General features: G+C 67.8%; 51 protein-coding genes and 1 pseudogene (1 of these 52 running past the window's edge). 19 read left to right on the top strand and 33 right to left on the bottom strand.

What is annotated here, in order from left to right; all coding sequences use genetic code 11:
- Positions 1–269: 269 nt before the first annotated feature.
- Complete coding sequence (locus ACAH41_RS21160) at positions 270–1181, bottom strand: TraB/GumN family protein (RefSeq protein ID WP_325654386.1); 912 nt, start codon at positions 1179–1181, stop codon at positions 270–272.
- Positions 1182–1356: 175 nt separating this feature from the next.
- Here ACAH41_RS21160 and ACAH41_RS21155 point away from each other — a divergent pair.
- Positions 1357–1749, top strand: a pseudogene (locus tag ACAH41_RS21155) (citrate/2-methylcitrate synthase); the annotation flags it as partial.
- A gap of 24 nt (positions 1750–1773) precedes the next feature.
- Here ACAH41_RS21155 and ACAH41_RS21150 read toward each other — a convergent pair.
- The 5 genes from ACAH41_RS21150 to ACAH41_RS21130 form a co-directional block, all read right to left on the bottom strand.
- Positions 1774–2175: a hypothetical protein gene (locus ACAH41_RS21150; protein WP_325654383.1), complete on the bottom strand. Its 402-nt coding sequence runs from the start codon at positions 2173–2175 to the stop codon at positions 1774–1776.
- A 51-nt stretch (positions 2176–2226) separates the two neighbouring features.
- Positions 2227–3102, bottom strand: coding sequence for an NmrA/HSCARG family protein (locus ACAH41_RS21145; RefSeq protein WP_325654382.1), 876 nt, complete (start codon positions 3100–3102; stop codon positions 2227–2229).
- A gap of 174 nt (positions 3103–3276) precedes the next feature.
- On the bottom strand, positions 3277–3522 hold the full coding sequence (locus ACAH41_RS21140) for an NAD(P)H-binding protein (RefSeq protein ID WP_370538450.1): 246 nt from the start codon (positions 3520–3522) through the stop codon (positions 3277–3279).
- On the bottom strand, positions 3519–4475 hold the full coding sequence (locus ACAH41_RS21135) for an alpha/beta hydrolase (protein ID WP_325654381.1): 957 nt from the start codon (positions 4473–4475) through the stop codon (positions 3519–3521). The genes ACAH41_RS21140 and ACAH41_RS21135 overlap by 4 nt, the downstream gene beginning before the upstream one ends.
- A gap of 34 nt (positions 4476–4509) precedes the next feature.
- Entirely contained in the window at positions 4510–5436 is a 927-nt protein-coding gene (locus ACAH41_RS21130; protein ID WP_325654379.1) for a LysR family transcriptional regulator, read from the bottom strand.
- A 348-nt stretch (positions 5437–5784) separates the two neighbouring features.
- Between ACAH41_RS21130 and ACAH41_RS21125 the strand changes: the two genes are divergently transcribed.
- The gene (locus tag ACAH41_RS21125) at positions 5785–6384 is read left to right on the top strand and encodes an isochorismatase family protein (protein ID WP_325654377.1); all 600 of its coding nucleotides are present in this window, start codon (positions 5785–5787) and stop codon (positions 6382–6384) included.
- A gap of 112 nt (positions 6385–6496) precedes the next feature.
- Here the strand turns inward: ACAH41_RS21125 and ACAH41_RS21120 are convergent, their stop codons facing one another.
- The 4 genes from ACAH41_RS21120 to ACAH41_RS21105 form a co-directional block, all read right to left on the bottom strand.
- A complete protein-coding gene (locus ACAH41_RS21120) occupies positions 6497–7480 on the bottom strand; it encodes a Bug family tripartite tricarboxylate transporter substrate binding protein (protein WP_325654376.1) in 984 nt (327 codons plus the stop codon).
- A gap of 66 nt (positions 7481–7546) precedes the next feature.
- On the bottom strand, positions 7547–8311 hold the full coding sequence (locus ACAH41_RS21115) for an SDR family NAD(P)-dependent oxidoreductase (RefSeq protein WP_325654396.1): 765 nt from the start codon (positions 8309–8311) through the stop codon (positions 7547–7549).
- Between the two features lie 5 nt (positions 8312–8316).
- Positions 8317–10206 carry a feruloyl-CoA synthase gene (locus tag ACAH41_RS21110; RefSeq protein ID WP_325654375.1) on the bottom strand — a complete coding sequence of 630 codons (1890 nt, stop codon included), beginning with the start codon at positions 10204–10206 and terminating at the stop codon, positions 8317–8319.
- Entirely contained in the window at positions 10203–11015 is an 813-nt protein-coding gene (locus tag ACAH41_RS21105; RefSeq protein ID WP_325654374.1) for a crotonase/enoyl-CoA hydratase family protein, read from the bottom strand. Before ACAH41_RS21105 ends, ACAH41_RS21110 begins: the two co-directional genes overlap by 4 nt.
- 155 nt (positions 11016–11170) lie before the next feature.
- Between ACAH41_RS21105 and ACAH41_RS21100 the strand changes: the two genes are divergently transcribed.
- Positions 11171–12049: an amidohydrolase family protein gene (locus tag ACAH41_RS21100; RefSeq protein WP_325654373.1), complete on the top strand. Its 879-nt coding sequence runs from the start codon at positions 11171–11173 to the stop codon at positions 12047–12049.
- 157 nt (positions 12050–12206) lie between these two features.
- Here ACAH41_RS21100 and ACAH41_RS21095 read toward each other — a convergent pair whose 3' ends face one another.
- The 3 genes from ACAH41_RS21095 to ACAH41_RS21085 all read right to left on the bottom strand — a co-directional run bounded on the left by ACAH41_RS21095 (position 12207) and on the right by ACAH41_RS21085 (position 14789).
- On the bottom strand, positions 12207–13202 hold the full coding sequence (locus ACAH41_RS21095; protein WP_325654371.1) for an NADP-dependent oxidoreductase: 996 nt from the start codon (positions 13200–13202) through the stop codon (positions 12207–12209).
- A 65-nt stretch (positions 13203–13267) separates the two neighbouring features.
- Positions 13268–14080, bottom strand: coding sequence for an oxidoreductase (locus ACAH41_RS21090; RefSeq protein ID WP_325654370.1), 813 nt, complete (start codon positions 14078–14080; stop codon positions 13268–13270).
- 103 nt (positions 14081–14183) lie between these two features.
- Positions 14184–14789 carry a TetR/AcrR family transcriptional regulator gene (locus tag ACAH41_RS21085; RefSeq protein WP_325654367.1) on the bottom strand — a complete coding sequence of 202 codons (606 nt, stop codon included), beginning with the start codon at positions 14787–14789 and terminating at the stop codon, positions 14184–14186.
- Positions 14790–14912: 123 nt separating this feature from the next.
- On the opposite strand from ACAH41_RS21085, the gene ACAH41_RS21080 reads away from it, so the two are divergent.
- Positions 14913–15317 (top strand): hypothetical protein, encoded by a 405-nt coding sequence (locus ACAH41_RS21080; RefSeq protein ID WP_325654365.1) that lies wholly within the window; start codon positions 14913–14915, stop codon positions 15315–15317.
- A 3-nt stretch (positions 15318–15320) separates the two neighbouring features.
- Here the strand turns inward: ACAH41_RS21080 and ACAH41_RS21075 are convergent, their stop codons facing one another.
- Positions 15321–17504 carry an ATP-binding protein gene (locus ACAH41_RS21075; protein WP_325654363.1) on the bottom strand — a complete coding sequence of 728 codons (2184 nt, stop codon included), beginning with the start codon at positions 17502–17504 and terminating at the stop codon, positions 15321–15323.
- 151 nt (positions 17505–17655) lie between these two features.
- Between ACAH41_RS21075 and ACAH41_RS21070 the strand changes: the two genes are divergently transcribed.
- Entirely contained in the window at positions 17656–17829 is a 174-nt protein-coding gene (locus ACAH41_RS21070; RefSeq protein ID WP_325654361.1) for a hypothetical protein, read from the top strand.
- Between the two features lie 283 nt (positions 17830–18112).
- On the top strand, positions 18113–19486 hold the full coding sequence (locus ACAH41_RS21065; protein ID WP_325654359.1) for an MFS transporter: 1374 nt from the start codon (positions 18113–18115) through the stop codon (positions 19484–19486).
- A gap of 13 nt (positions 19487–19499) precedes the next feature.
- Here ACAH41_RS21065 and ACAH41_RS21060 read toward each other — a convergent pair whose 3' ends face one another.
- Entirely contained in the window at positions 19500–20687 is a 1188-nt protein-coding gene (locus ACAH41_RS21060) for an ATP-binding protein (protein WP_325654357.1), read from the bottom strand.
- An 88-nt stretch (positions 20688–20775) separates the two neighbouring features.
- Here ACAH41_RS21060 and ACAH41_RS21055 point away from each other — a divergent pair, with 88 nt between their 5' ends.
- Positions 20776–21681, top strand: a complete 906-nt coding sequence (locus ACAH41_RS21055; protein WP_325654356.1) for a 2-dehydropantoate 2-reductase — start codon at positions 20776–20778, stop codon at positions 21679–21681.
- Here the strand turns inward: ACAH41_RS21055 and ACAH41_RS21050 are convergent.
- Entirely contained in the window at positions 21678–22571 is an 894-nt protein-coding gene (locus ACAH41_RS21050; RefSeq protein ID WP_325654355.1) for a LysR family transcriptional regulator, read from the bottom strand. The genes ACAH41_RS21055 and ACAH41_RS21050 overlap by 4 nt on opposite strands.
- A gap of 72 nt (positions 22572–22643) precedes the next feature.
- On the opposite strand from ACAH41_RS21050, the gene ACAH41_RS21045 reads away from it, so the two are divergent.
- The 6 genes from ACAH41_RS21045 to ACAH41_RS21020 all read left to right on the top strand — a co-directional run bounded on the left by ACAH41_RS21045 (position 22644) and on the right by ACAH41_RS21020 (position 27530).
- Entirely contained in the window at positions 22644–24011 is a 1368-nt protein-coding gene (locus tag ACAH41_RS21045) for an acyclic terpene utilization AtuA family protein (RefSeq protein ID WP_325654353.1), read from the top strand.
- A 14-nt stretch (positions 24012–24025) separates the two neighbouring features.
- Positions 24026–24334, top strand: a complete 309-nt coding sequence (locus ACAH41_RS21040) for a hypothetical protein (RefSeq protein ID WP_325654395.1) — start codon at positions 24026–24028, stop codon at positions 24332–24334.
- Between the two features lie 45 nt (positions 24335–24379).
- On the top strand, positions 24380–25366 hold the full coding sequence (locus ACAH41_RS21035) for a tripartite tricarboxylate transporter substrate binding protein (protein ID WP_325654351.1): 987 nt from the start codon (positions 24380–24382) through the stop codon (positions 25364–25366).
- 127 nt (positions 25367–25493) lie between these two features.
- Positions 25494–26732 carry an MFS transporter gene (locus tag ACAH41_RS21030; protein ID WP_325654349.1) on the top strand — a complete coding sequence of 413 codons (1239 nt, stop codon included), beginning with the start codon at positions 25494–25496 and terminating at the stop codon, positions 26730–26732.
- 39 nt (positions 26733–26771) lie between these two features.
- Positions 26772–27167 (top strand): tautomerase, encoded by a 396-nt coding sequence (locus ACAH41_RS21025; protein WP_325654347.1) that lies wholly within the window; start codon positions 26772–26774, stop codon positions 27165–27167.
- Positions 27168–27221: 54 nt separating this feature from the next.
- Positions 27222–27530 (top strand): UBP-type zinc finger domain-containing protein, encoded by a 309-nt coding sequence (locus ACAH41_RS21020; RefSeq protein WP_141286022.1) that lies wholly within the window; start codon positions 27222–27224, stop codon positions 27528–27530.
- Positions 27531–27594: 64 nt separating this feature from the next.
- On the opposite strand, the gene ACAH41_RS21015 is transcribed toward ACAH41_RS21020, so the two are convergent.
- Positions 27595–28482 (bottom strand): SDR family NAD(P)-dependent oxidoreductase, encoded by an 888-nt coding sequence (locus tag ACAH41_RS21015; protein WP_325654343.1) that lies wholly within the window; start codon positions 28480–28482, stop codon positions 27595–27597.
- Between the two features lie 74 nt (positions 28483–28556).
- Positions 28557–29573, bottom strand: a complete 1017-nt coding sequence (locus ACAH41_RS21010) for an aldo/keto reductase (RefSeq protein ID WP_325654341.1) — start codon at positions 29571–29573, stop codon at positions 28557–28559.
- Positions 29574–29669: 96 nt separating this feature from the next.
- Here ACAH41_RS21010 and tam point away from each other — a divergent pair, with 96 nt between their 5' ends.
- Positions 29670–30440: a trans-aconitate 2-methyltransferase gene (gene tam / locus ACAH41_RS21005; protein WP_325654339.1), complete on the top strand. Its 771-nt coding sequence runs from the start codon at positions 29670–29672 to the stop codon at positions 30438–30440.
- Positions 30441–30444: 4 nt separating this feature from the next.
- On the opposite strand, the gene ACAH41_RS21000 is transcribed toward tam, so the two are convergent.
- A complete protein-coding gene (locus ACAH41_RS21000) occupies positions 30445–30903 on the bottom strand; it encodes a GNAT family N-acetyltransferase (protein ID WP_325654337.1) in 459 nt (152 codons plus the stop codon).
- Positions 30904–31088: 185 nt separating this feature from the next.
- On the opposite strand from ACAH41_RS21000, the gene ACAH41_RS20995 reads away from it, so the two are divergent.
- Entirely contained in the window at positions 31089–31319 is a 231-nt protein-coding gene (locus ACAH41_RS20995; RefSeq protein WP_325654335.1) for a hypothetical protein, read from the top strand.
- A 136-nt stretch (positions 31320–31455) separates the two neighbouring features.
- On the opposite strand, the gene ACAH41_RS20990 is transcribed toward ACAH41_RS20995, so the two are convergent.
- The 3 genes from ACAH41_RS20990 to ACAH41_RS20980 all read right to left on the bottom strand — a co-directional run bounded on the left by ACAH41_RS20990 (position 31456) and on the right by ACAH41_RS20980 (position 33274).
- Positions 31456–31974 carry a hypothetical protein gene (locus tag ACAH41_RS20990; protein ID WP_325654333.1) on the bottom strand — a complete coding sequence of 173 codons (519 nt, stop codon included), beginning with the start codon at positions 31972–31974 and terminating at the stop codon, positions 31456–31458.
- 120 nt (positions 31975–32094) lie between these two features.
- Positions 32095–32331, bottom strand: a complete 237-nt coding sequence (locus ACAH41_RS20985) for a hypothetical protein (protein ID WP_325654332.1) — start codon at positions 32329–32331, stop codon at positions 32095–32097.
- Positions 32332–32482: 151 nt separating this feature from the next.
- Positions 32483–33274 (bottom strand): IclR family transcriptional regulator, encoded by a 792-nt coding sequence (locus tag ACAH41_RS20980; protein ID WP_325654330.1) that lies wholly within the window; start codon positions 33272–33274, stop codon positions 32483–32485.
- Between the two features lie 114 nt (positions 33275–33388).
- Here ACAH41_RS20980 and ACAH41_RS20975 point away from each other — a divergent pair, with 114 nt between their 5' ends.
- From ACAH41_RS20975 to ACAH41_RS20965, 3 genes are all read left to right on the top strand, one after another.
- Positions 33389–34429, top strand: a complete 1041-nt coding sequence (locus ACAH41_RS20975; RefSeq protein ID WP_325654328.1) for a TRAP transporter substrate-binding protein — start codon at positions 33389–33391, stop codon at positions 34427–34429.
- Positions 34430–34454: 25 nt separating this feature from the next.
- Positions 34455–34904, top strand: coding sequence for a type II 3-dehydroquinate dehydratase (locus tag ACAH41_RS20970; protein WP_325654326.1), 450 nt, complete (start codon positions 34455–34457; stop codon positions 34902–34904).
- 90 nt (positions 34905–34994) lie between these two features.
- Positions 34995–35312: a hypothetical protein gene (locus ACAH41_RS20965; RefSeq protein ID WP_370538449.1), complete on the top strand. Its 318-nt coding sequence runs from the start codon at positions 34995–34997 to the stop codon at positions 35310–35312.
- A 275-nt stretch (positions 35313–35587) separates the two neighbouring features.
- Here the strand turns inward: ACAH41_RS20965 and ACAH41_RS20960 are convergent, their stop codons facing one another.
- Entirely contained in the window at positions 35588–36730 is a 1143-nt protein-coding gene (locus tag ACAH41_RS20960) for a PDDEXK nuclease domain-containing protein (protein ID WP_325654323.1), read from the bottom strand.
- Positions 36731–37061: 331 nt separating this feature from the next.
- Here ACAH41_RS20960 and ACAH41_RS20955 point away from each other — a divergent pair, with 331 nt between their 5' ends.
- Positions 37062–37214: a hypothetical protein gene (locus tag ACAH41_RS20955; RefSeq protein WP_325654321.1), complete on the top strand. Its 153-nt coding sequence runs from the start codon at positions 37062–37064 to the stop codon at positions 37212–37214.
- 6 nt (positions 37215–37220) lie between these two features.
- Here ACAH41_RS20955 and ACAH41_RS20950 read toward each other — a convergent pair whose 3' ends face one another.
- The 10 genes from ACAH41_RS20950 to iolC all read right to left on the bottom strand — a co-directional run.
- Positions 37221–38180: a Gfo/Idh/MocA family oxidoreductase gene (locus ACAH41_RS20950; protein WP_325654320.1), complete on the bottom strand. Its 960-nt coding sequence runs from the start codon at positions 38178–38180 to the stop codon at positions 37221–37223.
- Positions 38181–38193: 13 nt separating this feature from the next.
- Entirely contained in the window at positions 38194–39060 is an 867-nt protein-coding gene (locus ACAH41_RS20945; RefSeq protein ID WP_325654319.1) for a class III extradiol dioxygenase subunit beta, read from the bottom strand.
- Entirely contained in the window at positions 39061–39504 is a 444-nt protein-coding gene (gene ligA, locus ACAH41_RS20940) for a protocatechuate 4,5-dioxygenase subunit alpha (RefSeq protein WP_325654317.1), read from the bottom strand.
- 54 nt (positions 39505–39558) lie between these two features.
- On the bottom strand, positions 39559–40479 hold the full coding sequence (locus ACAH41_RS20935) for an amidohydrolase family protein (protein ID WP_325654316.1): 921 nt from the start codon (positions 40477–40479) through the stop codon (positions 39559–39561).
- A gap of 14 nt (positions 40480–40493) precedes the next feature.
- A complete protein-coding gene (locus tag ACAH41_RS20930; protein WP_325654314.1) occupies positions 40494–41471 on the bottom strand; it encodes a tripartite tricarboxylate transporter substrate binding protein in 978 nt (325 codons plus the stop codon).
- Positions 41472–41520: 49 nt separating this feature from the next.
- Positions 41521–42204 carry a 4-carboxy-4-hydroxy-2-oxoadipate aldolase/oxaloacetate decarboxylase gene (gene ligK, locus ACAH41_RS20925; RefSeq protein WP_325654313.1) on the bottom strand — a complete coding sequence of 228 codons (684 nt, stop codon included), beginning with the start codon at positions 42202–42204 and terminating at the stop codon, positions 41521–41523.
- Positions 42205–42620: 416 nt separating this feature from the next.
- Positions 42621–43439, bottom strand: coding sequence for a 5-deoxy-glucuronate isomerase (gene iolB / locus ACAH41_RS20920; protein ID WP_325654312.1), 819 nt, complete (start codon positions 43437–43439; stop codon positions 42621–42623).
- Positions 43436–44365, bottom strand: coding sequence for a myo-inosose-2 dehydratase (gene iolE / locus ACAH41_RS20915; protein ID WP_325654310.1), 930 nt, complete (start codon positions 44363–44365; stop codon positions 43436–43438). Before iolE ends, iolB begins: the two co-directional genes overlap by 4 nt.
- 57 nt (positions 44366–44422) lie before the next feature.
- Complete coding sequence (gene iolD / locus ACAH41_RS20910; RefSeq protein WP_325654309.1) at positions 44423–46282, bottom strand: 3D-(3,5/4)-trihydroxycyclohexane-1,2-dione acylhydrolase (decyclizing); 1860 nt, start codon at positions 46280–46282, stop codon at positions 44423–44425.
- On the bottom strand, positions 46282–47419 hold the 3' portion of the coding sequence (iolC, locus tag ACAH41_RS20905) for a 5-dehydro-2-deoxygluconokinase (protein ID WP_370538448.1). 887 nt of this gene lie beyond the right edge of the window; only the last 1138 of its 2025 coding nucleotides appear in the window; its start codon lies beyond the right edge, outside the window; its stop codon occupies positions 46282–46284. The genes iolD and iolC overlap by 1 nt, the downstream gene beginning before the upstream one ends.

Below are 47419 nucleotides of genomic sequence, written 5' to 3'. Positions count from 1 at the left end.
TCCTCGGCGGGTCAACAGCTCAAGCGACTTGCGCTCTTCACGCGATAGCTTGATCGTCTGTGCATGGCGTCCACGGCTCATGCCCTGCAGCTTATCGCCATTCCCATTTATATGAAAGATACTTCAGGGATGTTGTACTAGTCAGGCTACCGATTGGGTGCAGCTGCCCTAGCTGCCGAATCAGGCACTTGTTTAGCGCCGCCGCGTCGTGACTTGCGCAGCCTTATTGTCGTTCGTCCGCCTTGCAGCAGGCCACATCGTCCTCGACTTCAGATGCCCTTCGAAACCGTGAAGCCCGCCTGTTGCAGCAGCACCAGCAGGCTGTCCGGTCCCACGAGATGGTAGAGACCGACGACCACGAGAGCAGGCTTTGCATCCTTCGTCATCAGCTCGAATCGTGGCAACCAGGATCGGTTGCGCGCGAGGGTCAGCTTTCGATACAGCGCCGGATAGTCACGTCTCTCGTGCTCAACGAAGCGCGCTGCCGGTCCCGGACGCCCCGATGCCCAGGCGCTTGATATCTGCTCCGACCCGGAGAGGCCCAGAAGCACGCCGTCGACTGCGTAGCAGAGAAACTGTGCATCTTCGTCGGGGGTCATTTCTCCAAACCAGGCAAAGACATCATCCTTGAGCGGGAACTCTGTTGAAACTGGAATTCCGCCGGCAATCGCTTGCGCCCGCAGGGTTGTACTGGCGGATCTTCCGTTGAGGCCTGCGGCGCGATAGCCAGCGTCCTCCAGCGTTGCCCCGACCAGCCATGGACGCGCGCCCGCAAGATCACCGAGTGAGGTCTGGGTCCGAACTGCCGCCGCTCTCAGGCGCGCCATCTGTTCAGTGGACAGCGCACCAAGCGGCGAGGCGTCGGCTGACATACCGAACTTCTTCACGAGCGCGTCGGTGGATTCGCGATAAGTCTGGTTCGTTTCCGTCCAGAGGCGGCCGCAGTTCGTCAGGAGCGCCTGGACATCCGGGTCCTGCCAGTCGACGGTGCGTGGAAGACTCTCACCAAGAACATACGCGGCGCGGCCGCCTTTGCTGACCTTCCACACTTGCACTCGGGGGAGTTCAGCGCTGAATAGCGGCAGGGAATACGATGTCAACAACAGACCTAAAGCCCCTGCTGAAACGAAATTGCGACGTGTCACGTCTTGTTTGCTTTGACTGGAAACGCTGCGGGTCATATTCGTGATGAGTTTGAAAACCGACGTTCGATGGAGGACGACGGAGAGCCTTGCCCCGTCGGATTCATTGTCGGTAGGCCTGCTCCTCGGAGTCGACTCGGGTATGACGAAGCGGCGGTCTGAGCCGACAGGGTGCAACTACGCGCGACAGGTGAACCACGCAGGAAGCGTTGAGGCCCGCAAGCAGCCCGTGCCCGGCTTCGGCCACCACCTGCACAAGCCGGTGGACCCGCGCGCCTACAAGCTGCTGGACCTGGCCCGCACCGAACCCGAGCTGCCAGGCACCCACCTGCGCGCCCTCGAAACCCTGTCCCGCGCGGTCGACACGGTGGCCGGCAAGTCCATCACCCTCAACGCCACCGGTGCCGTGGCCGCGCTGCTCGGCGAAATCGGCGTGCCCACCGAAGTCATGCGCGGCTTCGCCGTCATCTCGCGCGCCGCCGGGCTGGTCGCCCACGTCGTGGAGGAACAGCAAAGCCCGTCGGGGCGATTCATCTGGGAGACGGTGGAGCAGGCGATTCCGTTTGTGGCGCCGGCTGAGTGGGCCGCTGTGCGCGGAGCGCAGTGACAGCTGCGGCGCACTCGCGCGGCATCAGTCACTCCCGAAGCGTCTCGCTGCCGCGTCCGCCGTGTCCTGCGGCGTCGTGTTGAAGGCGATGGCTGCACCCGGTGCGGCCCGGTGCACGGCGTTTACCAGTTGCTCGAAGAGCAGCAGGCTCTTCGGTGGGATGCGGATGCCGCCGCCGATCACGACGCAATCGTAGGGCTTGCTGGCGAGCTGCTTCGTCACCATCTCGGTTGCCGAGGCGTCGGGCGGCACCAGACACAGTTCGGCGGCCCAACCGCGATCGGCCATTTGCTGCATGCCGATGGCGATGCCGGCATGGATTTTTGCGGCGTCGAAGCCGGGTGGCAGCGCCGGGTCTGAAAAGTCGACGCTCTCGGGCTGTTGGCCGATGAACAGCACGCGCTTGGGGGCATTGGATGAAGTCATGACGATCTCCGGGTTCGTTGGGGAAATGAAGTGCTGGGAGCGGGCAATGGATCACGCCTGCCAGCTGCGGCCCGTCTCGCGCGCGAAGTCGCTGTAGCTGCGCGGCGGGCGGCCCAGCAGCGTCGTCAGCCGGACGATGTCGTCGGGTGCGGCCACTGCGCCATCGGTCTGGTAGCGACGCATCATCGCGCGCAGGTCGTACGCCAGCCAAGCGGGCGCCTTGGTCTTCACTGCCTTTTCGAACGCGTCGAGATCGCCGCCCGTGTAGCGGACTTCGCGGCCCAGCACGTCGGACCAGACGTTCGCCAGCGAGGTGCCGGTGAGCGCGGCGGGGCCTGACAGCTCGTAGGTCACGCGGGGCAGCGCGGCTGGCGCGCGGTCGCGCCGCAGCAGCTCGATGACGGCAGCGTCCGCGATGTCGCGCACGTCGATCATCGACACGCCCTTGTCACCAATCGGCGAGACGTAGAGCCCGGCTTTCGTCAGCGGATCCTTGAGCGTCGCGTCGTTCTGGAAGAAGTAGGACGGGCGCAGCACGGTCGCGGGCAGGTCCATCTGTTCGATCATCCGTTCGACGGCGTGCTTGGTGGTGAAGTGCGAGACGTCGGTGTACTCGGCACTGCGCGTCACCGACAGGTAGACGATGCCCTTCACACCCGCTTCGCGGGCCAGCCCGAGCGTGTTGATGGCCTGGGTCAGCTCGTCGGGCGCGTTGCTGACGAGCAGGAACAGCGTGTTCACGCCGGCGAGGGCCAGACGCATCGCGTCGGCGTCCAGCAGATCGCCGCGGACGGCGGTGACGCCGGCCGGAAACTCGGCCTTCTCCGGCGTGCGGGTGAGCGCGCGGACGTTGGCGCCACTCGCGGCGAGTTGGGTGACGACCTGGGCGCCGATGCGGCCGGTGCTGCCAGTGACGAGGATGGACATGATGGGCTCCGAAAGTGATGCGCGGCAGATGGCTGCGCTGGGTTGCAAGGGAGCGTTGCGCTGTCGGCCCGGCCGGGTCGGCACGGCGTTCTGTTCCCGTGACTGAAGATTAGGTCGTCTCGTGCGCGGTGCATAGACTCCAGATTTGGACGGTCCGTCTCAATTCCGGAACAGTCAGCTTGGGGGCGCGGCCGATGGTGCGGGGCTCCCGCAAGCTGTGCCTGACCGACGACGGCGCCGTCCTGCCGATGCCAGCACCGCGTCATCGCGCGCATCTCCTTCAACGAGGGTTGCGCCGGCCATGTCGCCCGCCTTGGCAATTGATCGAACCACCGCCACGACCGAATGCCCCTTCGCGGTGGCTCGTTTGACGATCTCGCGACCCGTGCCGCCGGTCGCACCCAGGAGCAGTACCTTCATGTGGCAACCTTTTGCTTCGTGAGGCCTGAGCTCCGAAGCTGATGTTCGAGGAACTCGGCGATGGCTTTCAGCGACGCCTTGCCGGCGCGCAACAGCGCGAAGTTGGACTGGAACACGTGCACCATCCCCTCCCACACATGCACTTCGCACCATCCACCTTGGCCCGCGACGAGGTCGGCGTACCGGCGGGAATCGTCGAGGAGGATCTCGTCTTCGCCAACGTGCATCAATACCGGCGGCAGGTCGGCCAGATTGCCGTGCAGTGGCGACGCGAGCGGATCTCGGGCACTGTGCTCGCCGAGGTACAGGCGCGCCGTCGTCGCCAGCGAGTCCCGCGTCAGCAGCGGATCCGCCTCGGCACGGGAACGCATGGTTTCGCCAGCCAGCGCGAGGTCTGTCCATGGCGACATGGCTGCCGCGCAAATGGGGGACGGGTTGCCCGTCTGGCGCGCCTGTGCGACGGCCCATGAGAGGAGCACGAGGGCCAGGCCGCCACCGGCTGAGTCACCTGCCAGCGCGATCTTCGTGAGGCCCAGCGCCACCAATCCCGCGTAGGCGGCGCGTGCGTCCTCGACGGCAGCCGGAAACGGGCGCTCGGGCGCAAGCCCGTACGCCGGCACGAAAGCGGCGGTCCTGGTCAGGGACACGATTTGCCCGACAAAATTCCGGTACGCAAGTGCGGACCCGATCACGTAGGCGCCGCCGTGAAAGTAGAGGATGGCGGCCGACGCATCTGCCGCGTCGACGGGCCTGCACCACACGCCTTCGACCCCGCCCACCGTGGCGGTCTCGTACGTCACGCCCGGGGCCGCCGCGACCTGCTGCATCATCGAATCGAAAGGCACTCTTGCCTCCGGCCCGCTGATGCTTCCCTTCATGGGCGTCATCTGCTCGCGCATTCCAACCATGACTTGGCGATCCTCGGGATGGATCGAATGATGAATCGTTGTCAAGACAATGCTCCTTCAGTCAACTTTGACGCTTGGCCTACTGGGTCGCCATCGAATCGTTCTGCCAAGACTTGCCTGGCGCCGAAGCGCTTTTCAGGAACTCCACAAAAGCCCTGACGGTCGGCGACAACTCTCGGCTGCTGGGAAAGACTGCGCTGACCTCCAACGGAGGCAGCGTCCATTCCGGAAACAGGTGAACAAGTCGTCCGGCCTTGATGTCGGGCGCACACAGGTAGCCCGACAGGCAGCCCAGCCCGACGCCAGCAAGCACTTGTCGGTGAATCAACAGAGGATCGTTGATGCTCAGGCGCGGCTTGAGTTCGAACCGCTTCTCCTCGCAGCCGGGTCCTCTGAAAATCCAGGCCCTCGGCCTGCCGTCAATCCCCGGCATCTCGATGGCGTGGTGCGCCTGGATCTCGTCCAGCGCCAGGGGGGAGCCGCGCCGCGCGAGGTATGCGGGGGCGGCGCATAGGTAGCGGTGTATCGTCCCCAGCCTGACTGCAATGAGTTGCGAGTCGGTCATCGGTCCGATGCGCACCGTGACGTCAACGCCCTCGGCGATCAGGTCGACGGTTCGGCTGCTCAGCTCTACCGCCACGTTGACGTCGGGGTAGCGCGCCAGGAACTCCGGCAGCAAGTCGGACAGTGCGTTGTACCCGAAGCCAATTCCGACGCTGACCCGCAGCTGACCGCGCGGATTGCTGCCCATTCCGGTGACGACATCGATCGTTTCATGGATGCGCGCGAGCAGATGCACACATCGCTCATGCAATGCAACGCCGGCCTCGGTCAACTGCACTTCGTGCGTCGTGCGCTGGACGAGGCGAATTCCCAAGGCCGACTCGAGGCGAGCGACCCCCCGACTCACGCTCGATTTGGGGACATTCAGCACCCGCCCGGCCGCAGAGAAACTTCGTAACGTCGCGACTTTCTCAAACAAGCGCAGGTCGTTCAGGTCCAGCATGTCGAAGGAGGGGCTCAAAGTGGACAGCGAGGGCCGCTTGACGCGCGAACGGCTCCGCGGGGGAGCCTGGATCGTAAACAAGCGATCGTTCCGCCACGGGAACACCGTGTTCCTCCGCAAACGCACGTGCGCCCACTATCCTTTCGGCCGATCACCCTTCAATGAGTTTGTCACACCCCTGGTGGCATCTCCGAATAAGGATTGAACGGCATGAACCAGCAGGCCTTCACGCGCCTGGCAGTCGGCGCCCGACTGTTGTTGCCCGCCCATTGAGGTTCCCCTTGTTCGAGACGGTTCTGGATCCGATCCCACTGATCCCTTCTATGGCCCTAACCAAGGACATTGCAAATGGAGAAATCACCTCACTTCAAGCCGGCCCAATGCGCTCTTCTGCTGATCGATCACCAAGTCGGCACGACGCAGCTGATCAAGAACATGAATCCCGACCAGTCGATTCGCAATGCGATCACGCTTCTCAAAGCCGCGCTCGCATTCGACATGCCGATTGTCATGACCTCCAGTCAAGAGGATCATGTGCAGGGCCCACTCCATCCGTCGCTGGAACGAGTTGCGCCAGAGGCCTTTGCCAAAAGAGTGAAGCGCCAAGGGGTCGTCAATGCCTGGGACGATCCGCACTTCAGCGAGGCTGTCTCCGCAACCGGCCGCAAGCAGCTGATCATTGCAGCAGTCACCACGGACATTTGTCTCGTCTTTCCCACGATCAGCGCTGTCGAAGCGGGCTATGAGGTCCAGGCCGTCCTTGACGCCAGCGGATCGAGCTTCTCGATCGGTGAGGAGACGTCGCGAAGGCGAATGGAGCGTGCGGGCGTCTGGCTGACGTCAACCAACACAATGGTCGCCGAACTGGTCGGCAACTGGGCCACGCCGCAGGGCATGGCGTTGGTGCCACTGCTGGCAGCCGACCCCCCCATGCTGCCGGTGTATTGAGCAAGGCTGCGATGACGGCGCCCCAGGCATCCATCGCCTTCAACACTTCCCCGCCCGACACCGCCGATGCCGCGGCGCGATGGCTCAAAGCCGGTTGAATGGCGTGCAGGCGTCACGCCTCCGGCGTGAACCCCACCTGCTTGACCAGCGGGCCCCAGGCTGCGGACTCGCTCTTGACGGCCTTGGCGAGCTCGGCCGGGGAGTTGGCCGAGGCGTCGAAGCCGAGCTGGGCGAGGCCATCGGTGACTTCAGGCAGCGCGACGGCGCCGCGCACGGCGGCGGCAGCCCGGTTGACGACTTCGGGCGAGGCTTTGCCGGGCAGGAAGAAGCCGTACCACTCCTGGATCTGAAGCGCCGGAAAGCCTTGTTCGGCGTAGGTCGGCACATCCGGCGTGAAGCGCGAGCGCTTGGGGCCGGAGGTGGCCAGCACACGCAGCTTGCCGCTGGCCAGGTAGGGCAGGTAGTCACCGATGGGTGAACTCATGGCCGGGATCTGGCCGCCCACCAGGTCCTGGATGCCCGGCGCCGAGCCCCGGTACGGCACGTGGTTCAGCTCCACGCCGCTCTCCTTGGACAGCAGCATGCCAAGGAAGTGCGGCGGCGTGCCGGCGCCGGGCGTGGCATAGCCGGCCAGCCCCGGGTTGGCCTTGACCCAGGCGAAGTAGTCCCTCAGGTTCTTCACCGAAGCCGGCACGGCGGGGCCGACGCCGAATGCAAAGCTGATGACGCAGGCCGTGCTGACCGGGCTCACGTCGTCCGAGGTGTAGGGCAGCTTGGTGAAGATGTGCTGGTACAGCGTGATGATGGAGGCCGGCGTGAGCAGCAGCGTGCTGCCGTCGGGCGGGCTGCGGCGCAGCTCGTCCACACCGAGGCGCCCGCCGGCGCCTGGCCGGTTGTCCACCAGCACGACCTTGGCGTAGCCGCCGCGCAGCTTGTCGGCAATGCGGCGGGCCACGGCGTCTGTCGTGCCGCCCGGCGGGAAGCCGACGATGAGGCGCGCGGTCTCCAGGTTCTGCGCGCTCGCGGGGCCGGGCAGGGTGCTGGCGGCCAGCGCGCCACCGGTTGCCACCAGGAACTGTCTGCGGTCAAGGTCCATCGGGTTGTCTCCGTTGTGTTGGGACCGTCAGCGCGGCCCTTTTGGGGGGATCAGGAAGGGGAACGGTCAGCGGGGCGCCATGCGCAAGGCGCCGTCCAGGCGGATCACCTCGCCATTGAGGTGCCCGTTTTGCGCGATGTGCAGCGCCAGTTCGGCAAACTCCTCGGGTTGGCCCAGGCGCTTGGGGAAGGGGATGGACGCGGCCAGCGACTGCTGCACCTCGGCCGGCAGCTCGTGCAGCAGCGGCGTGAGGAACAGGCCTGGCGCGATGGTCGCCACGCGCACGCCGAACTGCGCCAGGTCGCGCGCCAGCGGCAGCGTCAGCGAAACCAGGCCGCCCTTGGAAGCGGCATAGGCCTCCTGGCCGATCTGGCCGTCGTAGGCGGCCACCGAGGCAGTGTTGACAATGACGCCCCGCGCCCCGTCCTGCAAGGGTTCCAGCTTGACCATCGCTGCGGCGGCCAGGCGGATCATGTTGAAGGTGCCGACCAGGTTGACGTTGATGATGCGCTGGAAGTCCTCGATGGGCATCGGGCTACCGTCTTTGGCGATCAGCCGCTTCGCGCCGCCAATGCCGGCCACGTTCATCAGCACGCGGGCTGGGCCGTGGGCCTGGGCCGCGGCGGCCAGCGCGGCCAGCACGCTGGCGGTGTCGGTGATGTCGCAGCGCAAACCCAGGCCGCCAATTTCGGCGCCGACCTTGGCAGCGGCGGCCTCGTTGATGTCCAGCACCGTGACCTTGGCGCCTTGCCGCGCCAGCGCACGCGCGGTCGCCGCGCCCAGGCCGGAGCCGCCACCGGTGACCAGTGCGGCCACGCCTTGCAGGTTCATCATCGTCATTTGCTTGTCGGCCGGATCACGTCCAGGCTGCCGGTGAGTTTGTGGAGGGCATCGGTGGGCAGCCCGCTGTACAACGCATCGACCAAGGCCGCGCGATGGGTCAGCACCGCACGCTGGTTCAGCGAGCCTTTGTCGGTGATCTCGCCCAGGTCCATGCGCGGCGGCGTGAGCATCACCAGCGCGCGTGCCACCCGGGTCGCGCTGCCGGTGCCGGCCTCCCATTGGCGGTTCACCAGTTGCTGGAAGAACTCGCGCACGCCGGCGTTGGTGAGCACCTGCGCGGCCGGCGTGTCGGCGGGCAGGCCGGCCAGGCGCCGGCATTCGTCCACACGAGGGAAGATCAGCAGCCCGATGTCGTCGCGGTCCATGCCGGCGACGGCAACATCCTGCACGCAGGGGGCGCCGTCCAGCGTCACGCGGGCGCGCAGCGGGCCCACGCTGACGAAGGTGCCGCTGGAAAGCTTGAAGTCCTCAGCGATGCGCCCGTCAAAGCGCAGGCCGCGCTGCGGTTGCTCGGGGTCGACGAAGGCCACTGCGTCGCCGGTGCGGTAGAAGCCTTCTTCATCGAAGGCTTCGGCCGTCTGCTGCGGCTCGCGCCAGTAGCCTGGCATGACGTTGGGGCCGCGGAAGCGGATTTCGGTCTTGCCGTGCGGCCCTTTTTCCATCGGCACCAGCTTCAGCTCCACGCCGGGCGTGGGCAGGCCGATGTGGCCCGAGCGGATGTCTTCACCGAGCGCGAAGGTGCACGAGGGCGCCGTCTCGGTCATGCCCAGGCCCGTGAGCATGCGCACGCGCTGGCCGATGGTGCGTTCGGCGTGCGCGTCCAGCCGGTCCCACACCGCTTGCGACAGGCCGGCACCCGCGTACATGAAGGCCTTCACGCGGCGGAACAGCGACTCGCGCAGCGCGTCGTCTTCGTCCATCGCCGAGGCGATTTCCTCGAAGCCCTTGGGCACGTTGAAGTAGATGGTGGGCGAAATCTCGCGCAGGTTGCGCAGCGTTTCGCCAATGCCGCTGGCGGTGGGCTTGCCTTCGTCGATGTACAGCGTGCCGCCGTTGTACAGCGCAATGCCGACGTTGTGGTTGCCGCCAAACGTGTGGTTCCACGGCAGCCAGTCCACCAGCACCGGCGGCTCGTCGCCGAGGAAGGCAAAGGCCTGGCGGATCATCTGCAGGTTGGCGCACAGCATTCGGTGCGTGTTGATCACGCCCTTGGGCTGCTTGGTCGAGCCTGAGGTGAAGAGGATCTTGACCAGCGTGTCCGGCCCCACCGCGGCATGCGCTGCCATGGCTTCGGCGCCCGGCGTGGCAGCCAGCAGTGCGGAAAAAGGGGTGGCGGCGCGGTCCGCCAGCGCGCCCTCGGTCAGCACCACTTCCACGCCTTCGGGCACCGCTGCGGCAATGGCCTTCGCATAGGCCGGGCTGGAGGCGAACACCAGCCCGGGTGTCAGCGTGCCCAGGATGTGGCGCAGCTTCGCGTGGTCCTGAGACAGCAGCGAATACGCCACCGAAACCGGGGTGTAGGGCACGCCCGCCCACATCGCGCCCAGCGACAGCGTGAGGTGTTCCAGGTCGTTATCGGAAAGGATGGCCACCGGCCGCTCGGCCGACAGCCCGCGTTGCGCCAGCGCCTGGCCCACGGCCTGTGCGCGCGCCAGCATCTGCGCATAGCTGATGCGCCGCCACTCGCCGTCCGCGCCGCGGCGGGCCACGAAGGTGCGTTCCGGTGCCTCGCGGGCCCAGTGTTCCAGCCGGTCGCTCAGGCGGGCGGGGAAGGGCGCCAGCGGTTCGGTGGAGCGCAGCACCACGGTGCCATCGTCGCGGTACTCGACAGCAGCCTCGAGGCAACCGCCGACCCTCAACGCGCGATAGGCCGGCGCGCTCATGCGGCGTTCACCTTGCCGGCCCGGCCTTCGAGGAAGGCGCGCATGCGCTGCTTGGCGGCGTCGTCGCCCTGGGCGATGGCGGCCATCAGCGACTCGACGAACAGCCCGTCGGACTGCGACAGCCCGGCGATGCGCGGCAGCGCCTGCATCACCGCGAAGTTGGACAGCGGCGCGTTGGCGGCGATCTTCCTGGCCAGCGCAAGACCTTGCGCGAGGCCTTCGCCGGGCTCGACGAGGTAGGTGGCCAAGCCGAACTGCAAGCCTTCATCGGCGCTCAGCACGCGGCCGGTCAACATCATGTCCGTCATGCGGGCCGCGCCGATCAGCCGCGGAATGCGCGCTGCGCCGCCGCCGCCCACAAACAGCCCGCGTTGGCCCTCGGGCAGCGCGTAGAAGGTGCTGCGCTCGGCCACCCGCACATGGGCGCTGCTGGCCAGCTCCATCCCGCCGCCCACCACCGCGCCATGCAGCACCGCGACAACCGGCACCCGGCCGAACTGCACCTGCTCGAAGGCCGCATGCCAGCTGCGCGAGTGCGCAATGCCCTCGGCCACGCTGCGCTCGCTGAGCTCGGACAGGTCCAGCCCGGCGCAAAAGTGTTCGCCTTCGCCGCTCAGCAGCACCGCGCCCACGTCGTCCGGCAGGTTCAGCAAGGCCGTGTGCAGCTGGGCGATCAGCGGGTCGTTCAGTGCATTGCGCTTGGCCGGGCGGTTCAGCCGCAGGTGGGCCACGGCGCCTTGCTGGCTGATCTGCAGCAGCGGCAGGCCGGCCAGCAGGCCGGTGGCGGGGGTGAAGTCCGGAAGGGTCATGGGCGGGTGGCGGTGGTGGCGGGGAAAATGATTCAGCGACTTAATCATTATTGGCGCCGACCGGCCTGGAGATCAATCGGATATTTGTCCGTGAAAACCCCGATGACGCACCCGTTGATTGATTGTTTTACTTAAACAAACTTGGAGCTTCCTCAATGAACCTGGACGAGCTGATCGCGATCGACACCCACACCCACCTGGAGGTGTCCTGCCGCAACCCCTTCGACAACTACGGCGAGGAGTTCGACCGCGCGGCCGACAAGTACTTCCGCTCTTCGCGCCGGCCGACGATGGAAGAGACGATTGCCTACTACCGCGAGAAGAAGATCGGCTTCGTGAACTTCACGGTGGACGCCGAGACGCAGATGGGCCGGCGGCGCATCCCGAACGAGGAGATCGCCGAGGCCGCGCTGGCCAACCCGGACATCATGATTGCCTTCGGCAGCATCGACCCGCACAAGGGCAAGATGGGCGCCCGCGAGGCGCGCAAGCTGATCGAGGAATACGGCGTCAAGGGCTTCAAGTTCCACCCCACGGTGCAGGGCTTCGAGCCGGCGGACCGCATGGCCTGGCCGCTCTATGAAGTGATTGCCGAGTACCAGCTGCCGGCCATCTTCCACAGCGGGCATTCGGGCATTGGCAGCGGCATGCGCTGCGGCGGCGGCCTGCGGCTGCAGAACTCCAATCCGATGATGGTCGAGGACGTGGCGATTGCCTTCCCCGACATGCAGATCGTGCTGGCCCACCCGTCCTGGCCCTGGCAGGACGAGGCCATCTCGCTGGCGATGCACAAGCCCAACGTGTGGATCGACCTGTCAGGCTGGAGCCCGAAGTACTTCCCCGCGCAGCTGGTGCAGTACGCCAACACGCTGCTGAAGGACCGCATCCTGTTCGGCAGCGATTTCCCGCTGATCACGCCCGAGCGCTGGATGAAGGACTTCGAGGAAGCCGGCTTCAAGGACGAGGTGAAGCCGCTGATCCTGAAGCAGAACGCCGCTCGCTTGCTGAAGCTGGGGGCGTTTGCGGCCAAGTGATCAAACAATCAGCACCGCGTTTCGCGCAAGCCCTTGGCCACAGCTTCCGCTCGTTCGTCACCCAGACGCCGATGCAAAGGGAGGTCAGCTCGGCTTGCCTTGGTAGAACTGGCAATTGGCGCAGGTTTGCCCGCCTACATGTCCCCGCCCTGCATCCTCACCTGACCTTGACCACCACCTTGCCTTTTGCGCGGCCCGCTTCGACGTAGGCCATGGCTTCGTTGGTGGATCCGAACGGGAAAACCTTGTCGATCACCGGCTGGATGGCGCCGGCCTCGATGAGCCGGGTGATCTCGCGCAGCTGGCTGCCGTTGGCTTTCATGAACAGGAATGAATAGTCGACGCCCAGCTTCCTGGCCTTGCGCCGGACGCCCGCACTCAGCAGCCGCATGACCAGCCTCACGAAGCCGGGCGCGCCGATGGCCTGGCCGAATGCCGGGTCCGGCGGGCCGGAGATGGAGATGAGCTTGCCGCCGGGCTTGAGCACGCCGAGGGACTTGGCGAGTGTCTTGCCGTCCTGGCTGTTCAGCACCAAGTCGCAGTCGCGCAGCACCTGCGCGAAGTCCTGTGTCTTGTAGTTGACGACCACGTCCGCGCCCAGGCGCTTCACCAGCTCGGCGTTGCTGCTGGTGGTCGCCACCGTGGCGCCCAGGTGCTTGGCCAGCTGGATCGCGAAGGTGCCGACGCCGCCGGAACCCGCCTGGATGAAGACCGTCTCACCCTGCTTCAGATGGGCCTTTTCCACCAGCGCCTGCCAGGCCGTCAGGCCCACCAGCGGGATGGACGCGGCCTCTTCCATCGAGAGGTTCCTGGGCTTGGGCGCCAGCGAGCTTTCCTTGACCGGGACAAGTTCGGCGAAGGTGCCGATCCGGAAGTCATCCACCCGCGCGTAGACCTCGTCGCCGGGCTTGAACTGCCGCACCCGTGGGCCGACCTTTCGCACCACGCCGGCCACGTCGTGACCCAGCACCAGCGGCAGCCGGTAGGGCAGGATGAGCTTGAACTCGCCGTCCCGGATCTTGGCGTCCAGCAGGTTGACGCCGGCGGCGTGCACCTCGACCAGGACCTCGTCGTCGCGCAATTCAGGGTCCGGCAGCTCGGCTGGCCGCAGAAGGCCTTTCTTGGCGTAGCGGTCGAGAACAAATGCCTTCATGGTGTTTCCTTGGTCGAACGATGCCCGGCGCGGGGCGATGTGGTGGATCAGCGAGCGGGTTGGGTTCAGGCTTCGAGGCGCAGGTCCTTGCGGACGCCCGCGTCCAGCACGCTGGCGGGCGCAAAGCGGCGCAGCATGCGCATGCGGCTGGCCAGGCCAGCCGCGTAGTGCAGCTTGGGGCGCGCCGCGGTGGCCGCCTGCAGCACCACTTCGGCCACGACTCCGGGGCCGTCGGCGCCGACGAGCACTTCCTTGACCCGCTTCTCGACCCCGGCGCGCACCGTGCCGTACACGTCCAGCACCGCATCGGGCCGCATCAGGTTGGCATCGAACGGCGTGTTGATGTAGGCGGGTTCTACCACCGAGACGCGAATGCCCTGCGTGCGCAGCTCATGGTCGAGCGCTTCGGAATAGCCGGCCACCGCATGCTTGGTGGCGGAGTACAGCGCCATGTAAGGCATGGGCAGGAAGCCCAGCACCGAGCCGATGTTGACGATGCGGCCGCCGCCCTGCCGGCGCATGTGCGGCACAACGGCGCGTGTCATTCGGACCATGCCAAAGAAGTTGGTGTCGAAGATGGCCTGGGCCTGCTCGATCGAGCTCTCCTCGGCCCCGGCGGGCGCCACGCCAAAGCCGGCGTTGTTGACCAGCAGGTCGACGCGGCCTTCGCGCTGCATCAGCTGCTGGACGGCGGCTTCGACCGACGCGTCGCGGGTCACGTCCAGGGCCAGCATCTCGAAAGCGTGTTGGCCGGGCTGGGCGCCACGGCGGCTGGTGCCGTAGACCGTGTAGCCCGCCTGGGCGAGCTGCGTGGCGGTGGCCTGGCCGATGCCCGACGAGGCGCCGGTCACGAGGGCAATCCTGCTGTGTTTTGTCATGGTGTGGGTCTGCCAGAGGCTCGGGTGGAGAAGGGATGGAAAATTGGAATGATGATCATCATTCGAGAAGGTGAGCGAACAGCCGGCCCGTCATGTGGCCGTTTCAATCGTGGGTGGGGCTCAGGTGCGCCAGCGCGGCGCTTCTCAGGCCATCGGCCAGTGCGGGGTCGTCGACCGCGCGGGACAGCAGCAGCGCGCCCACCATCGTGGAGATCGCAACCAGCGCCTGCGCGTGGGCCTGGGCCTGCCCCCAGTCCGGTGACTGGCGAGCCAGCAGGTCGACCATTTCCTTGACGTGGCGCGTCGTGACCCGGCGCACCTCCGGTGCCTGCCGCGAGGTCTCGGAGCCCAGCGCGGCCAGTGGGCAGCCCGTCTCCGCGTGGTCGGCATGCGCCTTCGAGAGGTAGGCGCCCAGCATGGAGGCGACCGCCTGCCCGGGCGGCACGGTCGCTGCCACGCCTGCGGCCGCAGCGGCCGACTCGGCGCAGGCCTGGCGCGCAGCCTCCGCCAGCATGGCCTCGCGCGAAGCGAAGTGCGCGTAGAACGCGCCGTGGGTCAGCCCGGCTTCTTTCATGATGTCGGCCACGCCGACCCCGTCGTAGCCGCTGCGACGGATCGCCCGCGCCGCCACGGCGACGATGCGTGCATGTGTTTCCTCTTTTGCCGCGGCCCGCTGGCTTGCTTTTGAAATTGGCATGACGTTCATCATACATAAATCCGCAGCTTCGTGCTGGCAGGGGCTTCGGTCTGGCCCGCGGGGCGGCCTCATGGGGCTGTGCGCTGCAGGCCTCGGCACTTGAGGTCCAATCCCCCGATGTCATCTGCTCTTCCCATGTCCGCGCCCCGGCTCGGGGGCTGGCGCCTTGCCGGCCTGGTGTTTGTGTTCCTGTGGTTCTTCATTGGCGGCATTGCGCACTTCGCCGCGCTCGAAACCGAGATGCGCATCGTGCCGCCCTACATCCCCTGGCCGATGGCGGCGGTGCTGGTCAGCGGCGGGTTCGAGCTGCTGGGCGCGGCCGGCCTGCTGTGGCGGCGCACACGTCGCGCGGCCGGCATCGGCCTGTTCTTGCTGACGCTGGCCGTCACGCCGGTGCACGTCTACATGCTGCAGGTGCCCGAACAGTTCGACCTGCCTTATGCCTTGCTGGTGGCGCGCCTGCCAATGCAACTGGCCTTGCTGGCGCTGATCGCCTGGAGCACGGCCACGCCGCGCCGCCGCCGCGGGCTGTTCCGCTGAATCTCAGTCCTGCGCGACCGACTGCTGCAGCGCGCTGAGCAAGGTGTCGATCGAATAGGGCTTGCGCAGCAGCTGGGCGTGGGTTTCGGGGGCCTGGGCCGAGTAGCCGGTGGCAACGACCGTGGGCAGCGCGGGCAGATGTTCGCGGCACCAGGCCACCAGGTCCAGCCCGCTCATGCGGCCGGGCATCACCACGTCGGTGAACAGCACGTCGAAGGGCTGGCCCTGAAGCAGGCGTTGCAAGGCCTCGTCGGCGCTGTTGCACAGCGTCACCTTGTGCCCTTCGCCCTGCAGTGCGGGCAGCACCACCGAGGCCACCAGCGGGTCGTCTTCGACCATCAGCAACGCCAGTTGGCGGCTGGGCCTGGGCGCGCTGGTGCCGGCGGGTGCGGCGTCGGCCTGCTGTTCGCTGGCCGGCAGGTAGAGTCTCACGCGGGTGCCTTCGCCGGGTTTGCTCTGCAGCTTCGCGTCACCGCCGGACTGGCGCGCCAGGGCCAGCACCTGCGGCAGGCCCAGCCCGCTGCCGCTGCCCACCGGCTTGGTCGTGAAATACGGCTCGAAGGCCTTGGCCTGGGTCTCGGCGTCCATGCCTGGGCCGTCGTCGGCGACCTCAATGCACAGGTAGCGCCGGCCTGGCTGCAGGCCGGCGGTCTCGACCGGCTCGGCGAGGCGGCCAGTGAGGGTGATGTGGCCGCCGGAAGGCATCGCATCGCGGGCATTGAAGACCAGGTTCAGCAGCGCCAGTTCGAGCTGCGTGGGGTCGACGAACAGCGCCGGCAGGCGTGGCTCGATGTGGGCCGACAGCCGCACCCGCGCGCCAACGGCCTTGCTGGTGAGTTCCTGGGTTTTCAGCACGAAGTCCCCCAGGTCCACCGACTGCGGCTGCAGGGACTGGCGGCGGCCGAAGGTGAGCATCTGCCGCACCAGGTCGCCGGCCTTCGCGGTGGCCCGCAGCGCGCTTTGCAGCACCCGGCGCTGCGGCCCTTCGCCAACCTGGCGGTCCATCACCTGCAGCGCCATCTGGATGGTCTGCAGCAGGTTGTTGAAGTCGTGCGCCAGGCCGCCGGTGAGCCGGCCGATGGCCTCATGCTTCTGGCCGTCCAGCAGCCGGGCCTGGGCCTCGCCGGCCTGGTGCACGGCTTCCGCCACGCGTTGCTCCAGCGTGCGCGTGGCCTCGTGCGAGCGCAGGCCGGCTTCATGCAGCGCGGCGCTGACCTGGTCGGCTTCGCTGACGCCGGTGCTCAGGCGCGGCGGCACCGCGTCTTCGCCCAGCTGCGAGGCGGCTTCGCGCAGGGCCAGCACCGGTGCGCTGATGCGGCGCGCGCCATACATCGCCATGCCCAGGCCGATCAGAAGCAACAACCCGGAGGCCGCCATGGCCTGCAGCGTGACCCGCTGTGCCGCCCGGGTCAGCGCGGTGCGCGGCAGCGCAATGATCACCGCCCAGCGGTAGCGGCTGGGCTTGCTGAGGTAGCTCAGCGAGGGCACGCCGTCCAGCGTGACCGATTCGGCAAAGCCGTCTTCGCCGGCCTGGGCGCGGCGCTGGATGTCGCCGGTGGCCTGCTTGCCCAGCCACGTCTCCGGGTCCCGGCTGCGGGCAATCACGTGCTGGTCCTGGTCGATGATGGAGGCGACGCTGCCTTCGGGGTACTGGTGCTCGTCGAGGATGGCCTGCATCACGCCCGGCTCGAAGGACACGCCGACGTTGTACTGCGGCGGCTGCACGCCGCGCTGCGCCGCGAACACGCCCAGCACCGGCTTCTTCAGCAACGGCGCCTGCTGGGCGAAGAATACTTCCGGCTCGCCGGTGACGAAGTGCGCGCCGGGTGGTCGCGGGCGCGGCGTCAGGTCCAGCTCGGGCAGCAAGGTGTTCAGCAGCACGCGCTCACGGTCGACCAGGAAGGCCCAGTTGCCGCTGCCCTCGACGGCCACAGCGGCCTCTTCGCGGAAGCGGCGCACGTCGCCATCGTGCAGCGCGCTGGAGCCCGCCAGCGTGCGGGCCATCACCACGCGCTTGTCCAGCTCCCGCTCGGCGACGAAGTTCAGGCTTTGCCCGATGTTCTGCACGTTCATGCGCGCGCTGTCTTCCTCGCGCTGGTAGGTGGTGCGCGCCAGCAGGCCAAAGCCGATGACGGCCGGCAGCCAGACGGCAAAGACCAGCAACAGGAGACGGGTGCGGATGCTCATGTCGGCGTCGTGGGGCTTCGGGAAGGGCTTCACAGGGGTGGCGAGCCAGGAAGTTAACAGCACTTGCTGACTTCGGCTGGCATGGCGCTTGTCCAACCCGTCTCGCTGCCAACGCCCGCCGGCTGCACGCCGACGATGGCGCTGAATTCCGATGGCCCTTCGCAATGTGTTCTGCGGCCTGCACCTGCCAGCCCGCGGGCGAGCGGCAGGCCAGGCCGGCAATGCCAACACCAGCGGCAGCACCCGCCAGGCCAACGCCTCGGCCAACGCTGCTGCGCAGGGGGCGCCCGGCCCCAAGCGCAGCGCTGAGGCTGGCCGTCGCTGAGTGGCAGGGTAAGTTGTCTGACAACTTGGGCTGGCTTGCGTCTACGTGAGATCGCGTATGACGCGCTGGCGGCCCGGGTCTAGAGTGCGATCCGTTCGCCAATCCCCGGGAAATCCCTTGGATTCCCTGGGGACTTCCCTTTGCCGACTCGTCGGCAGGGCGGTCCGGTCCTGGTCGGGCTTGGGTGTCGAATAAGTCATACGATGTCATATCACATGCGATCTTGCCCCGGAAATCTTCCACCCCGGCCCGAGCCGCGCCTGCCCTTCAGCTTCAGGTTTCCATGAGCACACACAGCACATTCGCCGCGCCCTCTGTGGCCGGCGCAGCTTCGGCCGCCGCGCGTCCCACCCGGGTCCGCTACCTGATCCTGGCGATGTTGTTCATCGTCACCACGGTGAACTACGCCGACCGGGCCACGTTGTCCATCACCGGCCCGGCGATGAAGGCCGAATTCGGCTTCGACTCGGTGCAGCTGGGCTTCATCTTCTCGGCCTTCAGCTGGGCCTACGTGGCCGCGCAGCTGCCCGGGGGCTGGCTGCTGGACCGCTACGGCGCGCGCAAGATCTACGCGGTCAGCATCGTGCTGTGGTCGCTGTTCACGTTGCTGCAGGCCTTCACCGGTGCGCTGGCTGGCGTGTTTGGCGCGGTCACCCTGCTGTTCGCGCTGCGCTTTTGCGTCGGCCTGTCCGAGTCGCCGGCCTTCCCGGCGAATGCCAAGCTGAGTGCCAGCTGGTTCCCCACTGCAGAGCGCGGCACCGCTTCGGCCATCTTCAACTCGGCGCAGTACTTCGCCGCGGTGGTCTTCACGCCGCTGATGGCCGGGCTGACCCAGTGGATGGGCTGGCACCACGTCTACCTGTGGATGGGCGTGATCGGCTTTGTGCTGGCCGGCGTCTGGCTCAAGGTGGTGCACAACCCCGCCGACCACCCGCGCGCCAACAAGGCCGAGCGCGAGTACATCGCCAAGGGCGGCGGCCTGCTGAACCTGGAGCCGCAGGCCATGCCCTCGGGCATCGTGCGCGACGGCCGCACCTGGGCCAACCTGGGCCAGCTGATGCGCAGCCGCATGATGCTGGGCATCTACCTGGGCCAGTTCTCGATCAACGTGCTGACCTACTTCTTCCTGACCTGGTTCCCGGTCTACCTGGTGCAGCAGCGCCACATGTCCATCCTGAAGGCCGGCTTCATGGCCTCGCTGCCGGCGCTGTGCGGCTTCCTCGGCGGCGTGCTGGGCGGCGTGATCTCGGACCGGCTGATCAAGCGGGGCGCCAGCCTCACCGTGGCCCGCAAGACGCCCATCGTGCTGGGCATGCTGCTGTCGGTCACGATGATCTTCTGCAACTACGTGGACAACGAGTGGCTGGTCGTCGGCCTGATGGCGCTGGCCTTCTTCGGCAAGGGCATTGGCGCGCTGGGTTGGGCGGTGGTCTCTGACACCGCGCCGAAGGAAATCATCGGCCTGGCCGGCAGCGTGTTCAACATGTTCGGCAATGCCGCCGGCATCGTCACGCCCATCGTCATCGGCTACATCCTGGCCCACACCGGCTCGTTCAACGGCGCGCTGGTCTTCGTCGGCCTGAACGCCCTGGTCACCGTCGTCGCGTACCTGGTCATCGTGCCGGAGATCAAGCGGCTGGAGTTGAAGCCGCGCTGAGTGCTGCGCGCGGTCAATCGTCTTCGAGAGGCAGCAGCCCCTGGGGCGGGGCGGGGGGCCAGGTGCCCGCCGCCACGCGCGATTCGTACCAGCGGTGCATGGCCGCATCTTCAAGCGCGTATTCGCCGCGCGCCGATTTCCAGGCCAGCGCGGGCATTCGCTGGCGCAACGCCTCCAGCGCCTTCTGCGCCTGGGCCACGCTGACCGGCTTGCCGGTCTTGTCGCGGTAAAAGCGCAAGGCCTCTGCGTCATACGGCCGGAAGCGCGTGCCCTGAGCGAGCATGCGCCAAAGAACCGCCTGTTCGCTGGGTTTCAGTCCGAGGTAGTCGGATTCCATCTGTGCTTCATCCTGCGCCTGCTGCTGTTGTGCCGCCTGAAGCAGCGCAGGCTCGAAGCGGCCACTGAGGCTTGCCAGGGGACTCAGCACCTGGCCGAGGGCGGTCATGAAGAACTGGGGCCGGTGGCCGAAAGCCTCGAAGGCCTGCTGTAGCGTTGCGGTGTCCACCGGCGCCAGGGTGGGCCGCTGCGCCTCGATCAATCCGGTGAGGTGAGCGATGAAGTCCGGCCCCAGCGGCGGCATGCGCTGCACCTGCGAGCCGTAAAAGGGGGCACCGCTGGTATTGACCAGGCGCAGGAGCTTGTCGCGGTCCGAGCCAGACATGACCAGCATCAGGTTCACTTGGCCGGGTTGGTTCAGCTGGTCACGGGCCGATTTCAGCGCCGTCATGGCGGCCTCGCCCGCCTCGCTGGTCAGCGCGTGTTGCGCTTCATCGACGATCAGCGCTACAGGCTTGGCGGCGGTCTCGTGCAGCGCTCGAAGTGCGTCGACCAGCGTCAGGCCGTCAACCTTGCCGATCTTGCTGGTGTCCACCTGCAGCCAGCCGCCCAGGCTGACCTTGTCCAGCCCTGCTTTCTTGGCCGTGCGGGCGACTAGCCCGAGCTGCGGCTGCAGTGCCCTGGCAATCGCCTCGGCGATCAGTGCGCCCGGGTCACGCCGTGCGTCGGCCCACAGGTCCACGTACACGACCACCACACCGGCCGCTTCCAAGGCGGGGCGAAGATCACCTTGCAGGAAAGTAGACTTGCCAGTTCGCCTGGGCGCGGCAAGGAACAATCCGTTGTGCGCGTCGCCCAGCAGGCTGAGGCCTTGAAGGGCCGTCACCAGCTCCTGTGCCAGCGCTTGGCGAGGGAAGGCAAGCATGCGATTATCCGAAATTATCTTGTGGTAGATAATATATCTTTTTCAAGATAATTGTCGATAGTCCAATGTGCCGAGCAGGAGACAACGCATGAAGATCGCAGTGATGGGCGCGGGCGCGGTGGGCTGCTACTACGGCGGCATGCTGGCGCGTGCCGGGCACGAGGTGGTGCTGATCGCCCGACCGGCGCATGTGGCGGCCATTGAGCGGGACGGCTTGCGGCTGGAGGCGCAGGGCTTCGACGAACAGATTCGCCTGGCCGCCAGCAGCGACCCGGCGGCGGTGGCCGGGGCCGAGCTGGTGCTGTTCTGCGTCAAGTCGCCCGACACCGAAAGCGCGGGTGACCTGCTGCGGCCGCACCTGGCGCCGGGTGCCTTGCTGCTCACGCTGCAGAACGGCGTGGACAACGCCGAGCGGCTGCGCACACGCCTGCCGCAGGCGGTGGCCGCGGCGGTGGTTTACGTGGCCACCGAGATGGCCGGGCCGGGGCATGTGAAGCACCACGGGCGCGGCGAGCTGGTGATAGCGCCGGCTAACACGGCGGCAGTCAGCAGCGAAGCGGTGGCGCAGACGCTGATTGCCGCGGGCGTGCCGACGGAGGTGTCGCCCGACGTGGTGGGCGCGCTGTGGGCCAAGCTGATCCTGAACTGCGCCTACAACGCGATGTCCGCCATCAGCCGCCAGCCCTATGGCGTGCTGGCGCAGGCCGCGGGCGTGGCCGACGTGATGCGCGACGTGGTGGCCGAATGCCTGGCGGTGGCGGACGCCGAAGGTGTGCGTGTGCCTGGCGATGTGCCGGCCGCCGTGCGCCGCATCGCCGAGACCATGCCCAAGCAGTTCTCTTCCACCGCGCAGGACCTGATGCGCGGCAAGCCCAGCGAGATCGACCACCTCAACGGCCTGGTGGTGCGCCGCGGCGCCGCGCGCGGCGTGCCCACGCCGGTGAACCGCGTGCTGCACACCTTGGTCAAGCTGCTCGAAACCAAGCCTGCCTAGGCTTTGCGGGTGGCCGCGATGCTGGCCGCCAGGAAATCCTGTCCTGCGGCCGGCAGCGTGCGGCCGCGGCGCTTGATCAGGCTGACCGTGCGCACAAAGGCCGCGTCGGCAATCGGCCTGGCGACCAGGCCCGGTTCGGCACGCAGCTCACGCGCAGCGCCCGGGAGCAGGGTCAGCCCCAGCCCGGCGCGCACCATGGCGACTGCCGTCATCATGTAGGTGGTTTCGCAGGCGACGATGGCTTGGCGGCCGAGCTGGCGGAAGGCCGCGTCCACCAATGCGCGCACGCTGGTGGACGGGTCCGTCAACACCAGCGGCTGGTCGGCGAAATGCGTGAGCCGCAGTTGGCGCCGGGCGGCCAATGGATGGTCCGCCGGGCAGACCAGGCACAGCCGGTCGGCCCACTGGTGCAGCGTGTCGAACTCGGCGGCGTCCACCGCGCCGCCGGTCAGGCCCAGGTCGACCTGTTCGTCGCGCACCAGCTGCATCACCTGGCTGGCCACGGCGTCCCGCACCACGAAGGCAATGCCGGGCTGCGCGGCGCGGCAGGCCAGGATCACGTCGGGCAGCAGGCTGGCGGCAAACGAGGGCAGTGCGGCAATGCGCACCGTGCCGCGGCGGCCGGCGCTGGCCTCCCGCGTGTCGGCCACCACCGCGTCCATGTCCTGCAGCATGCGCTGCAGCAGCGGCAGCAGTTCCCGCCCGGTGCGGGTGAGGGCGACCGAGCGGCTGTTGCGGTCCAGCAGCCGGCTCTGCAGCGCGTCTTCCAGCTTGCGGATCTGCACCGTCAGCGCCGGCTGCGACAAGTGCAGCGCGGTGGCGGCGCGCGTGAAACTGCCGAGCTGGGCCACGCTGACAAACGCGCGAATCTGGCGGAAATTGAGGTCCATGCCGATAGCTTATGGCTGCAATCCAATCATTTCAATTGTTGAATCGCTGCCGCGGGCCTAGGCTTCGCTTCCATGACTGCCACCGCCGCGCCTTCCAAGCCCCGCATCGTCCGCCTGGGCGTGGGCGCGGGTTACTCGGGCGACCGCATTGAGCCGGCGGTCGAGCTGGCGCAGCAGGGCGACATCGATTACCTGGTCTTTGAATGCCTGGCCGAGCGCACCATTGCGCTGGCCCAGCAGGCGCGGTTGCGCGACCCGGAAGCGGGCTTTGACCCGCTGCTGGCCGCGCGGCTGCGCGCAGTGCTGCCGCACTGCGCGGCACGCGGCATCCGCATCCTGACCAACATGGGCGCGGCTAATCCGCTGGGCGCCGCACTCTGCGCGATGGCGATTGCCGCCGAGCTGGGCCTGCAAGGCTTCAAGATCGCCGCGGTGACGGGCGACGACGTGCTGGCCGCGGTCCAGGCCGGCGAGCACCGCCTGCTGGAAAGCGGCGACACCGTGGCCTCGCTGGGCGAGCGCGTGCTGTCGGCCAACGCCTACCTGGGCGCCGCGCCGATGGTGCAGGCGCTGGCCCAGGGCGCGCAGCTGGTCATCACCGGCCGCGCGGCCGATCCGGCGCTGTTTCTCGCGCCGCTGGTGCACGAATTCGGCTGGGCCTGGGGCGACTGGCAGCGCCTGGGCCAGGGCACGGTGGTGGGCCACCTGCTGGAATGCGCCGGCCAGGTCACCGGCGGCTATTTCGCCGACCCTGGCTTCAAGGACGTGCCGGGCCTGGCGCGCCTGGGCTTCCCCATTGGCGAGGTCAGCGAAGACGGCAGCCTGGTCGTCACCAAGCTGGTTTCGGCCGGCGGCTGCGTGACCGAAGCGACCTGCAAGGAACAGCTGCTCTATGAGATTCACGACCCGGCGCGCTACCTGCAGCCTGACGTGGTGGCGGACTTCTCCGCGGTGACGGTGCAGCAGATCGCGCCCAACCGCGTGCGCGTGAGCGGTGGCCGCGGCGCGCCGCGCAGCGGGCTGCTGAAGGTCTCGGTCGGCTACCGCGACGGCTTTGTCGGCGAGGGCCAGATCGCCTATGCCGGCCCCGGCGCCTTGGCCCGAGCGCAGTTGGCGCAGGCCATCGTCGAAGAACGACTGGCGCTGACGGGCGTCGCGGTGCGCGAGCTGCGCTGCGAGCTGATCGGCGTCAATGCGCTGCATGGCGCGGCCTCGCCGGCGCCGTCCGCCGAGCCTTACGAAGTGCGGCTTCGCGTGGCCGCGCGCACCGGCACGCTGGCCGAAGCGGTGCGCGTGGGCAACGAGGTCGAGACGCTGTACACCAACGGCCCGGCCGGCGGCGGCGGGGCCAGCAAGTCGGCGCGCGAGATCGTCGCGGTGCAGTCGGTGCTGCTGCCCGAGTCCGCGGTCTCGCCGCAAGTCCACCTGATGGAGGCGTGATGCCGGTTCCCACCATTGCGCTGCGCACGCTCGCCCACTCGCGCACCGGCGACAAAGGCGACACGTCCAACATCTCGCTGATTGCCTTTGACGCGGCACACTTTGAGCACCTGCGCCGCCACGTCAGCGCCGAGGCCGTGAAGGCGCATTTCGCCGGCCTGGTGCGCGGCGAGGTGCGGCGCCACGAGCTGCCGCAGATCGGCGCGCTGAACTTCGTGCTCGAAGGTGCGCTGGGCGGTGGCGTGACCCGTTCGCTGGCGCTGGACGCGCACGGCAAGTCGCTCAGCTCGGCCTTGCTGGCGCTCAAAATCCCGGCACCCTGATTTCGCTGACCCGTTCGCATTTCCAAGACCAACAGGAGACACCCCATGGCTTTCTTTTCACAGCCGACTCGACTGCGCCGCCAGCTGCTCGCCGCCTTGTTGACCGCCGCGCTGCCGGTGCTCAGCGCCGCCCAGTCGGGCTTCCCCGAGCGGCCCATCACCTTTGTCGTGCCCTTTGCCGCCGGCAGCGCCACCGACCAGCTGGCCCGCGCGCTGGGCGGCGCCGTCAGCGAGCAGACCAAGCAGCCCGTGGTGGTCGACAACAAGGCCGGTGCCAGCGGCATGCTGGCCGCGCAAAGCGTGGCCCGTGCACCGGCAGACGGCTACACCGTGCTGATTGCCACCAACACCACGCAGGCGGCCAACGAGCATTTGTTCAAGAAGCTGGCCTACGACCCGGTGAAGGACTTTGCGCCGGTCACCGGCCTGGCCAAGGGCGGGCAGGTGCTGGTGGTGCGCAGCGATTCGCCGTACAAGACCGCCGCCGAGCTGGTGGCTGCCGCGCGCAAGCAGCCCGGCAAGCTGAGCTTTGCCAGTGGCAGCGCCTCCAGCCGCGTGGCCGGCGAGATGTTCAAGCAGCTCACCGGCACCGACATCCTGCACGTGCCCTACAAGAGCAACCCGAATGCGCTGACCGACCTGATCGGCGGGCAGGTCGACTTCATGATCCCCGACACGGCCACCGGCGTGCCGCAGATCAAGGGCGGCAAGCTGCGCGCGCTGGGCGTGTCCACCACCCAGCGCATCGCGCTGCTGGCCGACGTGCCCACGCTGGACGAAGCGGGCGTGAAGGGCTACGACATGAGCTACTGGTTCGCCGCCTACCTGCCGGCGCATACCCCGCCGGCCATCGTCGCGCGGGTGCACGAGTTGCTGCTCAACGCCACCCGCAGCGCGGGCGTCAAGAGCTTCAACGACAGCACCGGCACGACGGCCTGGACCTGCACGCCAGAAGAGCTTGGCCGCTTCCAGGCCAGCGAGTCGCTGAAGTGGGGCAAGGTCATCAAGGCCGCGGGCATCGAGCCGGAATGACGCTGCGGTGATCAGCCATGCCCGCGGCTCGGGAACCGCAGCCTGCCGAGCGGGCGGGGCGCCATCTGCCGACAATCGTTCGCAAGGCGCCTGCCTGCATCGGCGCCGCCCGGCTTGATGACGACGCATGGCCTCGACGACTGCCTCCACGCCTGAACCCTTTTCCCTGCGCAGCATTGCTGTCTCGGCCTTTGGCCCGTCCATGCTGTTTGGCCTCGGCGAAGGCGCGATCCTGCCGGTCATCCCGCTGAGCGCGCGCGACCTGGGCGCTTCGGTCGCGCAGGCCGCGTTGATGGTCACGCTGATCGGCATCGGCTCGATGGTCAGCAACATCCCGGCCTCGCTGATCACGCTGCATCGTGGCGAGCGCTGGGCCATCGTCGCCGCGGCCGTGTGGTGCGCGCTGGCAATGGCGCTGTTGGCCGGGACCGATCACCTCGGCCTGTTCGCGCTGGGCTGCTTCATGGTCGGCATGTCGCAGGCCGTCTTCAGCCTGGCGCGCCAGAGCTACCTGACCGAAGCCGTGCCGCCCGAGTTCCGGGCGCGTGCCATGTCCACGCTGGGCGGCGCGATGCGCGTGGGCCTGTTCATCGGCCCGTTCATCGCGGCGGTCGCCATCCATCATTTCGGGCTCACGGGCGCCTACAGCGTCGGCATCGCAGCACTTGCGGTGGCCGCGGGCGTGGCCGCGCGCATCCCGGACTTGGTGGCCAGCGGCGAGGAAACGCAGCCGCATGCCGCCGCGCCCGTGGCCGCCAAACCTTCGTTCCGAACCATCCTGCGCGACCACCACCGCCTGTTCATCACGCTGGGCGTCGGAGTGCTGTTGGTCAGCGCGGTGCGGGCCACGCGGCAGGCGGTGATCCCGCTGTGGGCCGATCACATCGGCCTGGCGCCTTCGGTCGCCGCGCTGATCTACGGCGTGGCCGGCGGCGTCGAGATGCTGGTGTTCTATCCCGCCGGCAAGGTCATGGACCAGAAGGGCCGCCGCTGGGTGGCCGTGCCTTCGATGATCACGATGGGCATCCCGCTGCTGCTGATGCCTTTCACCCACGGCGCCGCCACGCTGCTGCTCGCCGCCTCGCTGATCGGCTTTGGCAACGGCATCGGCTCCGGCATGGTCATGACCCTCGGTGCCGATCATTCGCCCCGCAACGGCCGCGCGCACTTCCTCGGCGTCTGGCGCCTGATCTCCGACATCGGCGCCTCCTGCGGCCCGACGCTGCTGTCCTTCCTGGCGGCTACGCTGTCACTGGGCGCGGGCATTGCCGCGACGGGGCTCATTGCGTTTGCAGCGGCGGCGCAGCTGGCGTACTGGATTCCGCGGGCGCATGCCGCGCGGCAGGCGAGGCAGCGGATGCGCTGACGCCGCCGTTTTCCCTTGACCCGAAACCAGGAGCCTGCCGTGCCGTACCTTCAGCTGGACGTCAACGATCACTATCCGACCGCCGTCAAGCAGCGGCTTGCCGAAAGCATGTGCCGCACCTACGCCGAGATGATGTCGGTGGACATCCGGCGCATCAGCGTCGCGGTGCGTGAACTCGGCGAGGGTGGGCTGTGGCGCATGCCCGACCCGGACGCGCCACCCGTGCCCGTCTCGCTGATGATGCTGGACATCCGGCAGGGACGATCACCCGAGTTGCGAATGGCGCTTGCCAAGGCGCTGTGTGCCCACTGCATCGAACAGCTCGGCCTGCGCGAGGACCGGCTCAACGTCGAATTCACGCAGCACACTGGCGACGAGATGTATCACCCGACGCTGGGCGGCTACAGCCCGGACTGGACGCCCGACGAGGCTTGAGCGCGCCGCACCACCATCGTTCATCCATCCTCCGTTCATCCCGAGGGCATCGACATGAGACCCGTCTGTTCCCACACCGCCGGCATCCTGCGGGTGGTTCCCAGTGCACTGGGCTGCGAAGACTGCCTGAAGACAGGCAGCGAATGGGTGCATCTGCGCCTGTGCCGGCACTGCGGCCACGTCGGCTGTTGTGACGATTCGCCGCACCGCCATGCGACCGCCCACTTCCATGCCACCGGTCACCCGATCATCGAAGGCTACGACCCGCCCGAAGGCTGGGGCTGGTGCTATGTGGACCGGCTGGTACTCGATCTCGGCGAAAACACCACGCCACAGAACGGGCCGATTCCGCGCTACGTCTGACCCGCGCCGGTCGGTTCTTGCGGCAGTCGCAGCGGCTGCCCATCAATCGGACGGTCGCCGAAGTTCACTCGCCCCGCTGCGCCGCCATCGCCTTGCCCACTTCGTTCATGCCCTGCGCCGCCCCGCTGCCCGGCACCTGTTCACCGTCGCGCTCGCTGACTTCGGCCCAGGCCACGGCGAGTTGCTCCGGCACGTCGTCGCCAATGCCCAGGTGAAGGCCTTGGGTGAGCGTGATGTGGGCGGCCTCGAAGGTGCCGGCGCCGGCGCAGGCGATGGCGCGGTTTGGGGCGTCCTGGCTGATCAGCCAAAGCAGCGCGGGGGTCACGGCTTCGGGTTTCAGGGCTTCGAGCACCGCGGCGGGCATCAGGCCTTCGGTCATGCGGGTGGCGGCGGTGGGGGCCAGGCAATTGACGCGGATGTCGAACTTCGCGCCTTCGATGGACAGGGTCTGCATCAGGCCGACCAGTGCCATCTTCGCGGCGCCGTAGTTGCTCTGGCCGAAGTTGCCGTAGAGGCCACTGGAGGAGGTGGTCAGTGCGATGCGGCCGTACTGCTGCGCCTGCATCAGCGGCCACACGGCCTTGCAGCAGTGCACCGAGCCCATCAGGTGCACGTCCAGCACCAGGCGGAAATCTTCCAGCGTCATCTTGGCGAAGCTCTTGTCGCGCAGGATGCCGGCGTTGTTGACCAGGATGTCCACACGGCCCCAGGTCTGCTGTGCTTCGTCCACCATGGCCTGCACGGCCGCCATGTCGGTGACCGAAGCTGAGTTGGCGATGGCCTGGCCACCCGCGGCAATGATCTCGTCGACCACCGGCTGCGCGTTGCCCAGGTCGTTGACCACCACCTTGGCACCGCGCGCGGCCAGGGCCAGCGCATGGCAACGGCCCAGGCCGCCACCGGCGCCGGTGACGATGGCGACGCGGTCGTTGAATGTGAGGCTGCTGCTCATGCGTGATCCTTCTGGACTGCCGCGGCGCCAAACGGCCGCGCACGCACTTTACCGGCCCCGCCGTGCCGGCAGCTTCATCCGGCCTCGGTGAATGTCTCAGTGTCCACCTCGGCCTGCGAGCCGGCGTTGTAGCGCCCGCCCCGCACGCTGGCCACGTTGATGATCTCGTCCAGGCGCGCCATCTGCTGTTCGCTGAGCTGCACGCCGATGGCGCCCAGGTCTTCATCCAGGTGGGCGATCTGCGTGGTGCCGGGGATGGGAATGACATGCTCGCCGCGCTGCAGCAGCCAGGCCAGCGCGAGCTGGGCCAGAGAGCAGTCGGCTTCGTCGGCAATGGCCTGCAAGGCGGGCAGCAGCGTGAGGTTCGCGGCGTAGGCTTCGGGCGCGAAACGCGGCATGCTACGGCGGATGTCGGCGGCTTCGAAGGCGCTCACGTCCGTCAAGGCGCCGGGCAGGAAGCCACGCGCGAGCGGGCTGAAGGCGACGAATGAGGTACCCAGTTCGCGACAGGCATCCAGCACCGCGATCTCGGGGTTGCGGGTCCACAGCGAATACTCGGTCTGCACGGCGGTGATGGGGTGCACTGCATGCGCGCGCCGCAGCGTGCCGGCCGAGACTTCGCTGAGGCCCAGGCAGCGCACCTTGCCTTCTTTCACCAGTTCGGCCATCGCGCCAACCGAGTCCTCGATCGGCACTTTCTTGTCCCAGCGGTGCAGGTAGAACAGGTCGATCACGTCGGTGCGCAGGCGGCGCAGGCTGGCCTCGCAGCTGGCCTTGATCGTGGCCGGGCGGCCGTCCAGCACGCGCTTGAGCTTGCCGTCTTCACCGGGCACGCCCTGCAGGCCGCACTTGCTGGACAGCGTGAAGCGGCTGCGGTGCGGGCTCAGCACTTTGCCCACCAGTTCTTCGTTGGCGCCGAAGCCATACAGCGCGGCGGTGTCGAACAGCGTCACGCCGCTGTCCAGCGCATGCAGCAGCAATTGCTCGGCTTGCGCGAAGGCTGGCGGCTGGCCGTAGGCGTGGCTGAGGTTCATGCAGCCCAGGCCGATGGCGCTGACCTGGAATGGGCCGAGGGAGCGGGTGGGAAGCATGGCGGCGGTCCTTGGCGAGATGGGTCAGCAGCAAGTCTAGCCACCCCGTGGGCATGGCGGAGCGCTGTAGAGTGAAGCCCCTGAAGGAGCGACACCATGAGCGACTGGAACCCCGCGCTTTACACCCGCTTTGAAGAAGAGCGCACCCGGCCCGCGGCCGAATTGCTGGCCCGCGTGCCGCTGGCCTCCGCAGGCAGCGTGGTCGACCTGGGCTGCGGCCCGGGCAACTCCACCGAGCTGCTGGTGCAGCGCTTCGCTGGTGCGAAAGTCATCGGCATGGACAGCTCACCGGCCATGCTGGCCAGTGCCCGCGAGCGCCTGCCCGGTGCGCAGTTCGAGCAGGGCGACATTGCGAGCTGGTCGCCCGCCGCGCCGGTGGACCTGTTGTACGCCAACGCTTCGCTGCAGTGGCTGCCCGGCCACGAGCAGTTGGTGCCGCGCCTGCTGTCGCTGCTGGCACCCGGCGGCGTGCTGGCCATCCAGATGCCCGACAACCTGGACCAGCCCAGCCACGTCTCGATGCGCGAGACCGCCGCCGAGCCACGCTTTGCCGCCCACATCGGCGACGCCGGCCAGGTGCGGGCCCGCATCCTGCCGGCCGAGCAATACCACGACCTGTTGTCCCGCCGGGCCGAGGTCGACGTCTGGCGCACCACCTATTACCACCCGATGGCCGACGCCGCCGCCATCGTGCAATGGCTGCGCGCGACCGGCCTGAAGCCCTTCCTGGAGCCCTTGAGCCCGGCGCTGCAGCTCGAGTTCCTGGCTGCCTACCAGGCGCGCATCGAAGCGGCCTACCCGCAGCGCGCCGACGGCCAGCGCCTGCTGGCCTTCCCGCGGCTGTTCATCGTGGCACGCAGGAAGTGACGCGCTACAGCGCCTTGATCAGTTGCAGGCAGGGGTTGCGCGGGTGCCAGAGGTCAGGGAACACCTCCAGCGGCAGATAGCCGGCCCGCTCGTAGAACACCCGCGTCTCGGCATACGCCTCGCTGGGGTGCGCGGCCGCAATCGTCTTGACCTGCATGAAGCGCGCGCCCCGTGCCTTCGCCCAGGCCTCGGCTGTCTGCATCAAAGCCAGCCCGCAGCCGCCGCCGCGCCGGTCCGCCTGCACCGCCAGGCAGTGCACCTCGAATGACGACGGGAAGTGCTCGCGCAGCGTGACGAACCCGAATGCCGGCGCATCGGCTTCATGCGCCACCCAGGTCGGATGCAAGGCCGTGTCCCGCACGTATTCCAGCAGCGATTCCTCGATGCCGAACCAAGCCGGCAGGCTGCGCAGGATGGCTTCGCACTGTGACGACACGTCGGAGTTTGCGAGGGTGATGTTCATGCTCGACTCCCTTCCTGGCTCGGCTTGAATCCATTCTGACGGATGTGCCCGGCAGGAGCTTTCCATCGGCCTCGGCTGCAATTCGCGCGGTGAAACCTGCCACTCGTCGCAGCGCGCTGGCAGCCACGGGTGCCGTTTCCTAAAGTGCATCCATCGACAACGGATTTGCACCTCAGGAGCCCACCATGACCGCCACTTTCAACACCGCTCGCGCCGTCTCTGCCACGACCCAGTGGGGCGTTGAGCGGGTGGGTTTTGCGGGCCTGGCGCTGGTGATGACGTTCAGCGTGCTGGCGGCCCTGTCGCAGATCGCGGATCGCCAGGTCGACGAAGTCACGCTGGCCAATGCCGCGCGCTTCGATGCACCGGCGCAAGTCGTGGTGATCGTCGGCAAGCGGGTCACCGCGAACGTCTGATACGGCAAGCGCGTCGCCCGATGGGCGGGCCGCTGGACAGCGGCCATGCGCGAGAAGCGCTGGCGGCCCAAGTCTTCAAAGGCCGGCGAGCCGCTCCAGGCGGACAACCGGCCTTGGCACCGGTTGTCCTGTCCACTCAGGGCTTCACAGCCACATCCACCGGGGCATCACCCGTGGGCAAGATCGCACCAGCGGTTGCCAGCGGTGCCGGCCGCGCCACGACGGTGGCCTTCTTGGCAGCCAGCTTCTTCGGCACCTTCGCAGGCTTGGCCGGCACCGCCTCGCTCACCTTGGCAGGTGCGCTGGCCGCAGCGACGGGCGTCGCCGACGAGGCCAACAGCTTCTTCTCAAGCGCCTTGATCTTGCGCTGAGCCGAGGCGAGTTCCTTGCGGGTCACTTCGTGCGCGGCCGTGACGGCGCTCAGTGCGTCGGCATGCACGGTGGCGACTTGCTTGCCGTCGGCCTTCAGCGACTTCAGGCTGGCCTTGAGCTTGGCCAGGGCTGCAACAGCCGTTGCCGGCAGCTCCACGCGCCAACCGTCTTCCGCTTCCGAGATCGAGGTGTAGTCCACCTTGGCTTCCGCCAGGAAAGCCAGCTTCTTCGGCAATTCGAAGCGTCCTGCTTCGATGCGGCTGCGGTCGATCTTCTTGGCCATGCGTTGGGTCCTTGGGAAATGGGAGGAGCCCGATCGTAACTTGCGCACCTTCGCGGGTGCGGTCCGCCGTCCGGCACGGTGTGCGAATCTGCCGCTTGCGATGGTTGCCAGCTGCATTCCTTAGGCGGCCGTGAAGTTGCCATGGATGCCTGCGCGATGGGTCCTTCGGCGAGGTGGCGCGCGTCCAGCAGGTTTCGGATGCGCCGAGAACGGCAGCTGCGCCGGGCTTTCTTGCCAAGTCACTGCGCCCGGCGTCGAAAGGTCGTCGGGGCCGGGCGCAAACGCCGAGCCGCCTTCCCACATCGCCAGCACCTTGCCGGCATGCTGCGCGGTGCAGGCGGTGAACCGTGCTTTCATGGGACTCCCGTGTCAGCGAATGAGCGGGCTCCAGGAGTGCTCGCCCTGCCTCGCACCGCGGATGCGACGAAACGACGCCAGGCGGCGCGAGATGTCGGGCGGCGACGCGAATTGCGGCCGGCGGCCGGCGCACCCGGCAGAAACCCGCGCTTCAGACGGTCCGGGTCTGACGACGGAAAAGCGGCGAAGCACCGCTGGCCGCCTCGATCTCCTGCGCGCAGTGCAGCAGTGGCTCGCTGAGCTGGTCCATGCGGTATTCGGTCAGCCGCACCAGCGGGCCGGCAATGGTCACCACGCCAATGGCTTCGCCACTGCGCGCGCGCACCGGTGCGGCCATGGCCGACATCGACGGCGCGAAGACCTCGGTGATGCTGCTGAAGCCGCGCTTGCGGGCGCTGCGCACGAAGCCCATCAAGGCTTTCGCGGTGGTCGGTGCGCGTGGCCCGAAGTCCGCCGGCTTGCCATAACCCTGCCGCGCCACCAGCGCAAGCCCGTCCTCGTCGCTCAGCGTGGAGAGCCAGGCGTGGCCGGCGGCACTGCAGGACAGCCGGACCGACGAGCCCATGTCCGGGTCGTAGCGCAGGCCGCGCCGCGCGCCCTGGGCCTTGGCGACGAAGGTCAGGTCCTCGCCGTCGACCACCGCCAGCCGCACCAGCTCGCCGCAGGTCTCGGCCAGCCGGTCGAGCGAAGACTGGGCCACATCCACCACGCCGGTGGCGCTCAGGTAGCCCAGCCCCAGCGACACCAGCTTGATGGTCAACACGTACTCGCCTTGTTCGCGCAGCTGCCGCACATAACCGCAGCGGCCCAACTCGGTGAGCAGGCGGTGCGTGGCGCTGAGCGGCAGGCCCAGCGACGTGGCAATGGCCGAGATGGCCAACCCGTCCGGCTGGCTGGACAGCAGTTCGAGGATCTTCAGGCTGCGTTCGAGGGGACCGCTCATGGCGCCACTGTAGCGCCGCGGCCATCGCCAATCCGGTGCGCGTATTCCATGATGGAAAGTCTTTCCATATTTGCTGAAGATGTCACCATCTGCTGTGCTTCGCCTGGGATGCCCATGACGCTCGACCGCCGTTTTTCCTGCTGTCTGCTGCCACGCTGGATTGGCCTGGCCGCCCTGGCGGGCGTGTTGTGCGCGGTGCTTTCCGCCGCCAACGCCCAGGACATCCAGGAGCGCACCATCCGCTTCGGCCACCTGAACAATGCCGACCATCCGGTGAGCTTCGGCGTGAAGCGCTTTGGCGAGCTGGTGGCAGCCAAGAGCGGCGGCAAGCTGAAGGTGCAGGAGTTCCCGGCCTCCACGCTGGGCAACGAGATGCAGCAGCAGTCGGCGCTGCAGGGCGGCATCCAGGAGATGTCGGCCCCGGCCACCACCTCGCTGGCCGGCATCGTGCGCGAGTTCGGCCTGCTGGATTTCCCGTTTGCAGTGGCGGACTACGCCCAGGCCGACGCGCTGCTGGACGGCCCGCTGGGCCAGGCGCTGATCGCCCGCCTGCCGGAAAAAGGCCTGGTCGCGCTCGGCTACTGGGACCTGGGCTTTCGCAACGTGACCAACAGCAAGCGGCCCATCGCCAAGGCCGATGACCTGGACGGGCTGAAGCTGCGTGTCATCCCGAACCCGGTCTTCCTCGACACCTTCAAGGCCTTCAAGGCCAACCCGGTGCCGATGCCGTTTGCCGAGCTGTACGGCGCGCTGGAGGCACGCGCGGTGGATGGCCAGGAGAACCCGTTTGCGGTCATCCTGTCGAACAAGTTCTTCGAGGTGCAGAAGTACGTCAGCGCCACGCGCCATGTGTATGCCGCCAACATCGTGCTGGTGAGCAAGAAGTTCTGGGACAAGCTCTCGCCGACTGAGCAGAAGATCATGAACGACGCGGCCAACGAGGCCCGTGGCTACCAGCGACAGGTCAGCCGCGCTGCGGCCCAGCGCGCAGTGGGCGAGCTGCAGGCCAAGGGCATGCAATACAACGAAGTCTCGGCGGCCGAGCAGGCCCGCATGCGGCAGATTGCCAGGCCGGTGACCGAGAAGTTCATGGCCAGCTACGACCCGGCCATCACCAGGCTCTACGTTTCAGAGCTGGCGCGCCTCCACCATTGAAGTACCTCTGAATCCGCCGTCCACCATGAAGATCCTCGTTCTCCACGGCCCCAACCTGAACCTGTTCGGCCGCCGCGAGCCGCACATCTACGGCACCACCACGCTGGCGCAGATCAACGGCCACCTCGAAGCGCTCGCCAAGTCGCTGGCCGTCGAGCTGACCATCTTCCAGTCCAACCACGAAGGCGCGCTGATCGACCAGCTGCATGCCCACATCGACACCGCGCAAGGCGCGCTGCTGAACCCGGCCGGCCTGACGCAGCACGGCGTGCCGCTGCACGACGCGATCAAGGCCATGCCGTTTCCCGTCCTCGAAATCCACATGAGCAACATCGCTGCGCGCGAAGCCTGGCGTGCGCATTCCATCATTTCTCCGGCTGTCAAGGCCACCATCCAGGGCCTGGGCTGGCGCTCGTACACCGCCGGACTGCGTGCGCTGGTCGAAACCTTGCGGGACGCGCCGCCGGTCGGTTGAACCGTGCCGTTGGACGCATTGGGAACCCCTCAAAAGAGGGGTGGCGAAGACAGCGGGGCAGTCGTTAGCATGCGCCCCATGAGCCCGTCGATGATGTCCGCCGCCCCCGCCTTGCCGGGCAGCCACCCGTCTGCCAATGATGCGCAGGCCGCCAGTGCCGGCCCCGATGCCGGCAACAACCAGCGCCTGCGCGACCTTGTCGACGCACTGGGCGTGAGCCCGGCGGTGGCGCTCACGCTGTTCAACCGCGGCCTGGGCGCCAGCGCGCATTCGGACAGCGACTGGAAGGCCTTGATGGCGTCCCCCTCAACGCCCCGTTTCCGCCCGCTGGACAGTCGCCTGCTGGCCCACGCCGAACAAGCCTTCGCCCGCGCCGCCCGCCCGCCGCGCCGTGGCATCCAGGCCTGAAGGCCGGGGATCTGCCTCGCGCACATAGGAGAAAAGCCCGCGACCATGACTGGTGGCGGGCTGACTCTTCCGGACACCGCACGGTGTGCGGGACGGACTTCAGCGCTGGGTCACGGGTTCCCTTTGTTCCACCCAATCGTGTGGTCGGTTTTGCGCGTCGATGAATCAATTATCGGCAAGGCCTCGGCGAGCATTAGTCCGAGAAGCACCGGGTTCCAGGGCTTGTCTTCTCCGCCGCACAACTTGCTGGGTCGAGCTGCAGTCGCAGACGACCGTCAGGTCGGCGGCTCGTTTTGCAACTCCCGCAGCGCTTGCTGCAGGAACGCCGCCATCTGTGCCTTGTCCGGCAGCTGGAGCTGGTAGCGCGAGACGAACAGCTGGTTGGTCATGCCGGCCAATGCAAACTCCACCAGTTCGTGGTTTTTGGCGGTGCACAGCAAGATGCCGATCGGCGGCTGGTCGCCCGCCGTCATCTCATGCTTCTGGAAGTAGCTGACGTAGGCGTTGAGCTGGCCCAGGTGCTCGTGCCTGAACGCATCGTTCTTCAGCTCGATCAGCACGTGGCACTTCAGCACCCGGTGATAGAACACCAGGTCGACGAAAAAGTGCTCGCCGCCAATGAGCAGACGTTTCTGTCGTGCCTCGAAACAAAAGCCGTGGCCAAGTTCGAGCAGGAAGCTTTGCAGCTTGTCCAGCAGCGCATCTTCCAGATCCCCTTCAGTCACCGCCTCCTGAGGCTTCAGGCCCAGGAACTCGAAAACGTACGGGTCCCGGATGAAGGCGGCTGCCGGGTGATCGCTTTGCCGGGACTGCGCTTCGGCCTGCGTCAGCGCGGCGAGCGCCCCGGGCTGGCTGGAGAGGCCGCTGCGCTGGTAGTACTGGGTCGCAATCTGGCGCTTCAGTTCGCGGACCGACCAGTTGCCGCGCAAGGTTTCGATTTCGTAGAACGCGCGCTGCTGCGCATCGTCCAATTGCAGCAGCTCGGCGAAGTGGGAAAAGGCAAGGCGCTCCAGCAGCAGGTTGGCTGGCGCACCGGCTGCGGCGGAAACGGGAGACGCCGTCTCCCGTTTTGCCGTCTCGGCGGGTGGCAGGGCGAGGCCGCTGGTGAATTCGGGAGACAGCGTCTCCCGAATCTGCGGGTAGCTCACATAGAAGTGCCGGAAGCGGCGCAACTCGCGCACGTCCACGCGCGCCAAGCCCTCAGCTCGCAACCGGTCGGTCAGGCTTTCCAGCAAACGCTCGCCATACCGCGCCCGGTCGGCACCCGCCTGCTCGTAGACATGGATGTAGAAGCCGATGACCCAGTTGCGCAGCGTGAGGCTGACATTGACCGCTTTCGCCGCCCTCGAAGTCAGCTGCGTGTGCGCCTGCGCGATGGCGGCGACGAGACCTTCAAAGCTCTGTGTATCGGCGGGCATGGCGCGATCTTATCGATCAAAGCCACCTACTATGTTTGAGCATCACCGGGGGCCCACGCGTGCGCCCACGATCTGGAAAGCGTGGCGCGTCGTCTACGACAACACCGCCTTGCCGGCCAGATGGCTTTCGCTGCTGGGCGTCGCGTCAGCCGCGTCTTGCGGTGATAGCGTGGCGTGATGAACATTCGCGCGACTCCCGCAATCGACCTCAACCAGTCCTGTCAGCGACGTGCCTGTGCCGCGCTTGGGCACGCTACTGCCCGTGGATGCACGACATGTCATCGCCTTGCATGGTTGCCCACGTCTGATCGAGATATCCACAGGTGTCGAGGTGCGACGCTGGCCGCACCTGGACACAGGCCGCCAGACCAGCAGCATCCTTGGCGCCGATGAAGACAGGCCGCACATTGCCTGGGACCTGGGCACGCGGCGCTTGGCGGTCTCCCGAGGTCAGGACATCACCATCCTGACCATCGAGGTGTAGCTCTCGTCACCCCTTCAACTGCAACTCCAACTCATGCAGCACCTTGTAGCAAGGCAGCACTTGCGCCACGCTGCTGTTGGGTTCGCGGCCTTCGCGGATGGCGGCGAAGAATTCGCGGTCCTGGAGTTCAATGCCGTTCATCGAGACGTCCACCTTTGACACGTCGATCTTCTCTTCCTTGCCGTTGAAGAGGTCGTCGTAGCGGGCGACGTAGGTGCCGCTGTCGCCGATGTAGCGGAAGAAGGTGCCGAGCGGGCCGTCGTTGTTGAAGGACAGGCTGAGGGTGCAGATCGCGCCGTTGGCGGCCTTGAGCTGGATGCTCATGTCCATCGCGATGCCCAGGGTCGGGTGGATCGGGCCTTGCACCGCGTTGGCCTTCACGATGGGGCTGCCGGCCTGGTAGGCGAACAGGTCCACGGTGTGCGCGGCGTGGTGCCACAGCAGGTGGTCGGTCCAGCTGCGCGGCTGGCCCAGCGCGTTCATGTTGGTGCGGCGGAAGAAGTAGGTCTGCACATCCATCTGCTGGATGTTGAACTCGCCGGCCTTGATTTTCTTGTGCACCCACTGGTGGCTGGGGTTGAAGCGGCGGGTGTGGCCGCACATCGCCACCTTGCCGGTTTCCTGCTGCACCCGCAGCACTTCCTCACCATCGGCCAGCAGGTCGCACAGGGGAATCTCAACCTGCACATGCTTGCCGGCCTTCATGCAGGCAATGGCCTGGGCGGCGTGCATCTGCGTGGGCGTGCAGAGGATCACGGCGTCGACCTCTGGCAGGGCCAGGCTGTCGGCCAGCTCGGTGCTGACGTGGCCGATGCCGTACTTCGCTGCCACTTCGCGGGTCTTTTCCAGATCGCGGCTGACGAGCGAGACGACCTCAACGCCGGGAATGTTCTGGATGCCGTCCAGGTGCTTGATGCCGAAGGCACCGGCACCCGCCAGCGCCACCTTGATGGTCTTGTCAGTCATGGCAAATCCTTGATCACGAGTTTTCGAGAATGACGTGACCGACGGCGGTGTTCGACGCGGGCACGTGATAGAAGCGGTGCTTGAGCCTGGGTGCCGGGCCGCCGTTGACATCGGCCATTGCGCCGCGGGCGATCAGCCACATCACCAGCTCGATACCTTCGGAGCCGGCTTCGCGCACGTAGTCGATGTGCGGCGTGGCGGCGGCGGCGGCCGGGTCTGCGATCAGCTTGTCCAGCCAGGCGTTGTCCCACTCGCGGTTGATCAAGCCGGCGCGTGCGCCCTGCAGCTGGTGGCTCATGCCGCCGGTGCCCCAGATCTGCACCTTCAACGGCTGGTCGTAGTTTTCGATGGCCTTGCGGATGGCCTTGCCCAGGTTGAAGCAGCGCTGGCCGGACGGCACCGGGTACTGCACGACATTGACCGCAAACGGGATCACCGGGCAGGGCCAGCGGAAATCGCCCTGTGGCGGCTGGCCACACATCAGGCTCAGCGGCACGGTCAGGCCGTGGTCCACGTCCATCTTGTTGACGATGGTGAGGTCGAAGTCGTCCTGGATCACGCTTTGCGCGATGTGCGCGGCCAGTTCGGGGTGACCTTGGACAACGGGCACCGGACGCGGGCCCCAGCCTTCGTCGGCGGGCTTGAACTCGGCCGCGCAGCCGATCGCGAAGGTCGGGATCATCTCCAGGCTGAAGGCCGTGGCGTGGTCGTTGTAGACCAGGAAGATCACGTCGGGCTTTTCGTCCTTCAGCCATTGCTTGCTGTAGTCGTAGCCCTTGAACAGCGGCTGCCAGTACGGGTCCTGGGTCTTGCCCAGGTCCAGTGCGGCGCCGATGGCCGGCACGTGCGAGGTGAAGACGGAGGCGGTGATGCGGGCCATTCAGGTGCCTTTGTGGGTGTGGGCCTGGCCTTGCGGCTGGTGCTGCGGCTGCGCGTCGCCGTCTTCGCCAAGGTGGCGGTTGCCTTCGGCGGAGCGGCCGCCGGCCAGCATCATCGCGGCGTATTCGTCCTGGGTCATGCCGGTCATGGTCGCGGCCATGTACTGGAAGCTCTTGCCGTCGGTGGCACCGATCTTGGCCAGGAAATAGATGTTGCCGCCTGCGGCGATGCAGCGGTTCAGGTCGCGCGTCAGCACGCCCTGCTTCTGCTCTTCGGTCATGGCCCACCGGTCCAGGTAGGCGCGTTCGTCGGCCTTGAAGGCGGCGCGGTTTTCCGCCTTCATCAAGGACATGCAGAACTGGTTCAGCCAGTAGCCCTTGCGGGACTGCTCGGCATCGAAGATGGTCGTGCCGGGCACGTCGAGGTAGGGCTTGAGGAGGGCCATTGGGTGCCTTTAATCAGTTGGTGACAGAGCTACTCGCTGCGCTCGATCGGTCTGTCACGCAAGTTCATCGGATGGCCAGTACAGCTTCATCGGGTTGGTCACCAGCAGCTTCTGCTGCAGCTCCGGCGTGGTCGCGATCTGTGGAATGAAGTCCACCAGCAGGCCATCGTCGGGCATGTGGTCCTTCAGGTTGGGATGCGGCCAGTCGGTGCCCCACAGCACGCGGTCGGGGAACTCCTCGATCACGCGGCGGGCAAACGGCACCACGTCCTGGTAGGCATGCTGTTCGCCGTTCAGTGCCTTCGGGCCGGTGACGCTCAGCCGCTCCGGGCAGCTGACCTTGCTCCACACGTTGCCGTGCTCGCGCATGAACTTCAGGAACAGCTCGAACTCCGGGCCGTCCACCGGCTTGCTCACGTCCGGCCGGCCCATGTGGTCGACGACCACGGTGGTCGGCAGCGCGGTGAAGAAGTCCCACAGCTCGGGCAGGTCCACCGCCTCGAAGTAGATGACCACATGCCAGCGCAGTTTGGCGATGCGGCCCGCAATCTCCATCAACTCGTCCTTGGGCGTGAAGTCCACCAGGCGTTTGACGAAGTTGAAGCGCACGCCACGCACGCCGGCGGCATGCAACTGCTGCAGTTCGTCATCGGTCACGCTGCGCTTCACGGTGGCGATGCCACGCGCCTTGCCACCGGCGGCCAGGCAGGCGTCCACCATCGCGCGGTTGTCCGCGCCGTGGCAGGTGGCCTGCACGATCACGTTGCGTGCAAAGCCCAGGTGGTCGCGCAGCGCAAACAGCTGCTGCTTGCTGGCGTCGCAAGGCGTGTACTTGCGCTCAGGCGCAAACGGGAATTCGGCGCCGGGGCCGAACACGTGACAGTGCGCGTCCACGCTGCCGGGCGGCAGCTGGAACTTCGGCTTGGCGGGGCCGGCGTACCAATCCAGCCAGCCGGGGGTTTTCTGGAATTCCATGGGAAGCTCCTTGGTCAGTCGATGCTTACCTTGGCGCGCTTGATCACGTCGGTCCACTTGGTGGACTCGCTGGCGATGAAGGCCTGGAACTGCTCGCGCGTGACCGGGAAGGTCTCGTAGCCGAAGGTGGCGTAGCGCTCCTTGATGTCCGGCTCGGCCAGCGCGGCGGTGATGTCGGCCTGGATCTTGTCGGCCACGGCCTTGGGCAGGCCGTGGGGGGCGGCAATCGTCGTCCAGCCGGTGACTTCATAGCCGGCCGGGCCGCCGGATTCCGCCACGGTGGGCACATCGGGGAAGCCCGCCAGCCGCTTGGGCGAGGTGACGGCAATGAAGCGCACCTTGCCGCTGCGCTGCATGGCCCCGGCCGAGGCCATGGTGCCCAGTGCCCAGTCCAGCTCGCCGGTGGCCACGGCGGTGTAGAGCATGGAGACTTCCTTGTAGATGACGTGCTGCATTTCGGTGCCCGTCATGGACTCCAGCAGCGCCGCGCCCAGGTGCGCCGGGTTGCCAACGGACCAGGAGCCGTAGTTGAGCTTGCCGGGGCGGGCCTTGGCGTCGGCCAGGATGTCGGCCACGGTCTTGTATTTGCTGCCCGTGGGCACCACGACGAAGAAGGGCGCGAGGAACAGGGGCTTGAGGGGCTCGAAGTCCTTCACCGGGTCGTAGGGCAGCTTTTTGAACAGCGCGGGGTAGGCGACCAGGTGCACGTTGTCGAGCTGGATCAGGTCGGTGCCGTCGGTCGCGCCGCGCTTGAAGGCGTCGATGGCGATGAAGCCGTTGCCACCCGGCTTGTTCTCGACGATGACCGGCTTGCCCCACTTGCGCTGCAGCTTCTCGGCCAGCACACGCAGCACCGCTTCGGGCCCCGCGCCGGGCGGGAAGGGCGTGATGATGCGCACCGGCTTGGTCGGCCATTCGTCGGCGGCTTGCGCGCCGCCGATCAGGGTCAGCGCGGCCAGCGCAGCGGCGGCCAGGGTCTTCAGGATGTTCATGGTTTGTCTCCGTGTGTTTTGAATTGAACGTGGGTGCGGAGCCGGCAAATCAGTCGATGTAGCGCAGCCCTGCCTTGGCGAGTGGCTCACGCATCTTGTACATGTCCAGGCCCAGCACGCCGCTGGCCAGCTTGGCGCGTTTCTCGCCTTCGAAGCTCTCGCGCTTGGCCGCGGCTTCGGCCACTTCCACGGCCCGCGCGGCCGGCACGCAGACGATGCCGTCGTCGTCCGCAACGATCGCATCACCCGGCGTGACCCACATGCCGGCGCAGACCACCGGGATGTTGACCGAGCCCAGCGTGGCCTTGATCGTGCCCTTGGACGAGATGGCCTTGCTCCACACCGGGAAGCCCATTTCCTTGAGCGTCCTGACGTCGCGCACCCCGGCGTCGATCACCAGCGCGCGCGCGCCACGGGCCATGAAGCTGGTGGCCAGCAGGTCGCCGAAATAACCGTCGCTGCAGTCGGCCGTGACTGCGGCAACGACGATGTCGCCCGGCTGGATCTGCTCCGCCGCGACGTGCATCATCCAGTTGTCGCCTGGCTGCAGCAGCACGGTGACCGCCGTGCCGCTGACCTGGGTGCCGACCTGGATCGGCCGCATGTAGGGCTTCAGCAGGCCCACGCGGCCCATGGCCTCGTGCACGGTGGCCGAGCCGAGGGCGGCCAGCTTGTCGGTGGCCGCGCGGTCGGCGCGGGTGATGTTGCGATGAACAACGCCGAGTTCATACATGGTTGTTTCCTGTTGCTCGAAGTCGGCCCCCGGTGGGCTGGAGGAGATCCGGCCATTCTGCGGAGCTTCAGCCATGCCGGCTAGGCGGCGCCTTCGCTAACAGTTATCGCAAATAGGCATGGATCCCTAGGGGGTTCCACGGGGGCTGGGCGGGATGCCAGCGCGGCGAGCGCCGCAGCAATGCCGCGGCGCTCGCCGCGGACGCGATGGACCGCATGTGGCTCGGTGATCGCACCGCCGCCCCCTTGCAGGCCTCGTTCGGCAGCAGCGGTTCAGGCGCCGGTTGCGCCAGCTGGAAGAGCCGTGTCGCGGCCTGTGGGCTGCGCCGAGTCAGTGCCCATCCACCGGTGGTGAGCTGAGAGGCTTCAGCCTGCTGGAGGGCATGCTCGGCATGTGGCCAACGATGATGGGCCGCTTCAGCGCTGCAGCATCCACTCGTGCGCCGGATCGTTGCGGAACACCCAGAGGCGTTGCGGGCCGGCCATCACGTTGAGGTAGTAGAGCTCGTAGCCGTGCGGGGCGACGACGGGGTGGTAGCCGCGGGGGACCATCACCACGTCGTGGTCCTCCACGGCGCAGGCTTCGTCCAGGCTGCGGTCGTCGGTGTAGACCCGCTGGAAGGCGAAGCCTTGCGGAGGGTTGAGGCGGTGGTAGTAGGTTTCTTCGAGCTGGGTTTCCAGCGGCGGCTGCTCCGCGTCATGCTTGTGCGGCGGGTAGCTGGAGGAGTGGCCGGGCGGGGTGATGACTTCCACCACCAGCAGGTGGGCGGCGGTGGGGTCGTCGTGCGGCAGGATGTCGCAGACGTAGCGGGTGTTGCTGCCCTGGCCACGGGTGCTGCGGCGCATGCCGGCAGGATCGATCAGGCGCACCTCGCGCGGCTGGGCATCGCCTGGCGCGCTGCACAGCGCCACTTCTGCCGCCGTGCTGGCCTGCACCACCAGTTGGCAGCCGGGCGGCACATAGACGGCGGCGGGCGAGACCGGCTCGAACACGCTGGCGCGGGTGCCCAGCGCGGGAAAGCTTTGCGCTGCCCCCGCTCCGGCAACCTGTACATCGACCTTGCCGCTCAGCACCACCAGGCACAGCTCCCGCTCGCCAGTGGCGACGGTCTGGCTTTCGCCAGGCGCGAGCCGCAGGGCCTGGAAGCCCACATGGCGCCAGCCCGCGCGCTCGGGGGTGACGGTGACGATCTCGCGGCCTTCAGGGCTGGCCTTGACCAGCAGCGGGCTGGTCATGCCATCGCTCCGCTGGCAGTGGCCGTGGCGATGCAGCGGCGCAGCGTCTCGTAGCCTTTGCGGGCAAAGGGCTCGCTGGGGGCGACGGCCGGGTCCTGCTCGGCCTCCACCACCAGCCAGCCCTGGTAGCCGGCGGCGTGCAGGGTTTGCAGCACGGCATCGAAATCGATCACGCCGTCGCCGGGCACGGTGAAGGTGCCGTTGAGCACGCCGGTCAGGAAGCTCCAGCCTTCGTTACGGGCCTGGGCGATGACCTGCGGCCGCACGTCCTTGCAGTGCACATGCACCACGCGGCTGACGTGCTGGCGCAGCAGCGCGGCGGGGTCGCTGGCGCCGCCGTAGAAGGCGTGGCCGGTGTCGAACAGCAGGCCCACCTGCGGCGCCTGGGTCACGGCCATCAGCTGGGCGATGTCCTCGGGCGACTCCACATAGGCGCCCATGTGGTGGTGGTAGGCCAGCGTCAGGCCGTAGGCGGCCTGCAGGTGCTCGCCGAAGGCGTTCAGGCGCTGGCCGTAGGCGCGCCACTGGGCCTCGGTCGTGAAGCGCGGCCGGCGGGCGAGCGGGGTGTCGATCCGGCCCTGGATGCTGCCGGCCACTTCGCCATAGACGACTACCTTGCAGCCGTTGTGCTGCAGCTTGTGCATGTGGGCATGGCAGTTGGCAATCTCGTCGTCGAGCAGGCCTTCGGCCAGGCGGCCGGAGTACCAGCCGCTGACGCAGGCCACGCCGAACTCGGCCAGCTTGGCGGCCAGGGCCTCGGGCGCTTGCGGGAACTTGTTGCCCAGCTCGAAGCCTTGGTAGCCAATGGCCGCGCCTTCGCGCAGCGCGGTTTCCAGCGGGGTTTCGCCGCCCAGCTCGGGCAGGTCGTCGTTGCTCCATGAAATCGGGTTGATGCCGATGCGGACGTTCCAGGGGGTGGGCTGCATGCCGATGTCTCCGGGGGCAGAAATGGGGAATGAAAAAGGGATGAATCAGAAGCGGGCTCAGGGGCGTTGTGCGGCCTTGGCGGCTTGCAGGGCGCTGTGCGCGGCCTGCACCTCGGCCCGGGTCGAAACCTCGGGCACCGCCACTTCCCACCAGCAGCCGCCGTCGTCGGTGGTGCGGCCGTGGGTGGTGGCTATCACGATGACCTGGGTGCGCTGCGCGGCGCGGGCGCGCTTCAGCGCCGGCTTGAGCGCGGCCAGGCTGTCCACATGCACGGCCTCGGCGCCCAGGCTGCGGGCATGGGCGGCGAAGTCGATGGCCACGTCCTGCCCGCCTTCGGCCACGCAATCGGCCAGCAGGTTGTTGAAGCGCTCGCCGCCGGTGGCCGTCTGCAGGCGCTGGATGCAGCCGAAGCCGCGGTTGTCCAGCACCACGATGAGCAGCTTGCGGCCCAGCATCACCGAGGTGGCGATCTCGGAGTTCATCATCAGGTACGAACCGTCGCCCACCATCACCACCACCTCGGCCTCCGGCCGGGCCAGCTTCACGCCCAGCCCGCCGGCAATCTCGTAGCCCATGCAGGAGTAGCCATACTCCATGTGGTAACCGCCGGGGCGGCTGCTGCGCCAGAGCTTGTGCAGCTCGGCCGGCAGGGTGCCGGCAGCGCAGACCACCACGTCGCTGCTTGGCGAGTCGGCGGCCGAGTCGCGCACGGCGCCGATCACCTCGGCGTCATACGGCAGCGTGCCGGGCTCGGGCGTGGCGGTGGTCAATGCGTCCACCCGCTGGCGCCACGCGGCGGCGGCGTGGGTGGCGCGCTCGCGCCAGGCCGGCTCGGCCTGCCAGCCGGTTTCCTGCTCCAGCCGTGCCAGCGCCACCTGGGCATCGGCCACCAGGGCCTGGCCATGCCACTTCTGGGCGTCCAGCGGCGCGACGTTGAGGCTGAGCAGACTGGCCTGCGCAAACAGCGAGTGCGAGCCGGTCGTGAAGTCCTGCAGCCGGGTGCCCACGGCCAGCACCACATCGGCCTCGCGGGCCAGCGCGTTGGCGGCAGGCGAGCCGGTGACACCGATGGCGCCCAGGTTCAGCGCATGGTCCCAGGCCAGGCTGCCTTTGCCGGCCTGGGTTTCGGCGACCGGGATGCCGCGCTGTTCAGCCAGCCGGGCCAGCACTTTGCAGGCGCCGCTGTAGAGCACGCCGCCGCCCGCCACGATCAGCGGCCGGCGGGCCTGGCGCAGCAGCGCCAGCGCCTGCGCAAACTCGGCTTCATCGGGCGGCGGCCGGCGCAGGCGCAGCGGCGCGGGGTGCAGGAAATCTTCCGGGCAGTCGAAGGCTTCGGTCTGCACGTCCTGCGGCAGCGCCAGGCAGACGGGGCCGCACAGGACCGGGTCCGTCATCACCTGCACCGCGCGGGGCAGCGCACTGAGCAGCTGGGCCGGCCGCACGATGCGGTCGAAATAGCGGGTGACCGGCCGGAAGCAGTCGTTGACGGAGAGGTCGCCGGCCTGCGGGTCTTCGAGCTGCTGCAGCACCGGGTCGGGTGCGCGCGAGGCGAAGGTGTCGCCCGGCAGCAGCAGCACCGGCAGCCGGTTCACATGGGCCAGCGCGGCGGCAGTGACAAGGTTGGTCGCCCCCGGGCCGATGGAGCTGGTGACGGCCATGATGCGGCGGCGGAAATTCGCCTTGGCATAGGCAATCGCCGCATGGGCCATGGCCTGTTCGTTGTGGGCCCGCAGCGTGGGCAGCTCGGCGCGCTGCTGCCACAAGGCTTCACCCAGCCCGGCCACATTGCCGTGGCCGAAGATGGACCACACGCCGCCGCAGAAGGGCTGCAGCGAACCGTCCGGCGCCTCGATGCGCAGCGCGGCCAGATGGCGCACCAACGCCTGGGCCATGGTGAGCCTGATCGTCTTGCCCATCATGCGGCCTCCTGAACATTGCGCACATCGTGGACCCGCGCGTCAACAACGCAAGGGCGGCTCGCCCGCCAGGCGTCCACCAGCTGGGCGAAGTTGTCGGCGGCCTGGTGGACCAGCTCGGCGTCGCCGATCTCGCCGGCCAGCCAGCGCTGGCTGGGGCCAACCCACAACGTGCGGCCCACCATGAAGCCTTTGACGATGGGATGGGTGGCCTGCGCAAAGCCGGCCACCAGGCTGGCAAGCGGCTGGTTCAGCCCCAGGATCACCACGCCGCGGCACTGCGGGTCGCGCGCCTCCACCAGCGCAGCCAGCTGCTGCCAGCCGGCCTGCTGCATGGGTGCCAGCTTCCACCATTCGGGCTGGAAGCCCAGGTTGTAGAAGCGCTGCACCGCGCGCAGCACCGCCTGGTCGGCCGTGCCCTCGGGCGTCTGCGCACGGGGCGGGATCAGCTCCAGCAGCAGCTCGTGGCCGCTGGCGCGGGTGGCCTGCCAGAGCTCGCGCACCCGGGCCTCCTGCTCCAGCCGCAGGTCCACCGCGTCATCCGGGTGGTAATGCACCAGGCACTTGACCACCTGCTCGCGCGGCCAGGTCACCAGCTCGGAGCCGATGGACGCGGTGCCGTCGAAGCGCAGCGGGCGCGAGCCGGGCAGCTCCACCGGCCGGCCCACCCACCAGCCGCGGCCGGTGGCAGCGTGCAGCGCCGGGGCGCCGAAGTCGCCGTCGATCAGCACGCCCACGCGGCCCTGCAGCCCGTGGCTGTGGGCGACCTGCTCGGCCGCCCGCACCAGCAGCTGCTTGAGCAGCGGCAGCCGCGCCGGGTCTGCACCGGCCTCGCGGGCCAGGTCCAGGAACTGGCTGCGGTGGTCAAACGCCATCACGTTCAGCTCGGGCCAATGCGGCCGGGCGGCGGTGCTGCGGTGCAGATGGGCCAGCTGTGCGTCGGCGTCGACCCGGGGCAGGCGCCGGCCGCTGAACCAGTGCGCCAGCTCGGCCGGCGTGGGCATGGCCGGCGCGCAGGCATGGCGCGAGACGACCAGCGCGCCGCAGGCATTGGCCAGCGTGGCGGCCTCGGTGAAGCCCTGGCCGCGCAGCAGGCCGGTCATGAGCCCGGCGGCGAAGGCATCGCCCGCGCCCAGC

This window comes from Ideonella sp. (assembly GCF_041287625.1).
Lineage (GTDB): Bacteria > Pseudomonadota > Gammaproteobacteria > Burkholderiales > Burkholderiaceae_C > Ideonella.
The sequence above is the reverse complement of the archived record's forward strand: the minus strand, read 5'-3'. Positions and strand labels throughout refer to the sequence as shown.

Bases quoted from the DNA above. Each gene is read 5' to 3' on its own strand.
- ACAH41_RS21160 (WP_325654386.1), bottom strand. From the start codon at position 1,181: ATGACCCGCAGCGTTTCCAGTCAAAGCAAACAAGACGTGACACGTCGC.
- ACAH41_RS21150 (WP_325654383.1), bottom strand. From the start codon at position 2,175: ATGACTTCATCCAATGCCCCCAAGCGCGTGCTGTTCATCGGCCAACAG.
- ACAH41_RS21145 (WP_325654382.1), bottom strand. From the start codon at position 3,102: ATGTCCATCCTCGTCACTGGCAGCACCGGCCGCATCGGCGCCCAGGTC.
- ACAH41_RS21140 (WP_370538450.1), bottom strand. From the start codon at position 3,522: ATGAAGGTACTGCTCCTGGGTGCGACCGGCGGCACGGGTCGCGAGATC.
- ACAH41_RS21130 (WP_325654379.1), bottom strand. From the start codon at position 5,436: ATGCTGGACCTGAACGACCTGCGCTTGTTTGAGAAAGTCGCGACGTTA.
- ACAH41_RS21125 (WP_325654377.1), top strand. From the start codon at position 5,785: ATGGAGAAATCACCTCACTTCAAGCCGGCCCAATGCGCTCTTCTGCTG.
- ACAH41_RS21120 (WP_325654376.1), bottom strand. From the start codon at position 7,480: ATGGACCTTGACCGCAGACAGTTCCTGGTGGCAACCGGTGGCGCGCTG.
- ACAH41_RS21115 (WP_325654396.1), bottom strand. From the start codon at position 8,311: ATGAACCTGCAAGGCGTGGCCGCACTGGTCACCGGTGGCGGCTCCGGC.
- ACAH41_RS21110 (WP_325654375.1), bottom strand. From the start codon at position 10,206: ATGAGCGCGCCGGCCTATCGCGCGTTGAGGGTCGGCGGTTGCCTCGAG.
- ACAH41_RS21105 (WP_325654374.1), bottom strand. From the start codon at position 11,015: ATGACCCTTCCGGACTTCACCCCCGCCACCGGCCTGCTGGCCGGCCTG.
- ACAH41_RS21100 (WP_325654373.1), top strand. From the start codon at position 11,171: ATGAACCTGGACGAGCTGATCGCGATCGACACCCACACCCACCTGGAG.
- ACAH41_RS21095 (WP_325654371.1), bottom strand. From the start codon at position 13,202: ATGAAGGCATTTGTTCTCGACCGCTACGCCAAGAAAGGCCTTCTGCGG.
- ACAH41_RS21090 (WP_325654370.1), bottom strand. From the start codon at position 14,080: ATGACAAAACACAGCAGGATTGCCCTCGTGACCGGCGCCTCGTCGGGC.
- ACAH41_RS21085 (WP_325654367.1), bottom strand. From the start codon at position 14,789: ATGATGAACGTCATGCCAATTTCAAAAGCAAGCCAGCGGGCCGCGGCA.
- ACAH41_RS21080 (WP_325654365.1), top strand. From the start codon at position 14,913: ATGTCCGCGCCCCGGCTCGGGGGCTGGCGCCTTGCCGGCCTGGTGTTT.
- ACAH41_RS21075 (WP_325654363.1), bottom strand. From the start codon at position 17,504: ATGAGCATCCGCACCCGTCTCCTGTTGCTGGTCTTTGCCGTCTGGCTG.
- ACAH41_RS21070 (WP_325654361.1), top strand. From the start codon at position 17,656: ATGGCCCTTCGCAATGTGTTCTGCGGCCTGCACCTGCCAGCCCGCGGG.
- ACAH41_RS21065 (WP_325654359.1), top strand. From the start codon at position 18,113: ATGAGCACACACAGCACATTCGCCGCGCCCTCTGTGGCCGGCGCAGCT.
- ACAH41_RS21060 (WP_325654357.1), bottom strand. From the start codon at position 20,687: ATGCTTGCCTTCCCTCGCCAAGCGCTGGCACAGGAGCTGGTGACGGCC.
- ACAH41_RS21055 (WP_325654356.1), top strand. From the start codon at position 20,776: ATGAAGATCGCAGTGATGGGCGCGGGCGCGGTGGGCTGCTACTACGGC.
- ACAH41_RS21050 (WP_325654355.1), bottom strand. From the start codon at position 22,571: ATGGACCTCAATTTCCGCCAGATTCGCGCGTTTGTCAGCGTGGCCCAG.
- ACAH41_RS21045 (WP_325654353.1), top strand. From the start codon at position 22,644: ATGACTGCCACCGCCGCGCCTTCCAAGCCCCGCATCGTCCGCCTGGGC.
- ACAH41_RS21035 (WP_325654351.1), top strand. From the start codon at position 24,380: ATGGCTTTCTTTTCACAGCCGACTCGACTGCGCCGCCAGCTGCTCGCC.
- ACAH41_RS21030 (WP_325654349.1), top strand. From the start codon at position 25,494: ATGGCCTCGACGACTGCCTCCACGCCTGAACCCTTTTCCCTGCGCAGC.
- ACAH41_RS21020 (WP_141286022.1), top strand. From the start codon at position 27,222: ATGAGACCCGTCTGTTCCCACACCGCCGGCATCCTGCGGGTGGTTCCC.
- ACAH41_RS21015 (WP_325654343.1), bottom strand. From the start codon at position 28,482: ATGAGCAGCAGCCTCACATTCAACGACCGCGTCGCCATCGTCACCGGC.
- ACAH41_RS21010 (WP_325654341.1), bottom strand. From the start codon at position 29,573: ATGCTTCCCACCCGCTCCCTCGGCCCATTCCAGGTCAGCGCCATCGGC.
- tam (WP_325654339.1), top strand. From the start codon at position 29,670: ATGAGCGACTGGAACCCCGCGCTTTACACCCGCTTTGAAGAAGAGCGC.
- ACAH41_RS21000 (WP_325654337.1), bottom strand. From the start codon at position 30,903: ATGAACATCACCCTCGCAAACTCCGACGTGTCGTCACAGTGCGAAGCC.
- ACAH41_RS20995 (WP_325654335.1), top strand. From the start codon at position 31,089: ATGACCGCCACTTTCAACACCGCTCGCGCCGTCTCTGCCACGACCCAG.
- ACAH41_RS20990 (WP_325654333.1), bottom strand. From the start codon at position 31,974: ATGGCCAAGAAGATCGACCGCAGCCGCATCGAAGCAGGACGCTTCGAA.
- ACAH41_RS20985 (WP_325654332.1), bottom strand. From the start codon at position 32,331: ATGAAAGCACGGTTCACCGCCTGCACCGCGCAGCATGCCGGCAAGGTG.
- ACAH41_RS20980 (WP_325654330.1), bottom strand. From the start codon at position 33,274: ATGAGCGGTCCCCTCGAACGCAGCCTGAAGATCCTCGAACTGCTGTCC.
- ACAH41_RS20975 (WP_325654328.1), top strand. From the start codon at position 33,389: ATGACGCTCGACCGCCGTTTTTCCTGCTGTCTGCTGCCACGCTGGATT.
- ACAH41_RS20970 (WP_325654326.1), top strand. From the start codon at position 34,455: ATGAAGATCCTCGTTCTCCACGGCCCCAACCTGAACCTGTTCGGCCGC.
- ACAH41_RS20965 (WP_370538449.1), top strand. From the start codon at position 34,995: ATGATGTCCGCCGCCCCCGCCTTGCCGGGCAGCCACCCGTCTGCCAAT.
- ACAH41_RS20960 (WP_325654323.1), bottom strand. From the start codon at position 36,730: ATGCCCGCCGATACACAGAGCTTTGAAGGTCTCGTCGCCGCCATCGCG.
- ACAH41_RS20950 (WP_325654320.1), bottom strand. From the start codon at position 38,180: ATGACTGACAAGACCATCAAGGTGGCGCTGGCGGGTGCCGGTGCCTTC.
- ACAH41_RS20945 (WP_325654319.1), bottom strand. From the start codon at position 39,060: ATGGCCCGCATCACCGCCTCCGTCTTCACCTCGCACGTGCCGGCCATC.
- ligA (WP_325654317.1), bottom strand. From the start codon at position 39,504: ATGGCCCTCCTCAAGCCCTACCTCGACGTGCCCGGCACGACCATCTTC.
- ACAH41_RS20935 (WP_325654316.1), bottom strand. From the start codon at position 40,479: ATGGAATTCCAGAAAACCCCCGGCTGGCTGGATTGGTACGCCGGCCCC.
- ACAH41_RS20930 (WP_325654314.1), bottom strand. From the start codon at position 41,471: ATGAACATCCTGAAGACCCTGGCCGCCGCTGCGCTGGCCGCGCTGACC.
- ligK (WP_325654313.1), bottom strand. From the start codon at position 42,204: ATGTATGAACTCGGCGTTGTTCATCGCAACATCACCCGCGCCGACCGC.
- iolB (WP_325654312.1), bottom strand. From the start codon at position 43,439: ATGACCAGCCCGCTGCTGGTCAAGGCCAGCCCTGAAGGCCGCGAGATC.
- iolE (WP_325654310.1), bottom strand. From the start codon at position 44,365: ATGCAGCCCACCCCCTGGAACGTCCGCATCGGCATCAACCCGATTTCA.
- iolD (WP_325654309.1), bottom strand. From the start codon at position 46,282: ATGGGCAAGACGATCAGGCTCACCATGGCCCAGGCGTTGGTGCGCCAT.